Source organism: Yoonia sp. (assembly GCF_042093035.1).
In the GTDB taxonomy this organism is placed as follows: Bacteria; Pseudomonadota; Alphaproteobacteria; order Rhodobacterales; family Rhodobacteraceae; genus Yoonia.
This window is the reverse complement of the sequence record NZ_JBELFI010000007.1, coordinates 1-56,492: the sequence shown is the minus strand read 5'-3', so window position 1 is coordinate 56,492 and position 56,492 is coordinate 1. Positions and strand designations below refer to the sequence as shown.

Here is a 56,492-nt window from a genome sequence, read left to right as displayed (position 1 = left end):
AAGGCCGTTTTTGGCGGTCTTGCGAAGTGGGTTGCGCAGGTGAATGATACCGACCGCCTGCCCGAATACATCGGTCGCGCTTTTCGTGTCGCAATGTCGGGCAGGCCCGGTCCCGTGGTTCTCGCGCTGCCTGAAAACATGTTGAGTGCAACAGCAGATGTCCCTGATCTGCGCATTCCTGATCTCCCTGCTCCAGTGTTGAGCCGTAAGACTGTCCAATCCGCCATGCGCGCCTTGGGCCAAGCCGAAAAACCGCTTGTTGTGGTCGGTGGGCCGCATTGGAGCGCAGAGGCGCAAGCCGATCTACAGGCCTTTGCCGAAATCCAGAATGTGCCGGTGGCCACGGGGTTTCGCAGGCAGGATTACATCGAAAACCACCATGCCTGCTATGCCGGCGATCTGAATGTCGGTGTCAATCCAAAGCTCGCAGCGCGCCTGCGCGAGGCTGATTTCTTACTGCTGATTGGCACGCGTTTCGGCGATATCGAAACGCAGGGATATAGTTTGGTTGATCCCGCCAATCCGCAGAAGACGATCATTCATATACACGCAGATGCAGATGAAATCGGACGGGTCTACAGCCCCGATATCGGGATTGTATCAACGGCGCCTGGCGCCCTTCGCCAGCTTGCCAATGCACCATCGGGTGGGGATTGGTCGACGTGGACGGCGGCTGCGCGCGCGGATTATGAGGCTTGGCTGACACCACAGGAAAGCCCTGGTACGCTCAAGCAGGAAGATGTCATCAAGCACTTGTCTGATACTTTGCCAAATGATGCGATTGTGACCAATGGCGCAGGCAATTATGCAGCATGGTTGCACCGTTATTTTGTTTATAAGCAATATGGCACCTTGCTCGCACCGACATCAGGCTCGATGGGGTACGGGTTTCCAGCGGCGATATCTGCTTCACTGATGCATCCCGATCGTACGGTGGTATGCCTTGCTGGTGACGGGTGTTTCCAGATGACTTGCAATGAGCTGTCAACAGCGACCCAACACGGTGCCACCCCCATTGTGATTGTGATGAATAACGGCCGCTATGGGACGATTCGGATGCATCAGGAAAAGACCTATCCGGGGCGTGTGTCAGGAACTGAACTTGTGAACCCGGACTTCGCGATGCTGGCCCGCGCCTATGGCGGGCATGGGGAGGTCGTGACCTCATCAGCAGACTTCCCGGACGCGTTTGCCCGCGCGCAAGCCGCCGGGACATTGGCCGTGATCGAATGCCAAGTGGACGATGAAGCGCTGACAACCGGCGCGCGCCTTTCTGATGTGCGCGCGGCTGCGATGAAGGGCTAGGCCTTCTTCCAGACGGTTTGGGTGTTTTCCTGCCAATCATTGCGGTGTAAAAGCGGGGTATCGTCCGCGCGCGCGGCTTTTCCGATGCAAAGGTACCCGGTCAGATGCCAGTCTATCGGGGCATCGAGTGTCTTGGCAATTGCGTCAGGATCAAGGATTGAGACCCACCCCAGCCCAAGGTTTTCTGCCCGCGCCGCCAGCCAAAGCGTGTGGATCGCGGCAACCGTGGAATAGGAGAGCATTTCAGGCATCGTTTGTCGCCCGAGCCCATGCCCTTCGGCTGGTTCGGCTTGCGTAAAGACGGCCAGATGAACTGGCGCGACCTTTAATCCGGCCAGCTTCAATTTGTTGTAGCGCGTTTTCTTGGCGTCATCGTAAATCTTGGCGGCTTCGGCATTTGCGGCTTCAAAATTGGCAATGACGGCATCACGAAGGGACGGGGTTGTCACCTGCAACACTCGCCATGGTCGCGCATTTCCAACCGAAGGCGCCATATCCATCGCGGCACGCAGCCGGTCTAGAACCTCAAGATCAACAGGATCAGGCAAGAAATGGCGCACATCGCGCCGCCATTTCAAAATATCGCTCAATGCGTCGCGATGGGCCTGCGTCAGTTCCATTTAGGTTTGGGTCCATTTCCCGACTTGCGAAGGCAGAAAAGCTTCAACAGAGGCTGTAGCCACAACCGCCGTGTCGCCGGTCTCTGGGTTTGGAATGTTCAGCCCGCCCGCGACGACACTGATCTCTGCGCGGCCCCTCGGCAGACCTGACCTCAACGCCTCTGTATCGATTTTGTCGGGCTCCTGGACAGCCACCGTCACCTGTACCCGCATTTGCGTATGGTCAAGGTCGATGCTTTGGAAGATCGGCAACGTGGAATGCCGGACGGCGTCTTCGATCGCCCGGCGCGCGGCCTTTTGATAATCCATCCCATGCAGGTCATTGCCCATACCCATTTCAATGATAATCCGCTGCTCCATTAGGTGCGTTCCATCTCGAATGACACGTTGATGGCGACATTTGCGATCACAGTCGGTTTGCCATCAGGACGCGGCACATCAAGACCGCCATGGTGAACGGTGACAGTTGGCTGGCCATAGGGGAAGATGTCCAACAAGCTGGCTGTGTCCACCTGATCGGGCTGTTGAACACCGACTTGCACGTCGATCAGCATCGCTTCTTTGGGAAACCCGAAAAGCTCTGCCATGTTTATGGAGTTATGCCAGAGCGCATCTTGCAGTCCTCGGCGTGCAGCTTGGGTATAGTCTTGGCGGCGCAGGCTGGTGCCCATGCCGAATTCGGTGAGGACGCGATGTTTGGCCATTAGTATTCCACCCCGATCTGCGCCTTGATGCCTGATCGGAACGGGTGCTTGACCAGTTCCATTTCGGTAACCAGATCTGCCAGCTCGATGAGGTCTTCATGCGCATTGCGTCCGGTCAAAACCACATGGGTCATTTCCGGTTTGTGATCGCGCAAGAAGGCAACAACTTCTGCCGCGCTGACGTAATCGTAACGGATTGCGATATTGATCTCGTCCAACAAGACCATGTGGTTGGTTTCATCAAGGATCAGCTCTTTGGCTTTGCCCCATGCAGCCTGAGCCATTTCGATGTCGCGGGACTTGTCTTGGGTTTCCCAAGTGAAGCCTTCGCCCATCGTGTGAAATGCGCAGGTATCGGTAAACTTGGAAAGGATCAGGTCACGTTCGCCAGTGGACATGCCGCCCTTGATGAACTGCACGACCGCACATTTCATGTCATGGGCGATACAGCGGAAGATCATCCCGAAGGCGGCAGAGGATTTGCCCTTCCCTTTGCCAGTATGGACAATGACCAAGCCTTTTTTGTCGGTCTTGGTGGCCATGATCTTGTCGCGCGCGGCCTTCTTTTTGGCCATCTTCATAGCGTGGCGATCTGTCTCTTCTGTCATGGCGTCCTCCTCCAAAGCGTAAAGGTTTCGTTAACCAGTCTGCGGCACGATCGGCGCAAATGAAACGGGTGATCGGATGCGCAATCAATTGGCTGGGTGTATACTTGTGGCAGCGTCACTTGGCGCATGCAATAGCCCTTCGGTCGGGTTTATGCGCGTGGAGAAACAGACTGTCACGGTTGACGGCAGCACCTTTGATGTGCGCCGCAAGGACGACAGGGTCGAGGTCATCCGCACGAATATGGAGGCTGTATTCTCGTTGCGCGCGATTTTGCCGCGGGCATCGGACGCGGTCCGGAAAGCCACTGGATGCATGCCGAAAGATGGCACATGGCAGGGGGATCAGGCGGTCATGCAGGTCAGGGTCGATTGCCCCTAATCCAGCAAGCCCGCAATCCGCGCCCGCGCTGAGTTTGACTTGGGTTGCCAGATGTCGCGGTCGATTGCCTCCTGCAGGCGTTCGGCAATTTCTTTGAGCGCAGGTGCGTTTGCCTCAGCAATGAAGTCGCGGGTTTCGTCGTCTTTGATAAACGCCTCTTCGACCAGATCAAAGTGGTGGTTGCGCACGGCACCTGTCGTGGCGGCAAAGGCAAAGAGGTAATCCACCGTCGCCGCGATCTCAAACGCCCCTTTGTAGCCGTGACGCTTGACCCCATCGATCCATTTCGGGTTCACGACGCGCGACCGGACGACGCGTCCAATTTCATCTTCGAGCGTTCGGATCACTGGCCGTTCGGGGCGGGAATGGTCGTTGTGATAGATGGGCCGGTCCTGACCTTGCAACGTGCTGATTGCAGCCGCGGCACCGCCTTCGAATTGGTAGTAGTCGTCGCTGTCCAGAACATCGTGTTCGCGATTGTCCTGGTTCTGCACGATGGCTTCGGTCTGGCTCAGACGGGTCTCGAAGGCATCACGCGCTTTGCGGCCTTCCGCGCCCTGCCCATAGGCGTAGCTGCCCCATTCCAGATACGCCTCGGCGAAGTCGGATTTATCTGCCCAGATACGCTCGTCGATGAGTGCCTGCAGACCCGCCCCGTAAGCGCCCGGTTTTGAGCCAAAAACGCGTGCTTGGTCCTCTCCTGCTTGCGCGCGCCCAGCGGCGGGGTTGAGATCGGCTGGTTCGTCAAGGCCTTGTACGGCGCGGGCGGCGCTATCGACGAGGGCGATGAGCTGCGGGAATGCGTCCCGGAAAAAGCCTGAGATGCGTAAAGTGACATCGACGCGTGGGCGACCGAGAACGGATTGGGGCATGATCTCAAAACCGGTAACACGTCGGTTTGCGCTGTCCCACTTCGGTTTCACACCCATCAGCGCCAAAGCTTGCGCTATGTCGTCGCCGCCGGTCCGCATATTCGCTGTGCCCCAAGCGGTGACCAACATCGTTCGAGGCCAGTCACCCTGGTCTTGAAGATGCTTTTCGATCAGCAGATTTGCTGATTTCCACCCCAGCGCCCAAGCCGTCGGTGTTGGCACCGCGCGGCTGTCGACCGAGAAGAAGTTGCGACCCGTTGGAAGGACATCCAGCCGCCCGCGGGTCGGCGCCCCGGACGGGCCGGGCGCGACGAATTTTCCTGCCAGACCGGTGAGAAGGGCTTTTCCTTCCGCAAGTCCGCAAGACTGGATCGTGGGCATGATGTGATCTGCAATTTCGGCGGCGACCGCGGCACTTTGCGGGCCGGGTGCCGCGATGTGGCCGCTGACCATGGCCTGGCTGAACGCTTCGAGGCGTTCCACGGTGTCGCCGTTGCTGCGCCATGTGGAGTCGTCTCGCAATGCCTGAGGTTTTGCTTCAGCAACTGCTGCTAAATCACAATCGAGCGGGTCAATGCCGACACCCAGATCGCCAGCGAGTGCGCGCAGCAAAGAAGCGTTACTTCCTTTGCCGTTTGCGCGCGGGACGCGTGCCAAAGCAATGGCCAGGTCGCGTTCCTGATCCCCGGTCGGTGATTGTCCGAAGATGTGCAGGCCGTCACGAATCTGCGCTTCTTTAAGTTCGCAAAGATAGGCGTCCAGCTTTCCCAGATCGCCGTCTTCGTCGCCTGTGAAGCCTGCGTCTTTCGCCAATCCTGTCACATCCGACAGGGACAGGATTTCACGGCGCAGGTGCGCGATGCGGCGCGGATCGACGCCGGCCGCCTCATAGTATTCATCCACCAGCGCTTCGAGATCACGTAGCGGCCCATAGCTTTCCGCGCGCGTCAGTGGTGGTGTCAGGTGGTCGATAATCACGGCGGAGGACCGCCGTTTCGCTTGGGTACCTTCGCCGGGGTCGTTGACGATAAATGGGTAGATATGTGGGGTGGGGCCAAAGACGGCCTCCGGCCAGCAGGTTTCTGACAGGGCCACGGCTTTGCCGGGTAGCCATTCCAGATTGCCATGCTTGCCCATATGCACGATCGCATCCGCCCCCCAATGGTGGCGCAGCCAGAAATAGAACGCCAGATAGTTGTGCGGCGGGACCAGATCGGGGGAATGGTAGGTGTCTGTGGGGTCGATGTTGTAGCCGCGCGCGGGCTGCAATCCGACGACGGCGTTCCCGAAACGGTGAATGCTGAGCGCGAACCCTGTTTGTAAGGTATCTGTCGGAGCCTCCGGCGGGAGTTTTTGGGCCAAGATGAAGGGGTCTTGGTCCGGGCTGCCCCAGCGGGTCGTGATTTGTTCTTTGATGTCCCATGGCAGGGCGTCGAAGTAGGTGTTGTAGACGGAAAGAGGCAGGAATTCTCCGCCTTCTTTGTCCGCGCGGTCCGTGAGCCAATTTGTCGGGCCTGCCATGATTTGCGACATCAGAGCCGCGCTGTCTGCCGGAGGAGCGACGTCGTGGCCGTTTGACTTGAGCAGATTAAGCACGCCAACTGTCGCCGCAGGCGTATCGAGCCCCACTCCGTTGGCCAAGCGTCCGTCCTTGTTGGGGTAGTTGGCGAGGATGAGGGCCGTTTTCTTTTGGCTGTCAGCGGTCCGCCGCAGGTTTGCCCAGCGTTTGGTCAATTGCGTGACGAAATCAATCCGGTCGCCGCGGGCTTGATAGGTGGCAATCGGACATTCGGTGGCGTCGTCAAAGAAAGCTTCGCCTTTGAAGCTGACTGCGCGGGACAGGATGCGTCCGTCGACCTCTGGCAGTGCTACGTTCATAGCGATGTCGCGGGCGGTGAGACCATGGAGACCTTCGGCCCATGTGTCCTCCGCTGCGCCGGATAGGATCACTTGGAAGATGGGCGCATCATTGCTCAGAAGCGGGTTTTCTGGACTGTCATCGCCGTCATGCGGACTGCCCACGGCAAAGGCCGTGCAGTTGAGGATAACCTCAGGTGGTGCCTGCGCAAAGATCCGGGACAGTGTGGCGGTGCTGACCGGGTCTTTGAGGCTGGCGACGAATATCGGCAATGGATTGAGCCCCGCGCGCGACAGGCTGCGCACTATACGGTTGATCGGGTTCAATCCGCCGCCCTGCACCAATGCCCGATAGAAGATGATCGGCACAATCGGAGCGCCCTCTGACCATCCCATCTTGGCGGCGTCGAGATCGGCAATGCCCGCACCCGGCCAATAAACGCCAGCGCGCAGAAGTGGGCTTGGGGCGGCCGGTTTATCGCCATCCTCCAGCATTGCCTTGGCATAGGCGATCATATTCGTGCTGTTCTCCGGCCCACCTTCGACCAGATAGGACCAGAGCGTGTCATAATCCTCCGCACTGACGGTCGAGAGTTCGCGCAGTTCGTGATCGGGTTTGTCGTCGCCGGGGAGCGCCACGAAAGGGATGCTGGCGTCATGCAGGCGCGCTGCATATTGGGCTAGCCCGTATTTCCAATAGCCCGCGCCGCCCAGAATACGGGCGATGACCATGCGCGATTTCGTGGCGCAAACATCCAGATGCAAATCGACCGACATCGGGTGCATCAGGTGCATCATATTTGCCAGACGCAGCGTCGGCGGATCGGTCATTTCCGCCTGCGCTTCTGACAAAGCCGCAAGCTCGGTGTCTGCGGCAGAAATGATGACAATATCAGCCGGCGTCTGGCCCAGATCAACCGGTTCTGACCCGTCTGTAATTGCCCCCGGAGTCGCTGCAAGCAGATGCATCAGACTTGTTCCTGTGCATCAAGGCGCTTTTGCATGTAAATGGAACTGTTGCCTGATCCATAATCCCCAAACACATCACATGCGGTATAGCCATGACGGAGGTAGAGCTTATGCGCCGCATGCAGTAATGTGCCGGTTTCCAGTTTCAGAACGGTCAGGTTTTCATCCCGCGCGGTGTCTTCGATCTGGCGCAGAATGGCATCGGCGACACCCGTGCCGCGCGCGGTTTCGGCCACGAACATCGATTTGATTTCGCCGTATCCATCCTTGATTGCCAGTGCCCCGGTCCCGCAGATATCCGCGCCGATCCGTGCGGTGAAGAAATGAATGCCCGGGGCGGCCAGGTCGCTGACTTCGAGATAGAAGTTATCCTCTGGCGGGAACAGGCTTTGCATCAGCGCGTGGCTTTGCTGTAAAAGCGCAGTTGCCTGCGGATGATGCGGGTCGGATTTTTCGACGATTATCATGCCTGCAAGGCCGCTGTGATCTTGGCGTGGTCCAATCCGGCTTCACCGATTACCACAAGTCGCGTTTCACGCATGGCGCTGCCAAAGGGTTGGTCAAAATGGGTATCCACACGGGGTCCCACGGCTTGGAGGGTCAGACGCATCGGTTTGTTCGCCACGGCGACAAAGCCCTTCAGCCGCAGGATATTGTTGGCGCGGATCACATCTGCGACCAGTTCGGCAAAGGCGTTTGCGTCATCTATTTCGTCACGTGTGACGATGAAGCTTTCAAATTCATCATGGCCGTGTTCATGGGCGTGGTCGTGGTGATGATCCCCCGCCTCATCATCGTGATGATGGTGATGAACCTCATGACGGCTTTCCAGATCACTTTCCGCACCGATGCCCTGGCCCAGCAACACATCAACAGGCAACGCGCCCATCGCGGCTTTGACGACCTGTACACCGCCGCGCGCTTCAGATTTCAAACGTGATGTCAGCGTCTCTGCCTCGCTGGCGGCCAGCAGGTCGATCTTATTCACGACAATCATGTCAGCACAGGCAATCTGGTCTTCGAAAAGCTCAGACAGCGGGGTTTCATGGTCGAGGTTCTCGTCTTGCGCGCGCTGGGCGTCGACCGCAGCGACGTTGTGGGCGAATTGACCATCATGGACCGCGCGCCCATCGACGACTGTTACAACCCCGTCAACTGTGACTTTGGTTGAGATACCCGGCCAGTTGAACGCGCGTACCAAAGGTTGCGGCAGTGCAAGGCCGGAAGTTTCGATTACGATATGATCCGGCTTGTCTGGACGGGCCAGCAGCGCCTCCATTGTCGGAATGAAGTCATCGGCCACGGTGCAGCAAATACAACCGTTGGACAGCTCCACGATGTCATCTTCTGTGCAGACGTCGTCCCCGCACCCTTTCAGAATGTCCCCATCGACCCCGAGATCACCAAATTCGTTGATGATGAGCGCGATTTTCTTGCCTTGGGCGTTTTGTAGCATATGCCGAATCAGCGTTGTTTTTCCGGCACCGAGAAAGCCGGTAACAACAGTTGCGGGGATTTTTGCGGCCATAGGGTGGTTCCAGTTCAAATTCGACAGAATCGCGGGATAGGATCGGTCAGCCAAAGACCTATTCAATCGCGCGCAGGGCATCAATAACCCCTGATGCCGCAGTTGCTGTGGACCGCTGCGGCAGTTCCCTGCCTAAAACCGCCATAAACCGCAATATCTTGTGGATAACTTGCGCAATTGCGCCATATACGTGGGTCTCCCGTTGACAGTTGTGCTGTGCGGGGGCGATGATTTTGCACCTTTAGGAATCATCCAGGGAAAGTTTCGTGCGCTTTAGCAAACTGCGATTGAACGGCTTCAAGAGCTTCGTGGACCCCACCGATCTGGTCATCGCCGATGGTCTGACCGGTGTCGTCGGGCCGAACGGATGCGGCAAATCCAATTTGCTTGAAGCGTTACGCTGGGTGATGGGTGAAAACCGTCCCAAAGCGATGCGTGGCGGCGGGATGGAGGATGTCATCTTTGCAGGTGCGGCCACGCGGCCTGCGCGCAACTTTGCCGAAGTCTCGCTGGTCATTGATAACGGCGAACGGCTGGCGCCTGCGGCTTTCAACGACAATGACAACCTGGAGATTGTCCGGCGCATCACCCGTGATGCGGGCTCCGCCTATAAAGTCGGCACCAAGGACGTGCGTGCGCGCGATGTGCAGATGCTTTTTGCAGATGCATCGACGGGCGCGCATTCCCCCGCACTCGTGCGGCAGGGCCAGATTTCTGAATTGATTAACGCCAAACCCAAGGCGCGTCGGCGGATTCTGGAAGAGGCAGCGGGGATATCCGGGCTCTATCAGCGGCGTCATGAAGCGGAGCTGAAGCTCAGAGGTGCCGAAACCAACCTGACGCGTGTTGACGATGTGATCGAACAATTGGCCGCGCAATTGGGGCAATTGGCGCGGCAGGCCAAGCAGGCTGCACGCTACCGCGAGATTGGCGACAAGCTGCGCCGCGCGGAAGGCATATTGTTGTTCCGGCGTTGGAAAGAAGCGGATGAGGCGTTGCTGGCCGCAGCCGAGCAATTGCGCGATCGGACCACGGCCGCCGCGCAAGCGGAAAAAGCCGCGCGAGAGGCGGCAAAGGCGCGGGCTCAAGCGGAGACGGCATTACCACCTTTGCGTGAAGAAGAAGCTATCGCTGCAGCGGTATTGCAGCGTTTGCAAGTGCAGCGGGATGCGCTGAACGATCAAGAGGCGCGCGCACGCGACATGATCGCAACCCTGCGTGCGCGGATCGACCAGTTGACCCGCGACATGGAGCGCGAAAGCGGGCTGAACAAGGACGCTGGCGAAACGATTGAGCGGCTCGAATGGGAAGCGCGCGAGATTGTCAAAGCAAGTGAGGGGCACGACGGGCGCCTCGATGACGCGCAGGTCGGCGCCCGTGAAGCCGCAGGCGTATTGCAGCAGCGTGAAGCGGATTTGACGCAATTGACGGAGGACGTCGCGCGGCTCGCGGCGCGGCACCAATCCGCGCAGCGCCTGTTGGATGACAATCGCACAACGCTGTCCAAAAGCGAAGCTGAGGCGGCGCGCGCCAAGACTGCAATGGCAGAGGCGGAGAATGCGCTGGCCACGGCGGAAGCGGATTTTGCAACGGCGCGTAAGGCCGAAAAGGCCGCAGTTGCCGCCGCAGAGGCGGCAGAGGCGGCGCTGAACGCGGCCGAGGCCGCCCGCGCCGACACGCAATCGCGCGAAAGCGATGCCCGTGCCAAACGCTCTGAGGCGGAAGGCGAAGCGAATGCGCTGCGGGCCGAAGTTTCCGCGCTTGCGAAATTGGTTGAACGTGACACGACTGAAGGCGGGCAGGTGCTCGACCAGCTGCGTGTTCAGGGTGGTTACGAAAAAGCGCTGGGTGCAGCTCTGTCCGATGATCTGCGTGCGCCTGCCGTGGGTGCCGATGCAAAGTCAGGTTGGGCCTTGCTGCCGGGCTATGCTGCGGCACAAACGCTTCCAGATGGTGTGAAGGCACTGACGAATTACGTGACGGTGCCAGAAGTTCTTGGTCGCCGTATGGGTCAGGTTGGATTGGTCGATGCCGCCGATGGGCCGCGTTTGCAAGCTGCGCTGCAACCGGGTCAGAGGCTTGTGTCGGTTGCAGGCGATTTGTGGCGTTGGGATGGGTTCCGGGCGGGTGCGGAGGACGCACCATCAACCGCCGCCTTGCGCTTGCAACAGTTGAACCGCCTGACCGAGTTGAAGCGCGATCTCGAAGAGGCATCCGCTACGGCACAGGGTGCGGCGCAGGCGCACGAGACATTGACTGCAATGCTCAAGCAGCAGACTGAGGCCGATCACGTGGCAAGGCAAGCGCGGCGCGATGCGGACCGCGCCGTTGCCGACGCGAACCGAGCGGCGAGCCGCGCAGAAGCCGATCGAAATTTGTCGCAAGGCAAGCTGGAAAGCTTTGGTCTGGCGCTCAAGCGGCATGAGGAAGACGCGATCACGGCCCGCCAGTCTTTGGTCAATGCTGAAAAGGCGGCAGGCGATCTTGGTGATCTTGATACCGCGCGGGCATCGGTTGAGGACGTCAAATTGACGGTCGAAGCTGCGCGGATCACGATGATGTCGCGCCGGTCGGCCCATGATGAAGTCCGCCGTGAGGGCGAAGCCCGTCTGAGACGCTCTCAGGAAATCACCAAGGAGATCAGCGGTTGGAAACACCGCCTGGAAACTGCCAATAAGCGGACGGCTGAACTGGCAGAGCGCAAGGAGGCATCGGAAATCGAATTGGTGGCTGCGACCGCTGCGCCAGAGGAGATTGCAGCCAAGCGGTCTGAACTCGCTGATGCAATCGACGACGCCGAAGTGCGGCGCAAAGGGTCGGCGGACAAGCTTGCTGAGGCCGACACCGCATTGCGTGATGCGGGCCATGCCGAGCGCGATGCAGAGCGACTGGCCTCAGAGGCCCGTGAAGCGCGGGCCCGTTCCGAAGCCCGTGCCGATGCCGCGCGTGAAACCGTGACCTACGCTGAAGAGCGGATCATGGAAGCGCAAGATGTCACGCCGGCCAAGTTGCTGGAGACGCTTGAAACAGACGTTGAAAATATGCCCGCCGCTGAGATTGTCGAGGGGCAGGTCAATGCGCTCAAGCGTCAGCGCGACAGCCTGGGTGCGGTCAACCTGCGTGCCGAGGAAGATGCAAAGGATGTGCAGGTCGAACATGATGGGCTGGTCTCCGAGAAGACTGATTTGGAGAGCGCGATTGCCGCCCTCCGGTCCGGCATTGCAAGTCTGAACAAAGAAGGCCGAGAACGATTGTTGACCGCATTTGAACAGGTGAACGACAACTTTGGCCTGTTGTTCAAACATCTCTTTGGTGGTGGTGAAGCGAAGCTCGTTCTTGTTGAAAGCGATGACCCGCTTGAGGCGGGACTTGAGATCATGTGCCAGCCACCGGGCAAGAAGCTAAGCACAATGTCGTTGTTGTCGGGCGGGGAGCAGACGTTGACGGCTCTCGCGCTCATCTTTGCGGTTTTCCTTGCGAATCCCGCACCCATTTGTGTGCTTGATGAGGTCGATGCGCCTTTGGACGATGCCAATGTCGCGCGTTTCTGCGACCTGCTTGATGAGATGACGCGCCGCACGCAGACCCGTTTTTTGATTATCACGCACCACGCGGTGACGATGAGTCGGATGGATCGGCTCTTTGGTGTGACGATGGGCGAACAGGGTGTGTCGCAGTTGGTGTCGGTTGATCTAAAACGCGCAGCGGCGATGGTTGCCTAGGGTCGGTGCCTCCGGCGGGAGTTTTTGGGCCAAGATGAAGTGCGAGGCGTGTCAAAGAGCGTCCAGCAACGCGCGTGTTGGCCAGGCGTCGGCAGGCAGGCCCAATCTGATTTGTTCCGCCTGCACAGCCGCGCGCGTCATGGCCCCCAATATCCCGTCGATCCCGCCGACATCATGGCCTCGCGCCGTGAGTTTGGTTTGTAACCGCTTCATTTCATCGCCGCTGAGCGCTGGCGAAGGGCTGCCTGCGTCATAGATCGGTGCGCCGCCAAGCCGTGTCGCAAAATAAGCCGCTGTCGTGACATAGACGAAGCTTTTGTTCCAGTCGAAGTAGACCTCAATATTCGGGTACGCGATGAATGCGGGGCCGTTGCGCCCCATTGGCAGCAGGATGGAAGCTTGTAGATTTGACGGCCCCAGCGACCCGTTGCGTGCCACAACGCCCTGTCTGGCCCAGTCGCGCACGGTTGTTTTATAGTTCAGGCCGGTTTGCGACCAATCAAGATTGGTGGGCAGTTTCACTTCCTGAAGCCACGGTTCATTGGCCCGCCATCCCAGCGACGACAGCACATTTGCCCCCGTCATCAGCGCATCGGGGGCCGAATTCTTGAGGTCTACGATCCCGTCGCCATCGCCATCCATGCCTTGCCGGACAATCTCACGCGGGAGCTTTTGCAATTGCCCGATTTCACCGGCCCAAGCGCCTGTGGTGCGCGCCGGGTCCATGCCGCCACGCCGGAACAGCTCAATCGCGGCAATCAGTTGCGGGCGGAAGAGTTCGGGCCTGCGGCAGTCATGGGCGAGCGTCAGCAGGGCATTGCGCGTGTTGAAGCTGCCTTGGACCTGACCGTAATCGGTTTCGAACGCCCAGAACGCCAGAAGCACACCGCGCGGGATGCCAAAGCGCGCTTCAATGGTGTCGAATGTTGCGTCAAATCGCTGCCCGAAGATTGCGCCATTGTCGATCCGGTTTTGGCTTATCAAAGCCCGCGAGAAACTGATGAAATCACGCTGGAAAACACCCTGCGCACGGTCTGCGTCAATCACGGATTGTTCGATCTGTGCACCCTGGAAGAAGGCCTCGATTGTCGCCGGTGGGATGCCTTGGGCCCGCGCGTCGGCTTTGACCCCGTCGATGAAGCTGGTCACCGCTCCGCCGCATGGCTGCGCGGAAGCTGTTGTGGCCGAAAGGACCAAGGCGAGTGCTGTGGTGCGCATGGCGTACTCCGTTTGGTTATTCCCAGACAAGCGTAGCAGTGCAGCCTGTCTGCGCAAGTCTGTATCGGTGGAGATTGGGGGGAAACCGCTGACGCTTAAACGACGGCACTTATCGCCGCATATATCAGCGCAATGCCCCATGTCTTCCAAAGCACGTCGACTGCTGCATCAATATTATCCGGTCCCAGATCATGCGCGCCTTCGCCATTCACAAAGGGATAGTCTTTGATGCCCCCGCCATAGCTGCGCGGACCGCTCAGGGCGATGTCCAGACCATGCGCCATGGCCGCCTCCGGCCAACCCGCGTTTGGGGACCGGTGCATTGGCGCTTCTTTCATAATCAGCTTTAAATTTGGCCGTTTTGTCGTGGCCCAAATAAGTATCGCAGTCAGCCGCGCCGGGATAAGGTTCAGCAGATCATCCCATTTTGCGGCGGCCCAGCCGAATTCCGCATGTTTTGCTGTTTTATAGCCGATCATGCTGTCTGCCGTATTGGTGATCTTGTAAATGAGCAGGCCCGGCAGCCCGCCGACTGCGAACCAAAAGACTGGCGCGATCACACCGTCGGACAGGTTTTCTGCGGCACTTTCAATCGCAGATCGCGCAACGGAGGCTTCATCCATGTCCCGCGTGTCGCGCCCCACAATCATTGCGACACTTCTGCGGCCATCGCCCAGTGATAGGCGCAAAGCATCTGCGACTGCCCGTACGTGCTGGACCAGTGATTTTTGCGCGAGCAAGATCGCGAGGATCAAAATATCCAGAACCGAAGTCGGCAGGGTTTCAATCGCCCAACCCAACAAAGCCGCACCAATACAAAGCCCCAGCATGGTGAGCACGCCCATCGCCCGCTTTTGGTCGCCGGCGTTGAAAGTCGCATCACACCATCCGATCAGCCGTCCCATAAGGACCGCAGGATGCGGAAACCGCGACCATAGCCAGCGTGGTTCGCCAAAGGCGGCATCCAGAAGCATGGCGACGAGCAAGGTCACAGTGCGCTCTGGAGTTGGTTCCAACGTTCTGGTGCTGGCAGACCCAAGCGCAGCCATTGCGGGGCGTATGGGAAGCAGCGGGACCAGATGTGCCGATTTGCCAGATGAGACTGAAGCGCCCGTGCATCGCCGACGTCATAGAGCCGGAACAGGCTTGTGCCCCCGGCCAGAGTGGCGCCTTTGTTGGTCATCAATTTGTCCATCTGCGCCGCGTCGGACGTCAGCCTTGAACGGCTCTCATCCGCCCATTGCGGATCAGAAAGCGCCTCTGCCCCGATTGCCAGTGCTGGGCCGGAAACCTGCCATGGACCAAGCAGATCCGTGAGCTTGCCGATGATCTTTGGATCGCCGATTGCAAAGCCGAGCCGGAGCCCTGCCATCCCCCAAAATTTTCCAAAGCTCTTGAGCACGACGGTGCCGGGCCGCTCAGCGAGATGGATCAGGGAGGCGTCCGGCGTCACGTCGCAAAAGCTCTCGTCGATTATGAGATAGGGTGATGTCAGCGCCAGCGATTGCCACATATGCCCGTCGGGATTGTTGGGGTGAACGGCCACGGTTACGTGGCTTGGGTCCTGGACAAGAGCCCAGCCGGCCGCCGCGAATGCGGCGCCATGTTCGTTGTAGGTCGGGCCGGGAATACGGACCTCGCCTTTGGGCAACACGCGGGGCATTGCCGCAATGATCGCTGAGGCACCCGTGGCGCCAATGATGGCCGCACCCTCTGGCACATTCCAGAAACGGCGGGCCAGATCGTAGAGCCTGTCAAAGGCGTCTTTGTCGGGCAAGGCTGTCCAGGCGTCAGGGGGCAGATTGGGCATCGGATAGGGAACCGGGTTGATCCCGGTTGACAGGTCCAGCCAACCCGCGCGAGCGCCGCCGAATTGCGCAATCGCGGCGTCAATGCCACCACCGTGATCGCGAACATTGGTCATTCGTCGGTTGGCAAAGGCGGAAGCCGCGTTACAAAATGGCCTTTGATCGCTGGCGGCCATTCACGGAAGGGAACGCGCCCAGTTTCCGATTCTGCGTGCGCTTGTGCATAGGCGACAATGCCTGCTGCGGCCTCTGCGTCTGGTTCAAATGCGCCGAGCGTGTAATTCAACTTGCCGGCACCTTGAACCGCCACGTTGCACGCGCCCTTGCAGCCCATCAGACAGGAAACACGGCGTGTTTTTACGTCCGGTGCGTCAGCCGCCGCTGCTTCAATGAGCGCGGCAAAGACCTCTCCGTCTGTTTGCTCCATCGCGCCTGCTTCCCAGCCTTCGCGTTTGCAGGTGTCGCAGGTGGTGATCCAAGTTGTCATTGCTGTCCGCCCGATAAGTGTTGTTGTTCTTCAAGCGGATTCTTGCGCTGGGTTCAAGCGTGCGTGAGGACATCGCTTGATCCAAATAGCTTGCCGAGCTGCTTTGCCCAGTCCGCAGGCGCTAAGCCCCCCGCCCATGTGGTGCATTCAGCGTAAACTCCGGGTTAATCGGGATGATGCGGTGCGGGTTAATACTTTCGTGGCTGTAGTGATAATGACGCACGATATGCTCCATGTTCACGGTCTCGGCCACACCGGGCACTTGGTAAAGCTCGCGCATGAAGCCTGTGATGTTTGGATAGTCGGCAATCCGCTTGCGATTACATTTGAAATGTAGATGGTAAACGTGGTCGAAGCGCACCAGCGTCGTCCACAAACGCCAGTCTGCCTCTGTCAGGCGTTCGCCCATCAAGTAGCGATTTTCAGACAGGCGGTCTTCCAACCACTCCAAAGTGTCGAACAATGGGTGGACCGCTTTGTCATAGGCCTGTTGTGTGGTGGCAAAGCCTGATTTGTACACACCGTTGTTCAGCGTATCGTAGATCCTGTCATTCACAGGGGCGATGGCATCGCGCAGCTCTACGGGCCAGTAATCGTCGGTATTGCCGGTCAGATCGTTGAAGGCGCTGTTGAACATGCGAATGATCTCAGAGGATTCGTTCGACACGATGGTATCGGTTTGCTTGTCCCAAAGGATCGGCACGGTCACCCGCCCGCTGACGTTTGGATCAGACTTGATATAGATGTCACGTGCAAACTTGAACCCGAACAGGGTGTCACCCGTTGCGCCATGCGCGTCCGTCTCAAAGGTCCACCCTTCCGCCAACATGTCAGGATGCACGACCGAAACGCCGATATGGTCCGCAAGATCCTTGAGCTGGCGAAAAACCAGCGTCCGGTGGGCCCATGGGCACGCGTAGGAGACATAAAGATGATAGCGTCCCGATTCGGCTTTGTAGCCACCGACGCCTGACGGCCCTGACGATCCATCGGCTGTCACCCAATTGCGAAAACCGGCATCTTTGCGCACGAATGCACCGCCAGTTGATTTTGTGTCATACCAAACATCGCGCCAAACGCCGTCTACCAGTCGTCCCATGTGTTCTTTGTCCTTTGCTGTTGCGTTACGACATAGTGCTTTTGCACGTATCAACAAAGGGCGGGCAGTGCGCAGCATTCGTGCGCTCTTGCACAGGGGTCCATGCCGTCGTGTCGTCGCGAATTGTCGTTTATGCGTTTGCCCTGCCTTGTCGCGATCACTATACAAAACACCAGACGAAGCCCGCACAGGGCCAGAACGGTTGGCGGCATGAAGGTTGACCCAGTCAGGGAACCAAGATGCCACGTCGTCGCAACCCGGCAAACGGGTCTCTGGTCATGTCGTGAAACGGAGGGTCCCATGCGCGGATTTTTAACATTCTTACTGATTTTCGCAGGCACATCTGCGGTGGCAGATCCCGGTCATTTGGCGGATGTCGCCGGGCATGAACATTGGGTTGCAGGTGCCGCCATCGGTCTGGCTGGTCTGGCGGCAATCTGGGGGGCTCTCAAGGGCAAGAAGGCTCAGCAGGAAGAGGCAGAGGTCGAAGACGACGGAATGCTGGAAGAAGAACCTGCATGAAAACCGGTGTGATGATTTGCGGCCATGGGTCGCGTAGCCAGTCTGCGGTCGATGAATTCGCGACGCTGGCAGACAAGCTGCCTGCCTATTTGCCTGCTGACTGGATGACCGACTACGGCTATCTGGAATTTGCCAATCCGGTAATCCGCGACGGCCTGGATAAGCTGCGCGAGGCAGGGTGCGAACGCATCCTCGCGGTGCCGGGGATGCTTTTTGCGGCGATGCACGCCAAGAACGATATTCCGACGGTCCTGAACACCTATGCTGCCAAACACGGGATGCAGGTGTCCTACGGGCGTGAACTTGGTGTGGACCCCAAGATGATTGCGGCTGCCGCAGGGCGCATTCAGGACGCGGTTGATGCAGCCAATGCCAAACACGGAGAGATGGCGCTGACAGACACCTGTCTGGTTGTGATTGGGCGCGGCGCTTCTGATCCTGATGCGAACGGCAATGTGGCCAAGATCGCACGTATGCTGCTGGAAGGTATGGGATTTGGCTGGGTCGAGGTGGGCTATTCAGGTGTGACATTTCCGCTCGTGGAACCCTGCCTGCAACATGTGGCGCGGCTTGCCTATAAGCGGATCATCGTATTCCCGTATTTCCTGTTCTCGGGCATCCTGATTGACCGTATCTATGGCTTCACCGATCAGGTGGCAGCCGAATATCCGGGCCTGCAATTCGTGAAGGCGGGCTATCTGGGCGATCACCCCAAAGTGCTTGAGACTTTCGCTGAACGGATCTTGGAACAGGACAGCGATACGCCGCCGCCCAACTGCGGGATCTGTGGTTATCGCAGTCAGGTTCTGGCCTTGGAAGACGGCAAAAGCCACGAAATCAGCGCAGATGACCGCAGCCATCCTGCATTCGGTGCCGTCCCGCCCCCAACATGTGTCTTGTGCAAGTACCGGACACAGGTACTTGGGTTTGAAGGCGAGGTCGGCGCGATCCAGGAAAGTCACCATCACCATGTTGAAGGGCAAGGCGCGAATGCGCCCGGTTCAAACGTGGCAGATTGCAAGCTATGCGACACATTCTGCACCGGCATGTGTCGGCTTGAAGCACAAGATCATCACCGCCATCATCACCATGGGCATGACCACGATCACCACCACCATGACCACGATCATCATCATGCGCCATACCCGCACGCCAAGCACCCGCACGGGCCGGAAAGCGCACGCAAAACCAAAGCCTGATTATCATCTTGCCCAGAAAACTCCCGCCGGAGGCTCCGGCGATTGACACATCAACCAAAGGCCAGCCATTGCGCCCCTACGAAAAAGACCCAAAGGTGATCTACGCCCAAAGCTTCGCCACTGTGCGCGATGAAGGGCGTTTGGCGCGCTTTGCGCCAGCGATGCAGCCCGTCATCACACGATTGATCCATGCATGTGGCATGGTTGAAGTTGCGGATCGTCTCACTTTTTCGGCACAGGCAGCAGAGGTCGGACATCGCGCGCTTGCAAACGGTGCGCCAGTGCTTTGTGATTGTGAAATGGTAGGGGCCGGGATTATCCGCCGCTATTTGCCTGCGCAAAATGATGTGATCGTGACGTTGAATGACGCTTCGGTGCCAGCACACGCAACGCGGATCGGCAATACCCGGTCTGCTGCGGCAGTCGAGTTGTGGGAGAAGCGTATCGATGGGGCTGTCGTTGCAATCGGGAATGCGCCGACGGCGCTCTTTCATTTGCTGGAACTTCTGGATGCAGGGTGGCCAAAACCCGCTGTGATCTTGGGTTTTCCCGTTGGTTTCATCGGCGCCGCGGAAAGCAAAGCAGAGCTTGCAACAGACCCGCGCGATTGTGAATATATTGCGTTGCGCGGAAGACGTGGTGGGTCAGCAATGGCGTCCGCGGCAGTGAACGCCTTGGCCGCGGGCTTGCCGGAAGATGTCTGATCCCTGGCTTCATATTGTCGGGATCGGCGAAGACGGCATGGAGGGGCTCGTCCCCGCCACCCGCGCTGTTGTCGAAGCGGCAGAAATTATCATCGGTGGCGAGCGGCATCATCGGTTGACCGAAAATCTGGACGCGCAGCGCATGGCCTGGCCGCAGCCGTTCGATGCGCTGATTTCAACCATTGAAGAGCTGCGCGGCAGGCGCGTTGTGATCCTTGCGACGGGTGACCCGCTCTGGTTTTCCATTGGTGCGCGGATCGGGCGCGAGATTGATCCCGCAGAAATTGTCTATCACCCGCAGCTTTCGGCCTTTCAGCTTGCAGCCGCGCGGATGGGCTGGTCCTTGCCGGACGTCGAAACGCTGACCGTGCATGGGCGGCCAGTCGAGCAGATGATCGCGTTCATTCAGCCTGACGCGAGATTGCTGGTCTTGACCACAGGAGCCGAAACACCCGCACAGATCGCCACGTTCCTGACCGACCGGGGCTTTGGGGGCTCGAAAATAACCGTTCTTGCCGCGATGGGCGGCAAGGACGAAGCGCGCTTTGATGGGATTGCGGCAGATTGGGGCCATGAAGTGCCTGCCTTCAATACGCTTGCGGTGGAATGTATTGCCGCACCGGATGCTGCCTTGCTGCCGCGGGTGCCGGGATTGGCGGATGATCTGTTCCAGTCCGACGGAACCATGACCAAGCAGGAGGTGCGCGCTGCGACTGTTGCCAAGCTAATGCCGATGCGTGGGGCCTTGTTGTGGGACATTGGGACAGGCTGCGGCTCGGTGGCGATCGAATGGATGCGCGCGGCGCGCTATGCCCGCGCCATTGGCATTGAGCCACGTGCCGACCGTCGCGCCATGGCTGCTGCGAATGCTCTGGCGTTGGGCGTGCCGAAACTGGCTCTGATTGACGGCACAGTGCCAGAGGCCCTTCACGGGCTGGATGCGCCTGATGCGATCTTTATCGGCGGTGGGTTAAGCCGCGACACATTCGCGGCCGCTTGGGCGGCGCTGCGCCCCTTGGGTCGATTGGTTGCCAACGCCGTCACACTTGAAAGTGAAGCGGAATTGATCGCCTTGCATAAATCCTATGGCGGGGATCTGGTGAAACTCGCGGTGCATCGTGCTGAACCCGTTGGTCGGCTTACCGGGTGGCGACCGTTGATGCCTGTCACCCAATGGAGCCTTGTGAAGCGATGACAGGAAGCCTCCGGCGGGAGTTTTCAGGGCAAGATGATAAAGGTACGTTGTTTGGCGTGGGCCTTGGCCCGGGCGCGCCTGATTTGATGACGCTGCGCGCAGCGCGGCTGATCGAGAGCGCCGCTGTTGTCGCATATCCGACACTGGCCGGTGCAAATAGCTTTGCCCGTGCGATTGCGGCTGATCTGATCGCCGCCGATGCGCATGAGATCGTCATGGATGTTCCGATGTCGATCGAGCGCGCGTCGGCGCAGGCGGCATACGACAAGGGTGCAGCAGAGATTGCGGCCGCCTTGGACGCAGGACGGGATGTCGTTTGTTTATGCGAGGGCGATCCTTTCTTTTACGGCTCTTTCATGTATCTTTTCGCCCGTTTATCGGACCGCTACCGCGTTGATGTTGTCCCCGGCGTCACGTCAATCACGGCCTGTGCCGCCCGCGCCGGACTGCCGCTTGCGGCTCGCAATGAACGGTTGACCGTTCTGCCCGGTCCTTTGCCCGAAGATGAGCTTCGCAGCCGCATTGACGGGGCCGAAAGCGTTGTCATCATGAAAGTCGGGCGCCATTTGGCCAAGATCAGGGCAATTATTGATGATCTCGGACTGACAGGTTCCGCCGTTTATGTTGAACGTGCGACCTTGCCACAAGAAGTCGTGCTCCCGCTCTCCCAAGCACCTGAAAAGGCGCCATATTTTTCAATGATACTACTTACGAAAGGGGCCGATCCTTGGCTTTGAAACCCGTTGTCCTGGCACTTTCGCGGTCTGGTGAAGCCACAGCACACCGTGTTGCGGCCATCCTTGGTGCCCAAGTGCATGGTCGCGCGTCGCGCGTCGACCGTGCGGATGCATTTTTTGACAATGCGCTCAGCCATGCGCGCGATTTATTTGCCGCAGGCATTCCTGTCGTCGGGGTCTGCGCGTCGGGTATTCTTATTCGCGTGGTCGCACCATTGCTCGCTGACAAGCGCAAAGAGCCGCCTGTGATTTCGGTCTCTGATGATGGGGTTGTGGTTGTTCCGCTTCTGGGCGGGCATCGCGGGGCCAACAGGCTTGCATCGCAAATTTCAGCGTCACTTGGCGCGGTTTGCGCTGTTACGACGGCAGGTGATGTGGCCGTGGGGGTTGCGCTTGATGCGCCGCCAGCCGGTTGGCGTTTGGTCAATCGCGATGACGCAAAAGAGGCGATGGCCACTTTGCTTTCAGGGCAAGGTGCGCAGGTTGATGGCGATGCTTCATGGCTTTCGGAACTGCCGCGTGGCGATGGCGTGAAGCTCTCTGCGACGATGCGCCGACAAAGCGATTTGGGTGGCATGCATCTGCAGTTTGCCCCGCAGCGTCTGACGCTTGGTGTTGGTTGCGCGCGTGACTGTGAGCCTGCCGAATTGGCTGGCTTGGTAGAAGAGGTTCTTGCTGAGGCTGATGTCGCACCTGAGGCCATTCATTCGGTCAACACGATCACGCTGAAGGCGGACGAACCTGCGATCATTCAATTGGCATCGCAATTGGATGTGCCACTTTGCCTGTTCGAAGCCGATGTGCTTGATGCTGAAACGCCCCGATTGGCTAATCCTTCCGACGTGGTCTTTGCAGAGGTTGGCACCCACGGCGTATCCGAAGCAGCAGCACTCGCGCAGGCTGGACCTGACGGGGAATTCATGGTTGCCAAGCGCAAGACCGCAAACGCCACTTGCGCCGTGGTCATCGCCCCCGCGCCGATTGCGACATTGAAAGGCCGTGCGCGTGGTCGTTTGAGCGTTGTCGGCATCGGCCCCGGTCAGGCCGCTTGGCGCACGCCAGAGGTGTCTCGCTTGGTTGCTGCGGCAGAAGAGTTGGTGGGTTATGGCCTCTATATCGATTTGCTGGGGCCATTGGCGATCGGCAAGGCGCGTTCGGACTTTCCGCTTGGTGGAGAAGAGGATCGTTGCCGCTATGCCCTGGAGCAGGCCGGAAAAGGGAAAAATGTTGCTCTGGTGTGTTCGGGTGACGCGGGCATTTATGCGATGGCCGCGCTCGTGTTTGAACTGCTGGATCGCGGACCGGAGCAGATGGGGGTCACAGATGCGGCGCGCCGTGTCGAGGTGGTTTGTTCGCCCGGCGTCAGCGCGTTGCAAGGTGCAGCAGCTCGTGCCGGCGCGCCATTGGGACATGATTTTTGCGCGATTTCACTGTCTGATTTGCTAACGCCACGCGAAGATATCGTGAAGCGTCTGAAGGCAGCGGCAGAGGGTGACTTCGTGATTGCGTTCTACAATCCCGTCTCGATGCGCCGCCGGACATTGCTGGCTGAGGCGCGGGATATCCTTCTGCAACACCGCCCACCTGAAACACCCGTGATGCTAGCCTCCTCGTTGGGGCGTCCGGAGGAGCATGTACGCTATCGCCGTTTGGACGCGCTGGATGTGGATGAGGTCGATATGTTGACCGTCGTTTTGGTCGGTTCCTCGCACTCCAAGCTGGCGCATTTGGGTGAGGGGCCGCGGATGTATACCCCGCGTGGCTATGCCCGAAAGATTGATGGGGATTTGGCGCAGTGACGCTGCTACATGACCGCGACATAGGTTGCAAACCGCAAGCTTGGAGCCTCCGGCGGAAGTTTGTTGGGATTAAGAAGCAAGGGTTTTTGCGATGACAGTTTTCTTTATCGGGGCCGGACCGGGCGACCCTGAATTGCTGACGATCAAGGCGGCAAGGATCATTGGGGAATGCCCTGTCTGTCTTTATGCAGGCTCTTTGGTGCCGGCTGAGGTGGTTGCCTGCGCGCCGGATGGTGCTTTGGTCGCGGATACCGCATCAATGACGCTGGATGAGACCCATGGCGCCATTCTTGATGCCAATGCCAAGGGCCAGAACGTCGCCCGCGTGCATTCGGGGGATCCGTCGCTTTATGGCGCGATTGCCGAGCAGATCAGGCGGCTTAAGGCAGATGGAATTGATTACGAAATCGTGCCCGGGGTACCCGCATATGCCGCAGCCGCCGCAGCTCTCGGAACAGAACTGACCGTGCCAGAGGTTGCACAATCTATCATTTTGACCCGCATGTCGATGAAGTCGACCGGGATGCCTGCGGGCGAAACGCTTGAGAATTTTGCCCGCACGGGTGCGACACTTGCGATCCATCTCGGTATCCGCGCCCTGCGGGAGATTGAACGCCAATTGGCACCCCATTATGGCGCGGATTGCCCGGTCGCCGTGATCTACCGGGTTGGCTGGCCCGATCAGCTGATCCTTCGCGGGACGTTGATGGATGTCCGCGAAAAGGTGCGTGCGGCGAAGATTACACGGACCGCGTTGATCCTTGTCGGGCCTGCATTGGCCGATTCGCACGGGTTCCCCGATTCCGCGCTCTATGATGCGGCCAAGCCGCATGTTCTGCGACCGCGTGCAAAGGCATGAAAATAAGGCATTGCCGCACTGCGGCGTATTTTTTCATTTAAGATTTACCTTTTCCACCGCATGTTTGGCCGATGTGAGGGACTGAGTATGATTACGGTTTTACCAGACGCTGTGCGTCAAGGATTGGAAGAAGCGCGCAAGGCAGCGCTCAAGCGCAAGGATCGCCTGTCGGTCCATGATGGCGATGCGACTTACCGTCTGCGCAGGCTTTGGGACGGGGGCTTTGCCCTTGATCTTGACGGGTCAGAGCGGTTGCGCGGCCATGTCGACATCTTTGACGGACCCAAGCACCTATACCAGTGTTTGGTGATTTCCTCGGTCGCCGAAGACAACGAACGTATTTTCGAGTTCAAGTGGCTTACGCCCGTCGCATCTGGACCAGCCGCAGATTTTGTACGTCCTGATTTCGTGCCTGCGGGATTGATTGGCCAATAGTCCGGACTACTGCAAATCAGCGAATGCGGCTTGCATCCGCCGGACGGCGTCTTCGACGACTTGTGTCTGGGTTGCCAGATTGAATCGCATGAAGCTCTCTCCGCCTGCGCCGAAGCTTGGTCCGTCTGAAGCGGCGATTTTGGCGGTGTTTCGAATCCTTGCCGCAACTTCATCGTGCGTCATGCCAGTGTCTGCAAAGTCGACCCAAGCCAGGTAGGTCGATTGCAGCGGCATTGATTTCACACCAGGGATCGCATTGATCCCTGCATCAAAGATTTCGCGGTTGGTTTGCAGATGCATGATTTGCGCATCGGCCCATGCCGCGCCCTCCTCAGAGTAAGCTGCCGTAATCATTTTCACGCCAAGCAAGGAGGGACCATAGTCCAACATCCGCAGTCGTTTGCGCATTGCATTGCGCAGCTTTGGGTCCGCGATGATGATGTTGCCGGTGCGCTGCCCGGCAATGTTGAAGGTCTTGGAGGCCGCTGACAAATAGACGGTGTTGTCTGCGTCCCCGGGCGCGGCGACCCCCGCCGGCACGAAGGAATGCCCCGGATAGACGAGGTCTTGGTGGATCTCGTCGCTGACCAGGATCATGCCGTTCTTGCGTGCAAAAGCAGAGATCGCGCGGAGTTCGTAGGCGGTCCAAACGCGCCCTGAGGGATTTTGTGGCGAGCACCAGATTAGGAGCCTTTCCTTACCCGTCAAACGGGCCTGTGCGTCGTCCAGGTCGAGCATATAAGTGTCGCCCTCACGCACCAGCGGGCATTCGGTCACTTGCCGTCCGGCCTTGTTAATTTTCAACCCAAATTCATGGTAAACAGGCGTGAAGATTGCGGCGGCATCGCCCGGCTCGGACCACACGTCGAGACACATCGCGATCGCGTTGCCCAGACCTTGTGTTGTCAGTATCCAGTCTGGCTGAATTTCCCAGCCATGGCGCGTTTTCATCCACCAGCAGATTGCGTTCAGGTAAGCTTCGTCTTCAACCCCGTAGCCAAAAACACCATGTTCTGCCGCCTTTAGAAGCGCTTCAATTACGCAAGGTGCGGTCGCATAATCGCTATCGGCTGTCCACATCGCCAAGCCGTCTTCCGCAGAGACACCATAGAGTTTTTCCATCCGGTCCCATTTGGTGCTGTTGGTCCCGCGTCGGTCGATTGGGGTGTTGAATGACATCTGATGTCTCCTGCTGTCTTGCGGCCAAATTGGTCGGATGCGCGACCGGGTGCAAGCCGTTAATGCGCGCTGTCTTGCGATGTGCGGCATGACGGATTAGATCAGCGGCATGACTGTCAAAAACATCCTTCTTCACCCTGATCCGCGCCTCAAGAAGGTTGCGACGCCCGTGGCGTCTGTCTCGGACGAATTGCGACGTTTGGCCGATGATATGCTTGAGACGATGTATCAGGCGCCCGGTATCGGGTTGGCCGCGCCACAGGTTGCGGTGATGGAGCGTTTGATTGTGATGGATTGCGCCAAGGACGACGATGCAACGCCGGAGCCAATGGTCCTGATAAACCCTGAAGTGGTTTGGACCTCTGAAGAACGATCCGTCTATGATGAAGGCTGTTTGTCGATCCCTGAGCATTACGCCGAAGTGGAGCGCCCCGCAGAGGTGGAGGTATCTTGGCTTGGTTTGGACGGGCAGGTCAAGCGCGAGCGTTTTGATGGCCTCTGGGCGACCTGCGTTCAGCATGAGATCGATCATCTGGATGGTACGCTTTTTATCGACTACCTCAAGCCGTTGAAACGTCAGATGATTACCCGCAAAATGCAGAAGCTGAAACGCGAAATGGCGCGGGGTTGATGCGTCTTATGCCCCGATTGACAATCCCCAAGGCAATGCGCCGATGACGCCGCGCCCTTTTGTGATCTGGCCTGATCGTGCTTTGCGGACCCCCGCGACGCCTGTGATGGACATCACCGACGACGTGCGCGCGATATGGGATGAGATGATTGTCGCCATGGACACCATGCCCGGCGTAGGCCTGGCTGCACCGCAACTGGGGTTGGATATGGCACTGGCTGTTGTGGATGCCTCAAATGAGCGTGGCCAAGCCGTGCGCCTGGCAAACCCGGAGATTTTGCATAGCAGTGTGGAGCCACGCGTACATGAGGAGGGATCCCCAAATTTGCCGGGTGTCTGGGCGAAAGTGACGCGCCCAAGGGCTGTGACGGTGCGATTTCGCAACGAGCATGGTCAGTGGGACAGGCGTGATTTTGTCGGGCTTTGGGCCACGTCCGTACAGCACCAGATTGACCATTTGCACGGGCGGATGTTCTTTGACCGTCTCACGCGGGTGAAGCGGGATATGGTATTGAAAAAAGCAAGGAAGCTTCAGCGCGGATAGGGCGGGATGCCTCCGGCGGAAGTTTATTGGGGAATAAGAAGGGTGATCTGATGCGCGTTGTCTTTATGGGAACCCCCGATTTTTCGGTGCCGGTCTTGCAGGCTTTGGTCGACGCTAACCATGAGATTGTCGCCGTATACTGCCAGCCGCCGCGCCCTGCCGGACGCGGCAAAAAAGACCGCCCGTCGCCTGTGCAGTTGTGCGCAGAGGCGTTGGGCTTGGCGGTGCGCCATCCTGTGTCACTCAAGACGGCGGACGCGCAGGCTGCATTTGCGGAACTTCAGGCCGATGTTGCTGTTGTTGTGGCTTACGGTTTGATTTTACCGCAAGCCGTGCTGGATGCCCCAAAACTGGGGTGTTTGAATATTCATGCGTCATTGTTGCCACGTTGGCGCGGTGCGGCCCCGATCCATCGCGCGATCATCGCCGGAGATGCGCGAACCGGTGTCTGTATCATGCAGATGGAGGCGGGTTTGGATACCGGCCCCGTTCTCATGCGGAAGGCAACGCCGATCGGCGCCCATGAAACGACCGGCACGCTTCATGACCGGTTGTCGGATATGGGGGCGGCGATGATCGTGACCGCCTTGCCGCGTCTGCCGGAATTGACGCCGGAGATCCAACCTAGCGAAGGCGTGACATATGCTGCCAAGATCGACAAGGCCGAGGCCCGTGTTGACTGGTCGCGCCCTGCACAGGACGTTGACCGCTTGATCCGCGGGCTTTCGCCATTTCCCGGTGCTTGGTGTGATGTCTCTGGTGAGCGGGTGAAGTTATTGGGGTCTGAGGTTGTTTCGGGCGATGGCCCGCCCGGTGACGTTTTGGGTGGATTTGATATTGCCTGTGGAACGGGTGCAGTCCGTGTGACCCGAGCGCAGCGTTCGGGTAAGAAGGCGATGGCAGCGGATCAAATACTCAAGGGATTGGCGTTGGGTGACAGGCTTGATTAGTACATATTTAGATTGAAGGTTTGGGCATGGCGTCGATACTATCCAGCGGCTTGATCCTTCCGGCCTTGATCTTGGCAATTGCAGGCTTCGCGGTGCCGCGCGTATTGGCCTGGATTTTGCCGGAGGGTGTTACGCCTTTGATGATGAATGCCTTTGCATCGACGCTGATCCTTGTCGTGGGTGCCTCCGCCTTTTTCTTTTGTCTCTATCTTTGGCAAGGATTGGAGGTGGAGACGCTCACAGCAGAGGGCTTGCCTGCCAACATCTGGTTATTTGGTCGTTTGGGCGTGACCTCAGCGTTGATATGGGCGCCGATTATGGTGCTTTCGCTGGCAGGATTGCCCCGCAAATGGGTGACCCAGACGTGGTAGGGTATGGGTGACGCTGAGGCGCAGACAACCTGCTATTCTGGCCCGAACTGACAAAAGACAGTGCAATCTTGTTGCATTTCTGGCTGAAGCCTACCAAATCGAAGGGGAGGGACGCATGTTGCGCCACAAAGGAGAGCTTGATGGGGTTTATCAAACTTGTGATCTTCGGCTTCATCGGCCTGAGTGTGATCTACCTGTCAATTTCGCTGTACTCAAAGTCGGTGCGCAAAGAGCGGCTTGAGAATGAATTTGACGCAGCAAACCCCGATGGCGGCGAAGCGGGCGCAAGAGATGCCTATATTGCCGAAGGGATGCAGGCCTATCATAGCTCGATCAGACCCAAGTTGATCGGGCTGGTTTATGTTGTGCCGACCGTCGTCATTGGCGCGATCATCTATACGATCAACGCCAATTGAGGATATTGATATGCGACGATTGAAATTGATTTTCCGGATGACGGTCCTAGTGATTGCAGGGCTGTTCTTGCACTACGTTCTGCCGCAGCATGACATTGTCAAAGTGACCTCGACCGAGATCATCCGGACTGATTTCAGTGGTTTGAACCGTATGTTCTATGCGCAACCTGATTCCGGCTCCTCTGCGCAACCGACGCGCGATTTGCGATTAATAAACACCCAAAAGCAGGACACCTGGCTGCTTGGGATTATGCCGCGCGACAGCTCCAGCGTGATGGTTTACCGCAATGAGGACACAGGTTGGATTTGGCCGCCATACTTCAAATTTGATAGCGCCGATCTGCAGGCGGAAGCGGCCAATCTTGCACGCGGTGATGAATGGGCCGTCGTGACGCACTACGGCTGGCGCGTGCGCTGGGCGAGCATCTATCCAAATGCCGTTGGTGTGCGCACGGTCTCCGGGCCGGATGTCACCATTGTGCCATGGTTCAACATTTTCTTCTTCATCTTTCTGATGGTGGCGATCGTCTTTGTCAAGGCCGCTTGGCGCCAGTTCCGGGAACGGTCGGTTGATCCGCTTCTGGATGCGGCAGGCGAACAATATGATGAGGTTCAAGCCAGTGTTGCCGAGCGCAAGGGCCGATTGTCACGTTGGCTGGACAGTTGGCGCAGCAAGTAGGGGGCTTTGCCCCCGGCGCTGCGCACCTCCCCCAGGATATTTGCGCTCGGAAGAAGATTATTCGCCGTAGGGGATCCAGATGTTTTTCACTTCGGTGGCAGCGATGAGGTAGTCGTGTGTTCCGGGTGATAGGGCTTGGCCGTTGTTCACCCATGTGCGTTTGAGATTGCCTGCGCTGGCCTTTTCGATTGTGGCCGACAATTCGCTGCTTGAGAATGACCAGACCGCATCAATATCAAGGTGCTTTGCCAATGTTGGTGCCAGCTCTGCATGGCTGCCAGTGACAATGTTCACGACGCCTGCGGGCACATCGGATGTTTCCAGAACCTGATAGAAGTCGGTTGCGGCCAGTGGGAACGGCTCACTTGCGGCAAGGATCACGCGGTTGCCCATTGCAATGACTGGTGCCATCGCATCGATCAGTCCCCCAAGCGGTGCGGCGTCGTCACAAAGCACGCCGATATTGCCAACCGGTTCCTTCATCGCCAATGCGACCCCGCGAATAGGGACACCATGCGCCTGGCCGTCGTATTTGTCGGCCCATGCCGCGTAGGTGAAGAGCGTGCGGATTGCATTTTCGACTTCATCGCTACCGGAGCGCTTGCCCGTAAGATTGTTGATCCGCGTTGCGAATTCATCGGCGCGGGCTGAGAGGTTTTCCGCGATATAATAGAGGATTTGTGCGCGTAAATGGCCGGTGGTTTTTGACCAGCCCTTGGCTGCATTGCAGGCCTCAACTGCATTGCGAATGTCTTTGCGGTTGGCAAGCGATGCATGGCCCAAAAGCTTTCCGCGCGGGCTAAAGACTGGTTGCGAATAGCCACCATCTGGGCGTGCTTGCTTGCCGCCGATGTAAAGCTTCGCGGTCCGGTCAAGCGGATCGGCCGGCGTGCCATCTTGCGTGGTGAATGCGGCGATTTTTTCGAGCGGTTTGGCGCTGGCTTTGGGTTTGGTGTAGCCTGCCAGCCCTTCCCAGCCGCCTTCGCGCCCAAAGCCGCTTTCGCGAACGCCGCCAAATCCTGCGGCTGCGTCCATCATGTTTGTGCCGTTCACCCAAACAATACCAGCCGCCAGTTTCGGGGCGATGTCCAATGCCAGATTGATATTCTCCGACCAAACGGACGCTGCCAGGCCGTAGCGCGTGTTATTGGCGATCTCGACAGCCTCGGATGGCGTGCGGAAAGTTGTCGCGGCAAGGACAGGCCCAAAAATTTCTTCCTGCATGAGCGTCGATGCTGGAGACAGGCCTGTGATGAGGGTCGGCGGATAGAAGCACCCCTCCGGAGCGCTGGTTTGGTAAGTTTCGCCTTCGCTGTTGTCGGAAACCATCTGCGAGATTTGTGCCAGTTGCACCGGGTCCACAATCGCGCCGACATCAATGCATTTATCAAGCGGGTCACCGATGCGCAGCCCGTCCATGCGCGTTTTCAGCTTGGTATAGAAGCGGTCGGCAATGCCTTCCTGCACCAAGAGCCGCGAGCCAGCGCAGCAGACTTGCCCCTGGTTGAACCAGATCGCATCGACCAGTCCTTCGACGGCTGAATCCATATCTGCATCATCGAAAACGATGTAAGGCGACTTGCCACCAAGCTCCAGCGAGAGCGCTTTGCCGCTGCCTGCCGTCGCCTCCCGGATTTTGCGGCCGACTTCGGTCGAGCCGGTAAAAGCGACCTTGTCCACCTCTGCCTGAACCAGTGCGGCGCCTGTTTCGCCGTCTCCCGTGACGATATTGACCACGCCCGGCGGAACGCCAGCCTGTGCACAGATTTCGGCAAAGACCATCGCCGTGAGCGATGTATATTCGGCGGGTTTCAAAACCACTGTGTTGCCCATCGCCAGTGCCGGCGCGATTTTCCATGCCAGCATCAAAAGCGGGAAGTTCCACGGGATCACTTGCCCGCAGACGCCCAAGGCCTCGCGGTCAGGCAGTTCGGATTTCATCAACTGCGCAAAGCCTGCGTGGTGATAGAAGTGCCGGATTGCCAAGGGCACGTCGATGTCGCGGCTTTCGCGGATGGGTTTGCCATTGTCCATCGTTTCCATGACGGCCAACAGGCGGCTGTGCTTCTGCATCAGGCGGGCAATCGCATAGAGCACACGCGCGCGCTTGTGTCCTGACTTCGCCCACACAGGTTGCGCCTTGCGCGCCGCGGCGACAGCTATCGCCACTTCATCTGCCGTACCCTTGGTTACTCCGGCCAGCCTTTCGCCAGTGGCCGGGTTGTTGCTGGCAAAATCATCGCGCAACGGGCCAAACTTGCCGTTGATGTAGTGTCCGGCAATGCCGCCACGGTCCGCGATCCAGGCCAATGCTTCTGTGTTGCTTTCAGGGGCCGGGCCGTAATCCATGGTGTCGAAAATCTCTTTGATGGTCATGGTTTATCCAATCGCGTGCCGCCACTGGGCTGAATAGGCCCCGGTGACGTGATGTTCGAGTTGCCGTTCAATGTCCCCCAGCAGGCTGGAGGCACCAAAGCGGAAGAGATCGGGTTGCAGCCAGCGGTCGCCAAGCTCGTCCTTTATCATCGCCAGATAGACCAGCGCGTCTTTTGCCTTGCTGATCCCGCCTGCGGGTTTGTAGCCGACTTTGATGCCGGTCTGGTCCTGATAGTCGCGAATGGCGCGGATCATGGTGAGCGTCACTGGAAGCGTAGCATTCACCGGCTCTTTTCCGGTTGATGTCTTGATGAAATCAGCACCCGCCATCATGCAGACAAGGCTCGCGCGGGCGACGTTGCGCAGCGTGCCGAGCTCTCCTGTAGCGAGGATCGCTTTGATATGCGCTTCGCCACAGGCCGCACGCATTTCCATCATTTCGTCGTAGAGCGCTTGCCAATTTCCGGTCAGCACATGGCGGCGGCTGATGACGATATCAATCTCCTGCGCGCCAGCAGCGACGCTTTCGCCGATCTCAGCGATGCGCAGGTGAAATGGCGACAGACCAGCCGGAAAGCCGGTGGAGACGGCGGCCACAGGGATATTTGCGCCTCTTAACGCATCGACAGCAGTTGGCACCATGTCATGATAGACGCAGACCGCACCAGTGGTCAGACCATCCATTCCCAAGGCATCCAAAATTGGCTGCGCCACAGGTTGGCGCGCTTTCGCACAAAGCCTGCGGACGCGGCCTTCGCTGTCATCACCTGACAATGTCGTCAGATCCATCAGGCTGATGGCTTTGCAGAGCCAAGCGGCTTGATAGTCTTTCTTGACGCTTCGCCGACCGGGGAGCGTTTTTGCGCGTCTTTCGATTGCGGACGTGTTTGCCTGCACAGCCATGACCCAATCAAGGTCGAGTGGCATTCCATCATTGCGTGGCTCCTGCACTTGCGGCAGCTGCGATGTGGTCAAAGTGGGGGATTGCGTCGTTTGCAAAGGGGCCTCCTGCGGTACCTTGAAAGGGTCGCACTTTGCATAGGTCTTGGCAAGTTTTGCGCACAGGCTCAAGTGCTCGGGGCGTCGCGACCTCGCGTCAGGCCGGTTGCACGATATCGCGTTGGAATTTCTGACGATACTGCAACGGGGTTACGCCGTGGGTTGCACGGAAAAGCTTGTGAAAATGCGACATGTTCGGGATCCCGCAATCGGCGGCGATCTCGCTCACCGGTTCACTATCGGTTGTCAGAGCGCGCGCGGCATGCTCCATCCGAATGGCATTGATGTAATCCGAAGGCGTTTGCCCCAAATATTTCCGCATCATCCGGCTGACATGTGGATGAGCCTTGCCAGCGTGGGCGACCAAGCCTGCGGATCCGTTGCGGAAAATCTCTGGGTCGCGTGCGGCAAGACAGGCCTGCGACAGCCAGTTTGGAAGGTTCGCGGGGAAAGTTTCCGCGATAAGGTCGGCACAAAGCGGCAGCAAAAATGCCTCAGCAGCGAGCGTGTCATTCAAGCTGCGCTCAAGCGCGACGGCGGCGTGGTTGAGTGCGGCAAGCTGGCGTATATCGCGGTGTTTTTGGACAGGACCAGTTTCGGACCAGAACAAATGGCCTTTGACGTTTGGATGGCGCTTGGCCAAGGCTTTGATCGTCTGAGGATGGAAACAGATTGACACCACAAGCGCGTGTTCGCCCCGCCCCTGCAAGCCGTGCTTGTCCTTGGGGCGCATGAAAACAGTGTCACCTTCATGCAGCGTCGTCACACCATTGGGTAGATGATGCCGGACCTGACCGTTTTGCACCCAAAGCAATTCAAAAAAGTCATGGTCGTGCAAGGAACGAGGCCGTGAAGTGCTCAACGTTGCGCGGGTCAAATGAACCTGCGTGCCGGGCTGAAGAATGTCTTGGTGGCGCAAAGCATGTGTCATACAGCGACTCATAGCACAGCGATTGCTGCATTGCAGCATCAAAACCCCACATGCATATCAGCCTTGCATTCGTGTGAACGCGGGCGATTCTGAGGTCATATGGCGTGACAATTGGCCCGTCGCGCGGTATCGCGGGGCTAAATCCAACCCGCTTGAGGTCTGCTATGACATTTGATCGCTCCATCAAGATCGCTCCATCGATTCTTTCCGCTGATTTCGCCAATTTTGGCGCCGAATGCGTGGCGATTGAAGCGCAGGGGGCCGATTGGGTGCATGTGGATGTAATGGATGGGCATTTTGTGCCGAATATCACATTTGGGCCAGCCACCTGCGCTGCGATACGCCCACACATCAAGGGTGTCATGGATGTGCATTTGATGATCTCGCCCGTTGATCCCTACATCGAGGGATTTGCCAAGGCCGGGGCCGACATCATCACCGCCCATGTGGAAGCGGGCCCGCATATCCACCGTACGCTGCAGGCCATCCGAGCGGCCGGTGCAAAGGCGGGCGTTGCGTTGAACCCCGGCACGCATGCAAGTGCTGTGGAGCCACTTCTAGATATGATTGATCTGGTCTGCGTGATGACCGTGAACCCCGGCTTTGGCGGCCAGAAATTCATTCACAGTCAGGTGGATAAGGTCCGCAATCTACGCACCATGATCGGCGATCGCCCTATTCACATCGAAATTGACGGAGGAGTCGATCCGGCGACGGCGCCGCTGGTGGCGGCTGCAGGCGCGGATGTTCTGGTCGCAGGCTCTGCCGTTTTCCGTGGGGGATCTGTCAGCAATCCGGCACCTTACGGCGACAACATTCGTGCAATCCGGAGCGCGGCAACACATTAGTCTTTCGTCAAAGGTGACGTGTTGAGACATGAAATACCGGACCCGGACGCTTTATACGGACAAACAGAAGTCAGAGATGTGGGATCGGTGGCAGCGCGGTTCGCCATATTTGGCTTCCCAAGCTTTTATTGTGCTGCAACCGCACCCGGTTCTGACACGTTTACGGGGTATGAATTTCGTGCGTTTCAGTTTCTTGCGGCCAACCTGGCGACAGACAGCAACTGTGCAAATATCTTGCAACGTGTGTCATAAAGGCCTCTGACGATGCCGGCCTGAGGTCTATATCGAGATGCAAAAACGACATCTGTTCCATTGCATCATGAACGTCGTTTTGAAGCCCCGCCACTGATTACAATCCGTTCGATTGATGCGCTCGGCCTGCTCCAGTGCGCGGTGGTTCGTCCAGACCATGATGTTTCGTTCTGGGTGGCTTGGATCACTGACGGATGTAACAACCGCTGACCAAATGCCATCACTCGACTGCTCGACGATCGTTCCGCCCTTGCGATAAATCGCTATCGGACACTTGTCGGTACCAACCATGCGGCCATTCGATGTGAAAACACCCGCGCGGGCGCTGCCAGTTCCGACATCGATGCCTAGCAAGTGGCGGCTTTCTGGATCGGGTTTGAGCACAACAGCTTCCCTAAAGGTCGACGCTGTTTGGCAAGATCTCTATATAGCGGATCACCACACCCCGCGGACGCGTCAACATGAACAGAACAGCCTCGGCGACGTCGCGTGGTTGTATCAACGATCCGTTTGCCAGTGCCTCATCCATCTTCTGTTTGGGCCAATCGTCCAGCAAGGCTGTGACGACGGGCCCAGGGAGTACGGCACCCATCCGAATGCCGTATTCTGAATCTTGACGGCGGGTCGCGTGAAGAAATGCCTGCACCGCGAACTTTGACGCAGTGTAGATCGGCTCCCAAACAACCGGCACGACGCCCGCGACCGAACTTGTAAAGATGATGCCGCCCGTCTTGCGTTCGATCATCCGTGGCAAAACCGCCTGAACGCTCTGAAAGGCCGCATTGACATTGATGTTCAGCATCCTGCCCCATTCGTCAGGATTTCCCTCTGCGGACGCTCCGCCAACGTAGGCACCAGCATTGGCAGTGAAAATGTCCAGCGGACCGACGAGAGCCTCAATCTTTGGCAACATGGCAGTGACCTTTGACCCTTCGAGAAGATCAATCACCAATGGTTTTGCATTGCTGCCAAGGTCTTCGCATAGCGCGTTCAGCCTATTTCTTGCACGGTCGATCAGCACGACCTGCGCCCCTTCTTCGATCAAGATCCGCGCGCATTCCAGCCCGATCCCCGATGCCGCGCCCGTTCTAAGGCCTTTCTGACAGGGCACAAACGAGGACCTGCAATCAAGCCTTTGCGTGAATGACCATTTCGGAAGTTTGGATCCAAGAAAACCGCCTGGGGTACCAGCAAATCTTTATGGGGCAGGAAAGCTAACGCCAATCGTCCGGGGCTAAGCCAAGCGTCTTTATTCGAGAGTAAAGCGTTGTCGGCTTTACACCCAATAATGCCGCTGCCCCATTTGGTCCGGACACACGGCCTTTGGCTTCTTGCAGGCACGCAATTGTATTGGCGACGCGGATTTTTTCGATGTCGGCTTCGCTGAGCAGCGTCGTGATCTTGCGTGTCACTGGGGCAGAGGCTGGATGGATATCGACCATTAATTTGTCCGCACGCGACACGATTGCGCCTCGCTCGATCACGTTTGCAAGTTCGCGCACGTTTCCTGGCCAATCGTACCGCTGCAACGTTCGGATTGTGCCGGCCGTGATAATGGGCGGTGAGCGGCCAAGTCGCTTGCAGGCAAGGTCCAAGAAATGGGCTGCAAGCAGAGGTATGTCGTCGGGGCGATCACGCAATGGCGTGCAGTGAATTGGAAAGACATTGAGGAAGAACACCAGTTCTGGCCGGATCCGGCCAGCCTGCACTTCGCGGTCAAGATCGCGGCTTGTAGAGGCCACGACACGCAACTCGAGGCTTTTTGCCCGATCATCGCCCAGACGGGTGACTTGGCGGTTTTGCAAGGCATCAAGCAACTGCCCCTGAAGGTCCCACGGAATATCCGCGATCTCGTCGATATAAAGCGTGCCGCCGTGCGCCAGTTCCAGCTTGCCAGGTTTATCGCGCAGCGCGCCAGTGAACGCGCCCCGGACTTGACCAAACAGTTCGCGCTTAAACATGTCTGGCGTGACGGAGCTGCATTTGAAATGGATCAATGGACGCCTGCGTCGATCACTGTCATTGTGGATCGCAGACGCTACCATTGCCTTGCCTGTTCCGCTTTCCCCTGTAATCAATACGTTAGCAGGCGTGCGAGACACCATTTCGACCCGTTGAAGGATCTGTTGGATCGCGGGGGACTGGCCTACCACGTCGTGATGCGCGCGCTCGATGCTGATCGCTTCTTGCAGATAGGCATTTTCCTGTTCCAACCGGTCACGCAAGGCGGCCACTTGGTTCATGGCGTCGCGCAGCTTGCGTTCATTTTCCCAGCGCTCAGTGATGTCGCGAAAGATCACCACCGCACCAGCGAGGACTTGTCCTTCGTAGATAGGAGTAGAGACATATTCAACGCGGATTGGCTTGCCGTCCTTGCGCCAGAACACCTCATCCTCGATGCGGTTGACCTGTTCATATCTGAAAGACTGGTAAATCGGACATTCATGCGAAGGATATTTTTCGCCATCCAGATGATGATGATGAATTTTGGTATGGATGTCTTCGCCCAGCAAATCCTCATTGGTCCAACCCAGCATTTCTTGGGCGGCACGGTTCACAAAGGTTGTTTTGCCGTCTGCATTGACCCCATAGATGCCTTCACCCGCTGCATTCAGGATCAACTGGTTTTGTTGTTCAAGTTCGGAAAAGAATGCCTGAGCGCGCTGCCATTCCAGTATGCCACCGCTGTAGATTGTCGCGGTCCGAAACGCCTCGGCGCGGCGTTCAAGCGCGTCAAGATCGGTGATTTGCAAGATGAGCGTGTCCGCATTGATCCGGCCGTTGATTTCGCAGTCTATCGGCGCCCCTGCTTGGGTCTGCAAAGTAATCCGGCGTGTCCATGCCGTTCCACGATACATAACTTCATCCACGAAAAGGATCATGTGCGGGATGTCGTCCAATACGAGTTCGGAAAAGCGAGAGCCGATGAGCGCATCATCCTTGAACAGGGCAATCGCCTCAGGTGCCGCCGCCAAAATGCGGTCGGTTTCGAGGTCCAGAACCAAGGTAGCGCCAAATGCGCCGCTCAGTCGGGAATCAATGTTTGGCACTGTTGTTGGCATTCATAAGTAGAGGACCGACCTGCGACTATTTTCAATACGAAACCTCGTAAATTACGAAAAAATGTAATTATATTCATAACGCATACTGCGTTAATGCCTTGTAATTCATCGCTAAACCTAATTTTTGGGATCGCTCTAAAGACTATTTTGTTCAAGTGGGCTGCAAGCCAACATGGATTCAAAGTTTGACAGGAGCGATCAAAATGACAGTAAAAAGCCTCGGAAATCCATTCTCATCTGAAACTGACCTGCGTCATGGCGCGGAATGCGGCTGCGCTGGATGCGTCACATCAGCGGTAGAGCAACAAGGTGGCCCGGATCTGACGACCAGCGAAGCCATGATGGAGCGCGCAGTCGAAAGTGCGATTGTCCGGTCCGTGTTTGGCCAAAGCGATATTGGTCGCCGCTCATTCATGGGTATGATGGGTGGCTCAACGATGGCTGCTGCACTGGCCTCGGTCTTTCCGATGAACGAAGCAAAGGCCGCCATTCTCGACAACCTTGGCCCGCTGGAGAAAACAGACCTGAACATCGGTTTTGTTCCGATTACCTGTGCGACACCCATTATCATGGCGCAGCCGATGGGTTTTTATGAACGCTATGGACTGAATGTGGATGTCATCAAAACTGCCGGCTGGGCCGTGGCACGCGATAAGTCGCTGTCGGGGGAATATGATGCCAGCCACATGTTGACGCCGATGCCGCTGGCCATGACCCTTGGTGCAGGGTCGATCGCGGAGCCATACATCATGCCGGCTGTCGAAAACATCAATGGACAGGCGATTGTGCTGGCAAACGAACATCTCGACAAGCGCGATCCAAAGCAGTGGAAGGGCTTTACCTTCGGCGTTCCTTTCGAATATTCGATGCATAACTTCCTGCTGCGCTATTATGTGGCTGAGTTTGGGCTGGACCCCGACGTCGATATCCAGATCCGCGTCGTTCCCCCACCGGAAATGGTGGCGAACTTGCGCGCCGGAAACCTTGATGGATACCTGTCGCCAGACCCGTTCAATCAACGCGCCGTCTATGAAGGGATCGGCTTCCTTCATGTGCTGACCAAGGATCTTTGGGAAGGGCACCCTTGCTGCGCTTTCGCGGCACCGCTGTCTTTCGCCACCGAAATGCCGAACACTTATGGTGCGTTGCTCAAATCGATCATCGATGCAACGCAATATGCGTCGGCAGCTGAAAATCGTAAGGAGATCTCCACGGCAATCGCGCCAGCCAATTATCTCAACCAACCGGTGACAGTGATCGAGCAGGTCCTTACCGGCGTATATGCGGATGGTCTCGGCGAGGTGCAGAACGTGCCGGATCGGATCGATTTTGACCCGTTCCCTTGGCATTCGATGGGGGTTTGGATCCTGACCCAGATGAAGCGTTGGGGCTACATTGAGGGCGATGTCGACTACAAAGCCGTGGCCGAGCAGGTCTATCTGGCCGCTGACTGCAAGAAGGTGATGGAAAACCTCGGATATGAAGCGCCAGACGTGAGCTACAAGTCGCATACGATCATGGGCAAAGCGTTCGATTACAACGAACCCGAAGCCTATGTCGACAGCTTCGCGATCAAGAAAGGCTAAGGCAAATGCCAACGCTTCCGCTGAATTTTCGTGCAGCTATTCTGTCCGTCTCGCTCCTGCTGGTCGGCCTCCTGATCTGGGAGGCCGCGATACCGGCCCCGAAGCCTGTGGGCGAGCTGACAGAATATGAAATCCTGACAGGTGCAGGTCAGCCCAAAGCGGGGGTGCCGCCACCAAGCCAGGTTATGGTCAAGGCATGGGAGCAACTGAGCGACCCATTCTATGATGCGGGCCCCAATGACAAAGGGATCGGTATTCAGATCGGGTATTCGATCTATCGCGTTCTCGTGGGCTATGCGCTTGCTGCAGCAATCGCAATTCCGCTTGGGTTTTTGATTGGAATGTCGCCGCTCGCCTACAAAGCACTCAATCCGTTCATTCAGGTCCTGCGCCCCATCTCGCCTCTGGCGTGGATGCCACTCGCGCTGTTCATAATCCAAGACAGTGAGGCCAGTGCGATTTTCGTCATCTTTATTTGTTCGATTTGGCCTATGCTAATCAACACCGCTTTTGGTGTCGCAGGCGTGCGCGAAGACTGGGTCAATGTCGCCCGCACACATGAGCTCAATCCGCTACAAACTGCCTTTACGGTGATTTTACCTGCTGCGGCGCCGACGATTCTGACAGGAATGCGGATTTCGATCGGTATCGCCTGGCTGGTGATTGTCGCGGCTGAGATGCTCGTGGGTGGTACTGGCATTGGCTACTACGTCTGGAACGAGTGGAACAATCTCGATCTCACGTCGGTTATTTTTTCCATTCTTATGATTGGCGTCGTGGGTATGGGGCTTGATGCAGCCCTGGGCTTTGTGCAGCGCGCCGTCTCTTACGTTGAATAGGATATAGACATGAAACCGTTTCTAAGTGTCGAAAACATGACCCAGCGATACCCTGATGGGCAGGGCGGTGAGTTGACAGTCTTTGAAAATGCGACCTTCGGGGTTGAAAAGGGCGAATTCGTTGTAATCCTTGGGCACTCCGGCTGTGGCAAGTCCACGATCATGAATATCCTTGCTGGTCTTTCTGATCCAACGGCTGGCGTGGTCGTGATGGATGGCTCTCAGGTGAAAGGGCCAAGTCTGGATCGCGGGGTCGTCTTCCAAAACTATTCCCTGTTGCCGTGGCTTTCCACTCTCAAGAACGTGACCTTCGGCGTTGCCGCAAGGCACCCTGAATGGACCAAGGCGCAAGTGATCGATCACTCGACCAATTATCTTGCGATGGTCGGACTGGAAGGTGACGTGATCCACCGCAAACCCAGCCAGTTGTCAGGGGGTATGCGCCAGCGTGTATCCATTGCGCGGGCATTTGCGAACCATCCCAAATTGCTCTTGCTGGACGAACCCTTTGGCGCGCTTGATGCCCTGACCCGAGGGACGATCCAGGATGAGTTGCTGAAAATCTGGAGCGGAACCGAACAGACCGTCTTTATGATTACCCATGATATTGATGAGGCAATCCTTTTGGCCGACCGTATTCTGCTGATGACTAACGGTCCCTTTGCGCGTGTCGCGGAAAGCGTCGAAATCACAATCCCGCGTCCACGCAGCCGGACCGAGATTATCGAGCATCCCAACTATTACGCCATCCGCAATCACCTCGTGCAATTCCTCGGCAAGCGCTCAAAGGAAAGGGCCGGAAACGGAGTGTCTGATGGCACCAACTCCCCGACACCTGTCCGGATTGACAAGACCGAACCAGCCGACGCCCCCGAAACTGCGCCACCCGCGCTGCGGGCCGTCAACGAATAACCATTGGAGGAGAAAGAATGAAAGACCTCACCATGACCCGGATGATGACCAAAGAAGACGTAACCGCGATGATCCTGTCTGCCAAGAAAACGGCTGGACTGACATGGGAAGAGATCGCCGACAAGATTGGCATGTCGCCTGTCTGGACCCATTCCGCGGCGATGGGCATGAATGCCTTTCCAGCCGACAAGGCCAAGTTGATGGTCACGGCAATGGGTTTGCCGCAAGAGGCCGAGAGTGTCCTGTCCGAGAGTCCTACGAAAATCTGGGAACAAGCGGTTCCAACCGATCCTTGCATTTATCGCTTCTATGAGATCGTCGGCGTTTATGGCCCGACGCTGAAAGCGCTGATCCAGGAGAAGTTTGGTGACGGCATCATGTCAGCTATCGACTTTGAAATGTCTGTGACCCGCGTCGAAAACCCAAAAGGGGACCGGGTCAAAGTTGAGATGACAGGCAAATACCTCGGGTATAACAGCTGGTAATCCCTTGCCGCCGCGCAAGCGCGACATCAGGGCGATGACAGATCTGGACTTGAAACAGATCTGCGATCGTCTCAATAACACGCCTCAAAGGCCGGGGATGGCACAGTCTGCATCTGCAACTGGCAATCAATCGACAGCAACGGGGTCCCGGATGTTGGCGCAGCTCGCGTGTCTGGGAAGATTGGGACGGCGGTAGAGCAGTCACGCGGACACATCGCGGCGAAGGTCTCAAAAGAGCCCATCTTACGAATTTCTGCGTGTCGCCAATGGCCGCTTCGTCCCAGAAATAAAATGGCCACGGATCAAAGGCGGTTCCGTTTACGCATCGATAAGTGCGTCGATAACCGCGCATTCCGGGGCGGCATCGCCTGTGCATCGCGCGACCGTCTCTGACAGGACGCGCTCTATCCGCGTAAGATCGGCCATTTTTACCTGCACATCTGCCAGATGCGCTTCAGCTACGGCCTGGACTTCGGCGCAGGTCTGGGTCCGATCATCCACCAAGCCGAGCAGCCCGCGAATTTCTTCCAGCGAGAAACCGAGATCGCGGGACCGCATGACGAAATTCAAACGTCTCACGTGGGTGTCATCGTAGAGACGATACCCTTTGGAGCTGCGCGGCGGGTCAGGCATAATCCCGACCCTCTCATAGTAGCGGATTGTTTCAAGATTGCAGCCAGTGGCACGCGCCAGATCGACCCGTCGGAATATTTTCACGCTTTTGTTATCCATTTCTCCGAAGAAACCTCTTGAGCCTGTATCAGCTACAGACTCTAGAACGGTGGACATATCCGATCAAGGGCAATTTCATGGAACAGAGCTTTTCGGCACAGACCCCCGGTCAAACACATCAGGTCCGCGATGACACTGTGAAAGGATGGAGCGCGACCGGTTTTGGCGTTCTCGGTGCGCTGGCGATGACTTCGTGCTGCATTCTGCCGCTGGTCCTTGTGAGCTTTGGCGTGACAGGCGTTTTCATCGCGCAGCTTGGGGCGCTCTATGCCTACAAGTGGTACACTTTCGCGCTGAGCGCCGCATTCATCGGATACGGGTTTTACAAGGCCTACAAACCTGTGGACACGGAGGCTTGTGCCAACGGCACTTGTGCGCGTCCGATTGATCGTCGTGTGATGCGTGCGACGCTCTGGGTCGCCACCCTGACAGTCGCGGTCGCGATGATCTTTCCTTACATCACCCCATACATCCTGAAATTCTGAGCAAGGATCAAACCTATGAAGCACCTACTGTTGTCATCGGCACTCACCGTTGCCGCGCTATCGTCTGCGACCTGGGCTGAAGAGCGCAGCATCGAGATCACCGTCGGCGAATTGACCTGTCCCTCTTGTTCTTTCATCGTCGCAAGCGCGCTCCGGAGCGTTCCATCAGTGGAGATCAATGGTTTCGAAGATGGACCCGCGGACGGTCAGGGTATCTACACCGTGAGTTTTGAAGATACCGAAACAACCGTCGAGAGCATCGTCGGGGCGGTGACTGCCAACGGCTATCCGGTGTCTGTCCTGCCCGAAGTCGACTGGTGAAGCGCCAAACCCCGGTCAATCCTCAACGTAGTTTAATGAAAGCCAGCCCCTTGACGGACACACCTGAAAACCCCGACCGACTGTTGAAACGAGGGCTCGGCGGTGCGCTCTTCATGGCTGTTTGCTGCTTCACACCGCTGCTGGTCATTGTCGTCGCTGGCGTGGGGTTGTCGGCGCTTACGGGCTGGCTCGATTATGTCCTGTTCCCGCTGTTGTTCTTGTGCCTTGCGGTCGTGGTGCAGGCGCTCTGGCTGCGCGCAGGCAAGCTAGGCCCGGCTCCGAAAATCTGGGCGACCGCGATTGCCGCCGCGCTATCCGTGCTTTTCATCTGGATCGAGTTCCGTTTCGCGCTGCCGATCACAGTGGGCGTTTTTGTTGCTGTCGGGCTCTACGCTTTTTTCCTTAATCGCATGACATCGAACGGAGCAACGCAATGAAGATGGAATCCCGCAAAAGGGGCCGACATCCTTGTCGGCGCGCCGATCCATCTGATTGTCGCCACGCGGCTGAATTCACACCTGCAAGAGGCACCTTGAAATGAAAGACACTGACAAGAATGACGCCGCCAAAGACAGGTATGACTTGATTGTCCTCGGGGCAGGATCGGCCGGGTTTTCCGCCGCGATCACTGCGGCTGATGCTGGTAAGCGTGTCGCCCTCGTGGGATATGGCACCATCGGCGGAACATGCGTCAACGTGGGATGCGTGCCCTCCAAGGCGATGATCCGCGCGGCGGAGGCCGTGCACGGTGCGCGGGCTGCCAAGCGGTTCCCCGGTCTATCAGGCCACGCGCAAGTCGATGATTGGCAGACGCTAGTTCAGTCCAAGGACGATCTGGTCGCGACCCTGCGCCGACAGAAATACGCCGACCTTCTGCCGGAATATGAGGGTGTCGATTACATCGATGCCGGTCCCGCGCGGCTGATCGAAGGTGGCGTGACAGTCGGTGAGCGAACCCTGAAAGCGCCGAAGACCATCATCGCCACGGGCGGGCGTCCGGTCCTGCCGTCGATTGAGGGCATCGAAGAAATCGGGGCGCTCGACAGCACCAGCCTTCTGGAACTCCAAGTGCTGCCAAAAAGCCTTATCTTCGTCGGCGCGGGCTACATCGGCGCGGAACTGGCCCAGATGATGAGCCGGATGGGCGTGAAGGTGACGCTTGTTGCGCGGTCGCATTTGCTGCCCGGCGCGGAACCGGAAGTCTCGGCGGCGCTGACGGAGGTGTTCGAGGCCGAGGGCATCACCCTTCTGACCGGATTGAGCTACGACCATGTGCGACGCGACAGTGCGGACGTGACGCTGCGCGTGATCCAAGACGGAAACCCCATCGATGTGACGGCGGATCATCTCGTTTCGACCGCTGGCAGGCGCGCCAATACCGAAGATATGGGTCTCGAAGAGATCGGCGTTGAAACCAACGCGCGCGGGTCCATCGTCGTCGGCGATGACATGCAGACATCCGTGCCCGGCATTTACGCGGCGGGTGATGTGACCGACCGCGACCAGTTCGTTTATATGGCGGCCTATGGTGCAAAGCTGGCCGCTAAAAACGCGGCTCTTGGCGGGGATCATCGCTACGACAACGCCGCGATGCCGTGGGTCGTGTTTTCCGACCCGCAGGTCGCGGGCGTCGGTCTCAGTGAAGCCCAGGCGCGGGACGCGGGCCTCGAGGTTAAGACTTCCATCGTGCCGCTCGGTCAAGTGCCGCGCGCGCTGGCCGCACGCGACACGCGCGGATTGATCAAGCTGGTAGCGGACAGAAAGACCGACCGGCTGCTTGGCGGCCAGATCATTGCGCCCGAGGGGTCCGATACGATCCAGACTCTCGTGATGGCGCTGAAGTTCGGCATGACCACCAAGGCACTCGGTGAGACGATCTTCCCCTATCTGACAACTGTCGAAGGGCTGAAACTGGCGGCACAAACCTTCGATATGGACGTGGCGAAGCTGAGCTGCTGCGCTGGATGAAGGCCACGAAAAAGGACCAGAAAATGAGCGAGGACTACGACCTGATCGTCGTCGGGGCAGGTATGGCCGGGGTTGCGGCGGCCAACAAATGCGGTACTGCGGGCTGGCGTGTGGCTATCGTCGATGCGCTGCCCTACGGCGGCACCTGCGCATTGCGCGGCTGTGATCCGAAGAAGATCCTGCGGCGTGGTGCGGAAATTATCGACGCGGCACGGCTCATGCAAGGCAAGGGGATCGACCCCGGCGATCTGTCGATCAACTGGGCCGATCTGATGGCGCACAAGCGCGGCTTTACAGATCTGGTGCCGGACAAGATGGAGAAGGGCCTGACGGGTAATGGCGTCGAAACTCTGCATGGAACCGTGTGCTTTGTTGGGGCGAACACGCTGGCGGTCGATGGGGAGGCATATCGATCGAAACGGTTTCTCGTCGCCGCCGGTGCCATGCCCAGGCCGCTCGGTTTCACCGGCGCGGGTCTCGTGATCGACAGCACGGATTTCCTCAATCTTGAGGCCCTTCCCGAACGCATCCTTTTTATCGGCGGTGGCTTTGTGTCATTCGAGTTTGCGCATATCGCTGCGCGGGCCGGAGCCATACCGATCATCGTAGATCGCGGCGCACGCCCATTGCGCGGCTTCGACCCCGATCTTGTCGAAATGCTGATTAAACGCAGCGCCGATATCGGCGTGGACCTGATGCGCGAGACCGAAATCATCTCGGTAGCGAAAGCCAATGGAGCATTGGCGGTCGAAGTGAAGTCAGGCGATCACACCCAGACAATCGAAACCGATCTGGTCGTGCATGGTGCAGGCCGTGTTGCAGCCCTGGGTGACCTGAATCTGGAGGCCGCAGGCGTTAACTACAGCGATAAGGGCATCGTCGTAGCCCCGCATCTGCAAAGCGCAACGAACAGCGCGGTCTATGCCGCCGGAGATTCCGCCGACACCGATGGTCTGCCGTTGACGCCGGTCGCTGTGATCGAAGGCAAGGTCGCGGCGTCCAACATGCTCAAAAACGCGCAGATCGTGCCGGATTATGCAGGCATTCCGACAGCGGTCTTCACTGTCCCGGAAGTGGCACGTGTCGGCATGTTGGAAAATGAGGCGAGAGACGCCGGGCATGATATCGACGTCCGGTTCACCAATACGGGCGGTTGGTATTCAAACTACCGGATCGGCGAAACATCCGCCGCCGCGAAGATCCTTGTGGACAAGTCGGACGGGAAAATCCTTGGCGCACATCTGTTTGGCCCGGAATACGGCGAGCAGGTCAACTTCTTCGGGTTGGCAATCAAGCTGGGCCTGACCGCGAAGCAGCTTCAGTCAATGACGGCGGCCTATCCAAGTGTCGGATCGGACCTGGGGTCGCTACTCTGAACCTAACAAGACAATCTCTGTTCATCGGATCATTTTTTTTTGCGAAATCGGCCAAAACGCAACCGTTTCTGGCGGCGACTGGCTGTTATGCCTCGCGGTAATTGTCACACGCCGCAACACCCTCTGCCACCAGATCGAGAAGGGCGTCCACATCATTTAAAAGATCTGTAATGCGCGCGCTGGTAATACGGTAGCGGATAAAGCGTCCATCGCGGTCGCTGGCGACAAGCCCGCAATCCAGAAGGCACCGGAGATGGTTGGAAACGTTGGGTTGCGATAGTTCGGTGCGGGTCACAATCTCATGGACGGCCAAAGGCGCTTCGCACAAAGCGTCCAAAATCGCCAGGCGGCTTGGGTCCGCAAAGCCGCGAAACAGCTTCGCTCTTCGCTCGATGGCGGTGGCCCCGGTGTTGCGGTCGGCGACAATCTGGTCCATATCATCCCTCACTGATATGTTGTTTCTTGATTCATTCTAGCAGGAGTATTGCACCCATGGCCAACGCCAATAGCACCGGCTCTACGACAGAAATTTCATCCTTCCGTTACCGCGTCTCCGGCATGGATTGCGCCAAGGACGCCGCGCAGATTGAACGGGCGGTGCAGTCTGCCGGGGTCGCGCCAGACGCAGTGAAAGTGTCGGCGGCGACCCATATCATGACCTTGAAGGTACCTGAACCGCGCTTGCCGGAGATCGAAAAAGCCGTTGAGACAACGGGGTACGGGTTTGATCGCATCGAGAGCGGCGAGGACATCCAGCAAAGTGCGGCCCATCAGGATCCGGCGTACAGACGCGCGCTCTGGATCGTCGTGATCCTGAACGTTGGCTATGGTGTCATCGAGATGATCGGCGGGTTCATTGCCGGATCGCAGGCCGTGAAGGCCGACGCGCTCGATTTCATCGGCGATGGCGCAATAACCTTCCTCGGCCTTCTGGCAATCGGCTGGAGTCTTCTCTGGCGGGCGAGATCGGCCCTGATTCAGGGTATCTTCCTTGGCCTCCTCGGACTTGGGGTGTTCGGGACAACACTCGTCCGGGTCTTCGAGCCGACGACCCCGGATGCGGGCCTAATGGGTCTGCTCGGCATAGTCGCTCTCGTCATAAATATCATTTCCGTACTGCCGCTGCTGCGGTTCCGCAAGGGCGATGCCAATATGCGCGCTGTCTGGCTGTTTTCGCGCAACGACGCCATCGGCAATGCGGCCGTCGTCATCGCCGCCGGTCTGGTGGCATGGTTGGGCAGTGCCTGGCCTGACCTCATTGTCGCCTTCGGAATCGCTGGACTGTTCCTGCACTCATCCTGGGCGATCATCCGCGATGCGCGTTCCGATCTGAAGCTGAGGTCATGAACAGCCGCGTTCTGGGTGGGCTTCGCGCGATCGTAGCATTCGGTCTCGATCAGGGCACAAAAACGCTTGCCCTGTACACTGGTCCTGACCCCAAGAAGGATCGAGACCCACATACCCCAATTCGCGACCTAGAAATCGACGATCGTCGCGACGCCCTTCTCAACGGCGAGATCAACAACGCTTGCAGCAACCGCGAGGTCTTGCAGGCCAACGCCTGTGCCATCAAACATCGTGATTTCACCAGCGCTTGTGCGCCCGGGATGCGTGCCATTGATAACAGCGCCCAATTCGTTCACGTCTGTTTCCATTATCAGACCACTGCCGATAGCGTGTTGCGCCTCGCCGATGCTGATGGATTGCGCCACTTCATCGGTAAACACCGTTGATTTGGCAAGCAGGGCGGCCTCGACCTCTTGCTTGCCTTTGGTGTCTGTGCCCATGCAGGCGATATGCGTTCCAGCGCCGATGTGGTGCGCCATAATCGTCGGCGCAAAAGTGGAGGTGATCGAGATCACGACATCCGCCTCGACCATGCCCTCAAGCGGCACGGCTTCAAAAGGCAAACCCGCTTCGTTCGCGATCTTCTCGATATTGGGCAGCATTTCCGGGTGGTAATTCCAGCCAATGACCTTCTCGAATGCGCGCTGTTCCAGAGCGGCACGTAGTTGAAATGTAGCCTGATGGCCCGCGCCGACCATCCCCATGACGCGTGCGTCCTTGCGGGCCAGATGCTTGATCGAAACCGATGACGCGGCGGCGGTGCGCAGGGCAGTCAAAAGATTGCCGCCCACCATGGCTTTGACTTTGCCGGTGTCGGGATCAAACAGGAAAACCGTAGACTGGTGATTGATCTCACCATGTTTTTCAAGGTTATTGGGCCAATAGCCACCGGCCTTAAGACCAAGCGACATGCCCGATTTATCGAACCCGCCCTTGAAACCGTAAAGCGCATTTTCGTGGCCAATCGCCTCACGAATGACCGGGAAATTATACGCACTGCCCTTGGACATAGAGGCAAAGATCTGCTCCACAGCGGTGAAGGCATCTGCACGGGTCATCAAAGCTGCGATTTCTTTTTCGGGGACGATAATCATCTTGGTATTCCTTGCAAAACGGGCCGGTCGCAATGACCGACCCTGATCTTCTCATTCCTGATAAACTTCCCCCGGAGGGGCCTCAGGTCAATATGCCTTCCCGCGTGCAGAGACGGGCCACAGCGTTTCCACCTTGCCGTTGCGGACGCCAACATACCAGTCGTGCACGTTGCAAGTCGGGTCACAGTGACCAGGCACCAGCTTTAGCTTGTCATTGACCTTCAGCACACCGTCAGGGTCAGCAACAACGCCGTGCTCATCCGAACACTTGACGTATTCAACATCAGTGCGGCCGTAGATGGTGGGCAGGCCACTATCGACAGACTGCGCTTTCAGGCCCGCGTCGACGATGGCTTTGTCCGCCTTGGCGTGGCTCATAACGGATGTCAGCAGGAACAGCGCATTTTCCCATTCGCCTTGGTCGATCCGCTTGCCGTCCTTATCAAGGATACGGCCATAATCTGCGTCCATGAAGGCGTAAGATCCGCATTGCAATTCGTTAAACACGCCAGAGGCGCTTTCGAAGTAGTAGGACCCTGTGCCGCCGCCGCCAACGATATCGCTCTCAATGCCTTCTGCTTTCAAAAGTTCCAGCGTTTCGGCAACCTGACCGATTGCGATCTCGGTTTTTTCTTGACGGTCGGCATAGGAATCCATGTGCTGCATCGCGCCCTGATAGGCTTGAATGCCTGCGTATTTCAGGCCATCTGCGGCATCGATTGCTTTGGCAAGATCAACAACCGGTTGGCCATATTGCACACCACAACGGCCTGCACCTACGTCGATCTCAACAAGGCATTCGATTTGTGTGCCCTGCCTCATCGCAGCCTCGGAAAGGTCCGCCACGTTGTCGATATCGTCCACGCAACAGATCGCGCGTGCGCCCAGCTTTGGCAGACGGGCCAAACGGTCGATCTTTTCCGGCTGACGGACCTGATTGGACACCAGCACGTCCTTGATCCCGCCGCGGGCGAACACTTCCGCTTCTGACACCTTCTGGCAGCAAACACCGACTGACCCGCCAAGCTTTTCTTGCAGTAATGCCACGTCAACGGATTTGTGCATCTTGCCATGTACGCGGTGACGCATGCCATGGGACTTTGCGAAATCGCCCATTTTCTTGATGTTACGCTCCAGCGCGTCGAGGTCCAGCACGAGGCATGGCGTCTGAATGTCCGCTTCATCCATGCCGGGCAGGGCAGGGACGTCATAGCCCACTTCGAGATCCTTGAGGTTGCTCATATCGTTCATGGTTCTTCTCCCTTTAGAGAGTTTGGATTTCATTTTGTTTGGGTCGTCGCCAATCGCGTTGGCGTGACGCGAGAGGCAGCGCATGGTGGCTCAATGCAAGCCAAACGCTCAGCCTTGCATCCAAGGTAATTTGTCGAGGTCAACATTACCGCCGGTGATGATAACGCCTACGCGTTTACCTGCGAATTTATCTTTGTTTTTCAATATAGTGGCTAAAGGCACGGCACAGCTTGCCTCCATCACGATACGCAGGTGCTTCCAGGTGATTTTCATCGCGTCGATGATCTCTTGCTCGGAGGCGGTATAGATGTCGGTCACGTAGTTTGACACAAAATGCCATGTGCGCTCCTTGAGGGGCACAAGCAGCCCGTCGGCGATGGTCTTTGGCGCATCGTCGGCGATGATGTGACCTGCCTTGAAACTGCGGTAGGCATCGTCAGCCTGCTCTGGCTCGGATGCGATGATTTGCACTTCCGGGGCCAGCGTGGACAGGGTCAGACAGGTGCCGGAGATCATACCGCCACCACCGATTGGTGCTACCATCATTTCCAGTCCGTCCACCTGCTCCATGAATTCCTTCGAGCATGTACCCTGACCGGCAATAACGCGCGGATCATTGTAGGGGTGAACGAAATCGCCGCCAGTTTCCGCCTGAACGCGCGCGAATGTTTCTTCGCGCGACGTGGTGGATGGTTCGCACTCAGTAATCACGCCCCCGTAGCGACGCACCGTGTCTTTCTTGGCCTGTGGCGCAGTGCGTGGCATGACCACGTTGCAGGGGATACCCCGGCGCATCGCAGCATAGCTCAGGCAGGAGGCATGGTTGCCTGACGAATGTGTCGCGACACCGTTTCTGGCTTGCTCGTCAGTGAGCCCAAACACCGCGTTGGATGCGCCACGTACCTTGAACGCGCCCGGCTCCTGAAAGTTCTCACACTTGAAAAACAGTTGCGCGCCGGTCAGCTCATTGAGGTAATCGGACGTGCGGATGGGCGTCCGGTTAATGTGCGGCTTGATACGCTCATGCGCATCAAGCATGTCTTGGTAGGTTGGGATGTACATCTCGTCGTCCAACATTATGCAGCGTCCTTCAAAGGTACCGATTTCGATCCGGTGCGGTAGAATTCCTGCGCGGCGGCAACACCGGAACCCTGCTTGATGTCCAGACCCAGATCAACCATGCACATCTCAGCCGTCGCTATGCCCGAGAGTGCCATGACATCTGTCATGCTTCCCAAGTGGCCGATGCGGAAGACTTTGCCCGCAACTTCACCAAGCCCTGTCCCAAAAGCAACGCCGTATTTATCAGCGGCATGACTGACAATATCAGTAGCGTTAAAGCCCTCTGGCGTCAAAATCGCGGAGACCGTGTCGGAATAAACATCAGGCGAGACGGCGCAAAGCTCCAGGCCCCACGCATCAACCGCCGCACGCACGCCGGAGGCGATGCGCGTATGGCGGGCAAAGACGTTCTCAATCCCTTCTTTCAGCAAGGTTTCGCAAGCAAGCAGCAGGCCGTTCATCAGACCGACAGCCGGGGTGTAAGGGTATGCACTTGCATCATACCCTTTCGTCATGTCGTTGATGTCAAAGAAAGTGCGGTGCAGTTTGGCTGTCTTCGTGGATTGCACCGCGCGTTTGCTGAAGCCAATAATCGCGAGGCCCGCAGGCAACATGAAGCCTTTTTGCGATCCGGTCACAGCGACATCAACGCCCCATGCGTCAAAACGGAAGTCCATCGACGCGATTGAGCTGACGCCATCAACAAAGAGCATCGCAGGGTGGCCTGCGTCATCCAATGCTTTGCGGACGGCGGCGATGTCTGATTTCACGCCAGTCGCAGTTTCATTATGTGTCGCAAGAACGGCCTTGATCTTGTGGCCCTTGTCAGCGGCCAATATCTCTGCGTAGCGGTCAGCAGGCAAACCATGGCCCCAAGGCGTGTCCACGATCTCGACGTTCAGGCCGTGACGTTGGCACATGTCGATCCATCTATGGCTGAACATCCCGTTGCGCGCTGCCAGAACCGTATCACCGGGCGACAGGGTATTCGTCAAAGCTGTTTCCCAGCCGCCGGTTCCGGTGGCGGGGAAGATAAAGACTTCGGCGCTATCCGACTTCAAGATCTGCTGCACATTGGCACGGGCTGGATGCAATATCTGACCAAACAAGGGTGAGCGATGGTCGATCGTCGGCATGTCACAAGCTTTGCGAATGGCTTCAGGTATATTGGTCGGGCCGGGAATAAATACTGGGTTTTGAAAGCTCATTGCTATTCCTCCATTGGATTGAGTGTGTTTTGGCAGAGGCCATGCCGTCTCTCAATTTTTTTGAAATTAGTTTTCAGAATTGAATCGCGGGAATAAACTGTTTGTTGTCAGTTGGTTGTTTTTTTCATAAAGTGAAATGAGTTTTCAAAAGTGGAAAAAAGTTATGGAAGAAGAGGCTAAACGTGGCCGAGGACGCCCAAAGTCATGGGATGACAAAGGGCAACAAAACACCATAAAGTCGCTCGACCGCGCGCTTGAGGTGCTCGTCGCGCTAGGCGAGATGCAAAGTGCTACACTCTCGCAGATCGCCGGAGAGTTAGGCCAATCCCCGGCTACGATCTATCGCGTCTTGAGCACCTTTCAGGGACGCGGTTTTGTTGATTTTGACGAACATGCGCAGGAATGGTGCATCGGACCTGCGGCCTTTCTGACCGGATCACATTTCTTGCGCCGCACCTCCTTGGTTGAACGCGCGCGCCCGATCATGCGTGAATTGATGCAAAACACTGGCGAGACCGCGAACCTTGGGATTGAGCGCGACGGCATGGTCTTGTTCTTGGGGCAGGTGGAAACCCACGCGACGATCCGCGCGTTCTTTCCGCCCGGCACCGCTTCTGCCATGCATGCGTCCGGCATCGGCAAGGCGCTCTTGTGTCGGATGGATGACAAGCGGCAGCGGCAGGTTCTCGCGGCCGGTCAGTTGGAAGCCTTTACACCGCATACATTGACCGACCCGGAGGCAATGATTGCTGATTTGCGCGCGGCCAAGGCGCGCGGCTATGCCTTTGACGGTGAAGAACGTAATATCGGGATGCGCTGCATTGCGGCGCCGGTCTTCAATGTGTTTGGCGAAGTTGTCGCAGGGATTTCGGTTTCCGGTCCCACCGCCCGGATCACTGATGACCGTATCGACACGCTTGCGGCCGATGTCATGGTCGCTGCCGCGCGACTGACCCGCGCAATCGGCGGCAACAGCCGTCCGCCGGGCTAACGCTTCGCAGAGCGTATCGCGCTGTTCTTGTAATTGGGATCGTCCTCTATGGGCCGGTCAACGCGTGGATCGTGAACATCGCTGAAACGCGTCGGCACAGCGGTCAGCCGCGCCCAAAGCTTGCGTGCTGCGAATTGCGCAATTACGACCAGCACAATGAACCCGCCAAAGGCCGTAAGGATCGACCAGATATCGATGCGAATGCAGGCATCGCCCGCGCCCATAGTCACAGCATAGAGAATGCTGACCGTTTCAGCGCACTCAGGGTTCATCGCGTTTCCTCGTCCGTTTATGCGAAGCCTAGCAGCGCCGATGTGCTCGTGCAAAGTGTGGGTCGCGAAAACAACCGCACACTTCGCAATTTTGCATGACTTTCAAGCCATCCGTTCCTAGGGTTTTCCGAAGCCTGACCTAGACGGAGCGCGCCATGCAATTTGGATTGACCGATGAGCAGCAGATGATCGTGGATACTGTCCGCTCATTTGTCGAGCATGAGATCTACCCCCACGAAGATGGCGTAGAGCGCAGCGGTGAAGTGCCGCATGAAATCGCGGAAGACATTAAGCGCAAGACGATTGAACTTGGTTTCTACGCCTGCAACTTCCCTCAAGAGGTCGGCGGTGCAGGCCTGTCGCATGTCGATTTCGCCTTAGTTGAGCGTGAACTGGGGCGCGGATCAATGGCGCTCAATCACTTCTTCGGGCGTCCACAGAATATTTTGATGGCCTGCGAGGGCGAACAGCGTGACCGCTACTTGCTGCCTGCCGTGCGCGGGGAGCGGATGGATGCGCTTGCCATGACGGAGCCTGATGCCGGATCGGATGTGCGCGGTATGAAGTGCTCCGCCGTGCGCGACGGCGGGGATTGGGTGCTCAATGGCTCGAAGCATTTTATTTCGGGCGCCGACCACGCGGACTTCTTCATTGTCTTCGTTGCGACAGGCGTCGATGAAACACCGCGCGGCCCCAAGAAGCGTATCACAACATTCCTTGTGGATCGCGGCACACCGGGGTTTGAGGTGCGGGATGGCTATGCCTCTGTCAGCCATCGCGGCTATAAGAACTGCATCCTTGATTTCGACAATTGCCGCTTGCCGGATACGCAGGTCTTGGGCGCGGTCGATGGCGGTTTTGCGGTGATGAACGAATGGCTCTACGCGACCCGGATCACGGTTGCCACGATGTCGGTCGGGCGCGCACGCCGTTGCTTTGACTACGCGCTCAGCTATGCGGCAGAGCGCAAGCAATTCGGCCAGCCGATCGGCAGGTTTCAGGGCGTCAGCTTCCAGATAGCAGACATGATAACCGAGATTGACGCGGCGGACATGCTGACGCTTGGTGCCGCTTGGCGCTTGGACGAGGGGCTGCCTGCAAACCGTGAAATAGCCTCAGCGAAGGTTTACGCAACTGAAATGCTGGCACGCGTGACAGATGCGACCTTGCAGATCTATGGCGGCATGGGCCTCATGAATGACTTCCCGATTGAGCGTTTCTGGCGCGATGCACGGGTCGAACGCATCTGGGACGGCACCTCGGAAATCCAGCGGCACATTATCAGCCGCGAGCTTTTGCGGCCATTGGGTGCCTGATGCAGCGCCTACAACGGCTTTTTAACCCACGTTCGATCGCCGTTATCGGCGGTGGCGCTTGGGGTGCAGAGGTGATCCGGCAATGCCAGAAGATCGGCTTTTCCGGCGATCTCTGGTCTGTGCACCCCACAAAGAAAGACGTGGCCGGGCTGGTGCCCTTTGCTTCGGCGCAGGATTTGCCCGCGCCCCCCGATGCCGTTTTTATCGGCGTGAACCGCTATACCACAATTGAAGTCACGCGTGCGCTGTCCCAGATGGGGGCTGGTGGTGCGGTTTGCTTTGCCTCCGGTTTTCAGGAGGCCGCCGCAGAGGTGGGTGATGGGGCCGATTTGCAATCGGCCTTGCTTGAGGCGGCAGGCGAGATGCCGATTATTGGTCCCAACTGCTACGGCTTTCTGAACTATCTCGACGGCGTAGCGATGTGGCCCGACCAGCATGGCGCGTTGCGGGTGGAAAAAGGCGTCGCACTCGTCACCCAATCGTCCAATGTTGCCATTAACCTGACGATGCAGACGCGAGGCTTGCCGCTAGCCTATGTGGTGACGGTTGGAAATCAAGCGCAGACAGGGCTGTCCGAAGTCGGACAGGCGCTGTTGGAAAACCCGAAAGTCACGACGCTGGGGCTGCATATCGAGGGTTTGAATGATCTGGCGGCATTTCACGCGTTGGCGGCAACCGCACGGCGTTTGGGCAAACCGATTGTTGCGCTGAAAACCGGCCAATCCGAACAGGCGCAAACAGCGGCAATATCCCATACGGCGTCAATAGCAGGCAGTGATGCGGGTGCTGACGCGCTTTTGGCGCGGCTCGGCATCGGGCGGGTTGGGTCGCTTTCGGCGTTTCTGGAAACGCTCAAGCTCCTGCATGTGACTGGTCCGCTGTCATCCGCAAACATCGCGTCCATGTCATGTTCGGGTGGCGAGGCGAGCCTGATGGCTGATGCCGCACATGGCACGACTGTGCGTTTTCCTGCCTTGACAGACAGGCAAGCCGCACAATTGCGCAAGACGCTCGGCCCGCTGGTCGCGTTGGCCAACCCGCTTGACTACCACACTTTCATTTGGGGAAATGAGGACGCGATGACTGCGACCTTCACCGCGATGATGTCGGATGCGGTGAGCCTTGGCATTGTTGTTCTGGATTTCCCACGTCCGGATCGGTGTAGCTCTCCCGATTGGGACGTTGTACTGAATGCAGTGACGCGTGCGCAGGCACAAGCAGGGCGGCCAATCGCCATTCTGGGCTCTTTGTCGGAAAACATTCCCGAAGCGGTGGCGCAAAGGCTCGTTGCGCAGGGCGTCATGCCGTTTTGCGGATTGTCCGAAGCGATGGAAGCGATCGAAACAGCCGCTTTCATTGGCCAGTGCCATGTGACTGATATGC

At 57.8% G+C, this 56,492-nt stretch carries 57 protein-coding genes; 31 read left to right on the top strand and 26 right to left on the bottom strand.

The annotated features are described in order from the left end of the window. Positions 1-1,305 (top strand): thiamine pyrophosphate-dependent enzyme (locus tag ACFDSS_RS02400; protein WP_375254157.1); only part of this gene is annotated, 1,305 nt, incomplete at its 5' end. Here the strand turns inward: ACFDSS_RS02400 and bluB are convergent. From bluB to cobO, 4 genes are read right to left on the bottom strand one after another with little or no spacing between them, the layout of a single operon-like run. Next, positions 1,302-1,925 (bottom strand): 5,6-dimethylbenzimidazole synthase, encoded by a 624-nt coding sequence (bluB, locus tag ACFDSS_RS02395; protein ID WP_375254156.1) that lies wholly within the window; start codon positions 1,923-1,925, stop codon positions 1,302-1,304. The two genes, ACFDSS_RS02400 and bluB, sit on opposite strands and share 4 nt — an antisense overlap. Then, complete coding sequence (locus tag ACFDSS_RS02390; RefSeq protein ID WP_375254155.1) at positions 1,926-2,285, bottom strand: Lin0512 family protein; 360 nt, start codon at positions 2,283-2,285, stop codon at positions 1,926-1,928. Further along, the gene (locus ACFDSS_RS02385) at positions 2,285-2,629 is read right to left on the bottom strand and encodes a Lin0512 family protein (protein WP_375254154.1); all 345 of its coding nucleotides are present in this window, start codon (positions 2,627-2,629) and stop codon (positions 2,285-2,287) included. Before ACFDSS_RS02385 ends, ACFDSS_RS02390 begins: the two co-directional genes overlap by 1 nt. Further along, positions 2,629-3,237: a cob(I)yrinic acid a,c-diamide adenosyltransferase gene (cobO, locus tag ACFDSS_RS02380; RefSeq protein ID WP_375254153.1), complete on the bottom strand. Its 609-nt coding sequence runs from the start codon at positions 3,235-3,237 to the stop codon at positions 2,629-2,631. The genes ACFDSS_RS02385 and cobO overlap by 1 nt, the downstream gene beginning before the upstream one ends. A gap of 151 nt (positions 3,238-3,388) precedes the next feature. Here cobO and ACFDSS_RS02375 point away from each other — a divergent pair, with 151 nt between their 5' ends. Continuing rightward, complete coding sequence (locus ACFDSS_RS02375) at positions 3,389-3,616, top strand: hypothetical protein (protein ID WP_375254152.1); 228 nt, start codon at positions 3,389-3,391, stop codon at positions 3,614-3,616. Here ACFDSS_RS02375 and cobN read toward each other — a convergent pair. Genes cobN through cobW form a run of 3 tightly spaced genes read right to left on the bottom strand, consistent with a single transcriptional unit; the run spans position 3,613 to position 8,842 of the window. Next, entirely contained in the window at positions 3,613-7,314 is a 3,702-nt protein-coding gene (cobN, locus tag ACFDSS_RS02370) for a cobaltochelatase subunit CobN (RefSeq protein WP_375254151.1), read from the bottom strand. The two genes, ACFDSS_RS02375 and cobN, sit on opposite strands and share 4 nt — an antisense overlap. Continuing rightward, positions 7,314-7,781, bottom strand: a complete 468-nt coding sequence (locus ACFDSS_RS02365; protein ID WP_375254150.1) for a GNAT family N-acetyltransferase — start codon at positions 7,779-7,781, stop codon at positions 7,314-7,316. The genes cobN and ACFDSS_RS02365 overlap by 1 nt, the downstream gene beginning before the upstream one ends. Beyond that, positions 7,778-8,842, bottom strand: coding sequence for a cobalamin biosynthesis protein CobW (gene cobW, locus ACFDSS_RS02360; protein ID WP_375254161.1), 1,065 nt, complete (start codon positions 8,840-8,842; stop codon positions 7,778-7,780). The genes ACFDSS_RS02365 and cobW overlap by 4 nt, the downstream gene beginning before the upstream one ends. A gap of 266 nt (positions 8,843-9,108) precedes the next feature. Between cobW and smc the strand changes: the two genes are divergently transcribed. After that, positions 9,109-12,564: a chromosome segregation protein SMC gene (gene smc / locus ACFDSS_RS02355; RefSeq protein ID WP_375254149.1), complete on the top strand. Its 3,456-nt coding sequence runs from the start codon at positions 9,109-9,111 to the stop codon at positions 12,562-12,564. A gap of 51 nt (positions 12,565-12,615) precedes the next feature. On the opposite strand, the gene ACFDSS_RS02350 is transcribed toward smc, so the two are convergent. From ACFDSS_RS02350 to ACFDSS_RS02330, 5 genes are all read right to left on the bottom strand, one after another. Then, positions 12,616-13,782 carry a lytic murein transglycosylase gene (locus ACFDSS_RS02350; RefSeq protein WP_375254148.1) on the bottom strand — a complete coding sequence of 389 codons (1,167 nt, stop codon included), beginning with the start codon at positions 13,780-13,782 and terminating at the stop codon, positions 12,616-12,618. Positions 13,783-13,877: 95 nt separating this feature from the next. Then, on the bottom strand, positions 13,878-14,756 hold the full coding sequence (gene cbiB, locus ACFDSS_RS02345) for an adenosylcobinamide-phosphate synthase CbiB (protein WP_375254160.1): 879 nt from the start codon (positions 14,754-14,756) through the stop codon (positions 13,878-13,880). A gap of 14 nt (positions 14,757-14,770) precedes the next feature. Beyond that, the gene (locus ACFDSS_RS02340) at positions 14,771-15,706 is read right to left on the bottom strand and encodes a threonine-phosphate decarboxylase (RefSeq protein ID WP_375254147.1); all 936 of its coding nucleotides are present in this window, start codon (positions 15,704-15,706) and stop codon (positions 14,771-14,773) included. Next, the gene (locus tag ACFDSS_RS02335) at positions 15,703-16,077 is read right to left on the bottom strand and encodes a DUF1636 family protein (protein ID WP_375254146.1); all 375 of its coding nucleotides are present in this window, start codon (positions 16,075-16,077) and stop codon (positions 15,703-15,705) included. Before ACFDSS_RS02335 ends, ACFDSS_RS02340 begins: the two co-directional genes overlap by 4 nt. A 121-nt stretch (positions 16,078-16,198) precedes the next feature. After that, a complete protein-coding gene (locus ACFDSS_RS02330; RefSeq protein ID WP_375254145.1) occupies positions 16,199-17,176 on the bottom strand; it encodes a glutathione S-transferase family protein in 978 nt (325 codons plus the stop codon). Positions 17,177-17,476: 300 nt separating this feature from the next. Here ACFDSS_RS02330 and ACFDSS_RS02325 point away from each other — a divergent pair, with 300 nt between their 5' ends. From ACFDSS_RS02325 to ACFDSS_RS02290, 8 genes are all read left to right on the top strand, one after another. Continuing rightward, positions 17,477-17,698 (top strand): DUF6732 family protein, encoded by a 222-nt coding sequence (locus ACFDSS_RS02325; protein WP_375254144.1) that lies wholly within the window; start codon positions 17,477-17,479, stop codon positions 17,696-17,698. Further along, a complete protein-coding gene (locus ACFDSS_RS02320; RefSeq protein WP_375254143.1) occupies positions 17,695-18,897 on the top strand; it encodes a sirohydrochlorin chelatase in 1,203 nt (400 codons plus the stop codon). Before ACFDSS_RS02325 ends, ACFDSS_RS02320 begins: the two co-directional genes overlap by 4 nt. 68 nt (positions 18,898-18,965) lie before the next feature. Further along, entirely contained in the window at positions 18,966-19,601 is a 636-nt protein-coding gene (locus tag ACFDSS_RS02315; RefSeq protein ID WP_375254159.1) for a precorrin-8X methylmutase, read from the top strand. Next, on the top strand, positions 19,594-20,796 hold the full coding sequence (gene cbiE, locus ACFDSS_RS02310) for a precorrin-6y C5,15-methyltransferase (decarboxylating) subunit CbiE (protein ID WP_375254142.1): 1,203 nt from the start codon (positions 19,594-19,596) through the stop codon (positions 20,794-20,796). Before ACFDSS_RS02315 ends, cbiE begins: the two co-directional genes overlap by 8 nt. Continuing rightward, a complete protein-coding gene (gene cobI, locus ACFDSS_RS02305; protein ID WP_375254141.1) occupies positions 20,793-21,533 on the top strand; it encodes a precorrin-2 C(20)-methyltransferase in 741 nt (246 codons plus the stop codon). The genes cbiE and cobI overlap by 4 nt, the downstream gene beginning before the upstream one ends. Continuing rightward, positions 21,524-23,332 carry a precorrin-3B C(17)-methyltransferase gene (gene cobJ, locus ACFDSS_RS02300; RefSeq protein WP_375254140.1) on the top strand — a complete coding sequence of 603 codons (1,809 nt, stop codon included), beginning with the start codon at positions 21,524-21,526 and terminating at the stop codon, positions 23,330-23,332. The genes cobI and cobJ overlap by 10 nt, the downstream gene beginning before the upstream one ends. Before the next feature lie 91 nt (positions 23,333-23,423). Continuing rightward, entirely contained in the window at positions 23,424-24,191 is a 768-nt protein-coding gene (gene cobM, locus ACFDSS_RS02295) for a precorrin-4 C(11)-methyltransferase (RefSeq protein WP_375254139.1), read from the top strand. Between the two features lie 87 nt (positions 24,192-24,278). Beyond that, positions 24,279-24,626 carry a hypothetical protein gene (locus ACFDSS_RS02290; RefSeq protein WP_375254138.1) on the top strand — a complete coding sequence of 116 codons (348 nt, stop codon included), beginning with the start codon at positions 24,279-24,281 and terminating at the stop codon, positions 24,624-24,626. A 6-nt stretch (positions 24,627-24,632) separates the two neighbouring features. On the opposite strand, the gene ACFDSS_RS02285 is transcribed toward ACFDSS_RS02290, so the two are convergent. Further along, a complete protein-coding gene (locus ACFDSS_RS02285; protein WP_375254137.1) occupies positions 24,633-25,805 on the bottom strand; it encodes a MalY/PatB family protein in 1,173 nt (390 codons plus the stop codon). A gap of 109 nt (positions 25,806-25,914) precedes the next feature. Between ACFDSS_RS02285 and def (ACFDSS_RS02280) the strand changes: the two genes are divergently transcribed. The 6 genes from def (ACFDSS_RS02280) to ACFDSS_RS02255 all read left to right on the top strand — a co-directional run bounded on the left by def (ACFDSS_RS02280) (position 25,915) and on the right by ACFDSS_RS02255 (position 29,396). Next, positions 25,915-26,436 (top strand): peptide deformylase, encoded by a 522-nt coding sequence (gene def / locus ACFDSS_RS02280; protein ID WP_375254136.1) that lies wholly within the window; start codon positions 25,915-25,917, stop codon positions 26,434-26,436. A gap of 43 nt (positions 26,437-26,479) precedes the next feature. Next, positions 26,480-26,980 (top strand): peptide deformylase, encoded by a 501-nt coding sequence (def, locus tag ACFDSS_RS02275; RefSeq protein ID WP_375254135.1) that lies wholly within the window; start codon positions 26,480-26,482, stop codon positions 26,978-26,980. 50 nt (positions 26,981-27,030) lie between these two features. Beyond that, positions 27,031-27,930, top strand: coding sequence for a methionyl-tRNA formyltransferase (gene fmt / locus ACFDSS_RS02270; RefSeq protein ID WP_375254134.1), 900 nt, complete (start codon positions 27,031-27,033; stop codon positions 27,928-27,930). A gap of 26 nt (positions 27,931-27,956) precedes the next feature. Further along, positions 27,957-28,301, top strand: a complete 345-nt coding sequence (locus ACFDSS_RS02265) for a hypothetical protein (RefSeq protein ID WP_375254133.1) — start codon at positions 27,957-27,959, stop codon at positions 28,299-28,301. Between the two features lie 140 nt (positions 28,302-28,441). Next, positions 28,442-28,717: a hypothetical protein gene (locus ACFDSS_RS02260; protein ID WP_375254132.1), complete on the top strand. Its 276-nt coding sequence runs from the start codon at positions 28,442-28,444 to the stop codon at positions 28,715-28,717. A 10-nt stretch (positions 28,718-28,727) separates the two neighbouring features. Then, positions 28,728-29,396, top strand: coding sequence for a DUF1523 family protein (locus ACFDSS_RS02255; RefSeq protein WP_375254131.1), 669 nt, complete (start codon positions 28,728-28,730; stop codon positions 29,394-29,396). A gap of 57 nt (positions 29,397-29,453) precedes the next feature. Here ACFDSS_RS02255 and ACFDSS_RS02250 read toward each other — a convergent pair whose 3' ends face one another. From ACFDSS_RS02250 to ACFDSS_RS02240, 3 genes are all read right to left on the bottom strand, one after another. Then, positions 29,454-31,772, bottom strand: a complete 2,319-nt coding sequence (locus ACFDSS_RS02250) for an aldehyde dehydrogenase family protein (protein ID WP_375254130.1) — start codon at positions 31,770-31,772, stop codon at positions 29,454-29,456. Between the two features lie 3 nt (positions 31,773-31,775). Beyond that, entirely contained in the window at positions 31,776-32,699 is a 924-nt protein-coding gene (gene deoC / locus ACFDSS_RS02245) for a deoxyribose-phosphate aldolase (protein WP_375254158.1), read from the bottom strand. Between the two features lie 169 nt (positions 32,700-32,868). After that, positions 32,869-33,609, bottom strand: a complete 741-nt coding sequence (locus tag ACFDSS_RS02240) for a helix-turn-helix domain-containing protein (RefSeq protein WP_375254129.1) — start codon at positions 33,607-33,609, stop codon at positions 32,869-32,871. A 257-nt stretch (positions 33,610-33,866) separates the two neighbouring features. On the opposite strand from ACFDSS_RS02240, the gene rpe reads away from it, so the two are divergent. Further along, the gene (gene rpe / locus ACFDSS_RS02235; protein WP_375254128.1) at positions 33,867-34,550 is read left to right on the top strand and encodes a ribulose-phosphate 3-epimerase; all 684 of its coding nucleotides are present in this window, start codon (positions 33,867-33,869) and stop codon (positions 34,548-34,550) included. Between the two features lie 279 nt (positions 34,551-34,829). Here the strand turns inward: rpe and ACFDSS_RS02230 are convergent, their stop codons facing one another. The 3 genes from ACFDSS_RS02230 to ACFDSS_RS02220 form a co-directional block, all read right to left on the bottom strand. Continuing rightward, on the bottom strand, positions 34,830-35,186 hold the full coding sequence (locus tag ACFDSS_RS02230) for a hypothetical protein (protein ID WP_375254127.1): 357 nt from the start codon (positions 35,184-35,186) through the stop codon (positions 34,830-34,832). 10 nt (positions 35,187-35,196) lie between these two features. After that, on the bottom strand, positions 35,197-35,913 hold the full coding sequence (locus ACFDSS_RS02225; RefSeq protein WP_375254126.1) for an SDR family oxidoreductase: 717 nt from the start codon (positions 35,911-35,913) through the stop codon (positions 35,197-35,199). Positions 35,914-36,016: 103 nt separating this feature from the next. Further along, positions 36,017-37,864: a sigma-54 interaction domain-containing protein gene (locus ACFDSS_RS02220; RefSeq protein ID WP_375254125.1), complete on the bottom strand. Its 1,848-nt coding sequence runs from the start codon at positions 37,862-37,864 to the stop codon at positions 36,017-36,019. Between the two features lie 203 nt (positions 37,865-38,067). On the opposite strand from ACFDSS_RS02220, the gene ACFDSS_RS02215 reads away from it, so the two are divergent. The 4 genes from ACFDSS_RS02215 to cynS are packed head-to-tail and all read left to right on the top strand — an operon-like array spanning position 38,068 to position 41,686. Next, complete coding sequence (locus ACFDSS_RS02215) at positions 38,068-39,450, top strand: CmpA/NrtA family ABC transporter substrate-binding protein (protein WP_375254124.1); 1,383 nt, start codon at positions 38,068-38,070, stop codon at positions 39,448-39,450. A gap of 5 nt (positions 39,451-39,455) precedes the next feature. Beyond that, entirely contained in the window at positions 39,456-40,289 is an 834-nt protein-coding gene (ntrB, locus tag ACFDSS_RS02210) for a nitrate ABC transporter permease (RefSeq protein WP_375254123.1), read from the top strand. A 9-nt stretch (positions 40,290-40,298) separates the two neighbouring features. Next, positions 40,299-41,201, top strand: a complete 903-nt coding sequence (locus ACFDSS_RS02205) for an ABC transporter ATP-binding protein (RefSeq protein WP_375254122.1) — start codon at positions 40,299-40,301, stop codon at positions 41,199-41,201. A gap of 17 nt (positions 41,202-41,218) precedes the next feature. Continuing rightward, positions 41,219-41,686 carry a cyanase gene (gene cynS, locus ACFDSS_RS02200; RefSeq protein ID WP_375254121.1) on the top strand — a complete coding sequence of 156 codons (468 nt, stop codon included), beginning with the start codon at positions 41,219-41,221 and terminating at the stop codon, positions 41,684-41,686. A 318-nt stretch (positions 41,687-42,004) separates the two neighbouring features. Here the strand turns inward: cynS and ACFDSS_RS02195 are convergent, their stop codons facing one another. Then, positions 42,005-42,418, bottom strand: a complete 414-nt coding sequence (locus ACFDSS_RS02195) for a helix-turn-helix domain-containing protein (protein ID WP_375254120.1) — start codon at positions 42,416-42,418, stop codon at positions 42,005-42,007. Positions 42,419-42,495: 77 nt separating this feature from the next. Here ACFDSS_RS02195 and ACFDSS_RS02190 point away from each other — a divergent pair, with 77 nt between their 5' ends. The 5 genes from ACFDSS_RS02190 to ACFDSS_RS02170 all read left to right on the top strand — a co-directional run bounded on the left by ACFDSS_RS02190 (position 42,496) and on the right by ACFDSS_RS02170 (position 46,568). After that, positions 42,496-42,903, top strand: coding sequence for a mercuric transporter MerT family protein (locus ACFDSS_RS02190; RefSeq protein WP_375254119.1), 408 nt, complete (start codon positions 42,496-42,498; stop codon positions 42,901-42,903). Between the two features lie 15 nt (positions 42,904-42,918). After that, positions 42,919-43,224: a heavy-metal-associated domain-containing protein gene (locus tag ACFDSS_RS02185; RefSeq protein WP_375254118.1), complete on the top strand. Its 306-nt coding sequence runs from the start codon at positions 42,919-42,921 to the stop codon at positions 43,222-43,224. Between the two features lie 35 nt (positions 43,225-43,259). Then, positions 43,260-43,661, top strand: coding sequence for a mercury resistance system transport protein MerF (merF, locus tag ACFDSS_RS02180; RefSeq protein WP_375254117.1), 402 nt, complete (start codon positions 43,260-43,262; stop codon positions 43,659-43,661). Positions 43,662-43,761: 100 nt separating this feature from the next. Next, a complete protein-coding gene (gene merA, locus ACFDSS_RS02175) occupies positions 43,762-45,192 on the top strand; it encodes a mercury(II) reductase (protein ID WP_375254116.1) in 1,431 nt (476 codons plus the stop codon). A gap of 23 nt (positions 45,193-45,215) precedes the next feature. Continuing rightward, positions 45,216-46,568 carry a dihydrolipoyl dehydrogenase family protein gene (locus tag ACFDSS_RS02170; protein WP_375254115.1) on the top strand — a complete coding sequence of 451 codons (1,353 nt, stop codon included), beginning with the start codon at positions 45,216-45,218 and terminating at the stop codon, positions 46,566-46,568. Between the two features lie 85 nt (positions 46,569-46,653). On the opposite strand, the gene ACFDSS_RS02165 is transcribed toward ACFDSS_RS02170, so the two are convergent. Continuing rightward, positions 46,654-47,004, bottom strand: coding sequence for an ArsR/SmtB family transcription factor (locus tag ACFDSS_RS02165; protein WP_375254114.1), 351 nt, complete (start codon positions 47,002-47,004; stop codon positions 46,654-46,656). Positions 47,005-47,060: 56 nt separating this feature from the next. Between ACFDSS_RS02165 and ACFDSS_RS02160 the strand changes: the two genes are divergently transcribed. Beyond that, on the top strand, positions 47,061-47,915 hold the full coding sequence (locus ACFDSS_RS02160; RefSeq protein ID WP_375254113.1) for a cation transporter: 855 nt from the start codon (positions 47,061-47,063) through the stop codon (positions 47,913-47,915). Positions 47,916-48,043: 128 nt separating this feature from the next. On the opposite strand, the gene bhcD is transcribed toward ACFDSS_RS02160, so the two are convergent. From bhcD to bhcA, 4 genes are all read right to left on the bottom strand, one after another. Beyond that, positions 48,044-49,009, bottom strand: a complete 966-nt coding sequence (gene bhcD / locus ACFDSS_RS02155) for an iminosuccinate reductase BhcD (RefSeq protein WP_375254112.1) — start codon at positions 49,007-49,009, stop codon at positions 48,044-48,046. A gap of 87 nt (positions 49,010-49,096) precedes the next feature. Next, the gene (gene bhcC, locus ACFDSS_RS02150) at positions 49,097-50,260 is read right to left on the bottom strand and encodes a 3-hydroxy-D-aspartate aldolase BhcC (RefSeq protein ID WP_375254111.1); all 1,164 of its coding nucleotides are present in this window, start codon (positions 50,258-50,260) and stop codon (positions 49,097-49,099) included. Positions 50,261-50,368: 108 nt separating this feature from the next. Continuing rightward, entirely contained in the window at positions 50,369-51,337 is a 969-nt protein-coding gene (bhcB, locus tag ACFDSS_RS02145) for a beta-hydroxyaspartate dehydratase BhcB (RefSeq protein WP_375254110.1), read from the bottom strand. Continuing rightward, the gene (bhcA, locus tag ACFDSS_RS02140; RefSeq protein WP_375254109.1) at positions 51,337-52,530 is read right to left on the bottom strand and encodes an L-aspartate--glyoxylate aminotransferase BhcA; all 1,194 of its coding nucleotides are present in this window, start codon (positions 52,528-52,530) and stop codon (positions 51,337-51,339) included. The genes bhcB and bhcA overlap by 1 nt, the downstream gene beginning before the upstream one ends. A gap of 136 nt (positions 52,531-52,666) precedes the next feature. Between bhcA and bhcR the strand changes: the two genes are divergently transcribed. After that, positions 52,667-53,521: an HTH-type transcriptional regulator BhcR gene (gene bhcR / locus ACFDSS_RS02135; protein ID WP_375254108.1), complete on the top strand. Its 855-nt coding sequence runs from the start codon at positions 52,667-52,669 to the stop codon at positions 53,519-53,521. On the opposite strand, the gene ACFDSS_RS02130 is transcribed toward bhcR, so the two are convergent. Further along, positions 53,518-53,793: a hypothetical protein gene (locus ACFDSS_RS02130; RefSeq protein ID WP_375254107.1), complete on the bottom strand. Its 276-nt coding sequence runs from the start codon at positions 53,791-53,793 to the stop codon at positions 53,518-53,520. The genes bhcR and ACFDSS_RS02130 overlap by 4 nt on opposite strands. A 155-nt stretch (positions 53,794-53,948) precedes the next feature. On the opposite strand from ACFDSS_RS02130, the gene ACFDSS_RS02125 reads away from it, so the two are divergent. Continuing rightward, a complete protein-coding gene (locus ACFDSS_RS02125; RefSeq protein ID WP_375254106.1) occupies positions 53,949-55,109 on the top strand; it encodes an acyl-CoA dehydrogenase family protein in 1,161 nt (386 codons plus the stop codon). Then, the coding region (locus ACFDSS_RS02120) for a CoA-binding protein (protein ID WP_375254105.1) at positions 55,109-56,492 on the top strand (1,384 nt) is incomplete at its 3' end. The genes ACFDSS_RS02125 and ACFDSS_RS02120, both read left to right, overlap by 1 nt.

Coding starts and splice junctions, on each gene's coding strand:
- cobO (WP_375254153.1), bottom strand. CDS start 3,237: ATGACAGAAGAGACAGATCGCCACGCTATGAAGATGGCCAAAAAGAAG.
- bhcD (WP_375254112.1), bottom strand. CDS start 49,009: ATGATTATCGTCCCCGAAAAAGAAATCGCAGCTTTGATGACCCGTGCA.
- ACFDSS_RS02350 (WP_375254148.1), bottom strand. CDS start 13,782: ATGCGCACCACAGCACTCGCCTTGGTCCTTTCGGCCACAACAGCTTCC.
- rpe (WP_375254128.1), top strand. CDS start 33,867: ATGACATTTGATCGCTCCATCAAGATCGCTCCATCGATTCTTTCCGCT.
- ACFDSS_RS02255 (WP_375254131.1), top strand. CDS start 28,728: ATGCGACGATTGAAATTGATTTTCCGGATGACGGTCCTAGTGATTGCA.
- ACFDSS_RS02130 (WP_375254107.1), bottom strand. CDS start 53,793: ATGAACCCTGAGTGCGCTGAAACGGTCAGCATTCTCTATGCTGTGACT.
- bhcB (WP_375254110.1), bottom strand. CDS start 51,337: ATGTTGGACGACGAGATGTACATCCCAACCTACCAAGACATGCTTGAT.
- bhcC (WP_375254111.1), bottom strand. CDS start 50,260: ATGAACGATATGAGCAACCTCAAGGATCTCGAAGTGGGCTATGACGTC.
- bhcR (WP_375254108.1), top strand. CDS start 52,667: ATGAGTTTTCAAAAGTGGAAAAAAGTTATGGAAGAAGAGGCTAAACGT.
- ACFDSS_RS02220 (WP_375254125.1), bottom strand. CDS start 37,864: ATGCCAACAACAGTGCCAAACATTGATTCCCGACTGAGCGGCGCATTT.
- ACFDSS_RS02385 (WP_375254154.1), bottom strand. CDS start 2,629: ATGGCCAAACATCGCGTCCTCACCGAATTCGGCATGGGCACCAGCCTG.
- ACFDSS_RS02375 (WP_375254152.1), top strand. CDS start 3,389: ATGCGCGTGGAGAAACAGACTGTCACGGTTGACGGCAGCACCTTTGAT.
- ACFDSS_RS02320 (WP_375254143.1), top strand. CDS start 17,695: ATGAAAACCGGTGTGATGATTTGCGGCCATGGGTCGCGTAGCCAGTCT.
- ACFDSS_RS02250 (WP_375254130.1), bottom strand. CDS start 31,772: ATGACCATCAAAGAGATTTTCGACACCATGGATTACGGCCCGGCCCCT.
- ACFDSS_RS02285 (WP_375254137.1), bottom strand. CDS start 25,805: ATGTCATTCAACACCCCAATCGACCGACGCGGGACCAACAGCACCAAA.
- ACFDSS_RS02335 (WP_375254146.1), bottom strand. CDS start 16,077: ATGACAACTTGGATCACCACCTGCGACACCTGCAAACGCGAAGGCTGG.
- ACFDSS_RS02160 (WP_375254113.1), top strand. CDS start 47,061: ATGGCCAACGCCAATAGCACCGGCTCTACGACAGAAATTTCATCCTTC.
- ACFDSS_RS02260 (WP_375254132.1), top strand. CDS start 28,442: ATGGGGTTTATCAAACTTGTGATCTTCGGCTTCATCGGCCTGAGTGTG.
- ntrB (WP_375254123.1), top strand. CDS start 39,456: ATGCCAACGCTTCCGCTGAATTTTCGTGCAGCTATTCTGTCCGTCTCG.
- ACFDSS_RS02340 (WP_375254147.1), bottom strand. CDS start 15,706: ATGACCAATGTTCGCGATCACGGTGGTGGCATTGACGCCGCGATTGCG.
- ACFDSS_RS02330 (WP_375254145.1), bottom strand. CDS start 17,176: ATGGGACGACTGGTAGACGGCGTTTGGCGCGATGTTTGGTATGACACA.
- cbiB (WP_375254160.1), bottom strand. CDS start 14,756: ATGCTTCTGGATGCCGCCTTTGGCGAACCACGCTGGCTATGGTCGCGG.
- ACFDSS_RS02205 (WP_375254122.1), top strand. CDS start 40,299: ATGAAACCGTTTCTAAGTGTCGAAAACATGACCCAGCGATACCCTGAT.
- merA (WP_375254116.1), top strand. CDS start 43,762: ATGAAAGACACTGACAAGAATGACGCCGCCAAAGACAGGTATGACTTG.
- bluB (WP_375254156.1), bottom strand. CDS start 1,925: ATGGAACTGACGCAGGCCCATCGCGACGCATTGAGCGATATTTTGAAA.
- ACFDSS_RS02170 (WP_375254115.1), top strand. CDS start 45,216: ATGAGCGAGGACTACGACCTGATCGTCGTCGGGGCAGGTATGGCCGGG.
- ACFDSS_RS02265 (WP_375254133.1), top strand. CDS start 27,957: ATGGCGTCGATACTATCCAGCGGCTTGATCCTTCCGGCCTTGATCTTG.
- cobW (WP_375254161.1), bottom strand. CDS start 8,842: ATGGCCGCAAAAATCCCCGCAACTGTTGTTACCGGCTTTCTCGGTGCC.
- cbiE (WP_375254142.1), top strand. CDS start 19,594: ATGTCTGATCCCTGGCTTCATATTGTCGGGATCGGCGAAGACGGCATG.
- cobI (WP_375254141.1), top strand. CDS start 20,793: ATGACAGGAAGCCTCCGGCGGGAGTTTTCAGGGCAAGATGATAAAGGT.
- ACFDSS_RS02185 (WP_375254118.1), top strand. CDS start 42,919: ATGAAGCACCTACTGTTGTCATCGGCACTCACCGTTGCCGCGCTATCG.
- bhcA (WP_375254109.1), bottom strand. CDS start 52,530: ATGAGCTTTCAAAACCCAGTATTTATTCCCGGCCCGACCAATATACCT.
- cynS (WP_375254121.1), top strand. CDS start 41,219: ATGAAAGACCTCACCATGACCCGGATGATGACCAAAGAAGACGTAACC.
- ACFDSS_RS02165 (WP_375254114.1), bottom strand. CDS start 47,004: ATGGACCAGATTGTCGCCGACCGCAACACCGGGGCCACCGCCATCGAG.
- deoC (WP_375254158.1), bottom strand. CDS start 32,699: ATGCCACTCGACCTTGATTGGGTCATGGCTGTGCAGGCAAACACGTCC.
- ACFDSS_RS02215 (WP_375254124.1), top strand. CDS start 38,068: ATGACAGTAAAAAGCCTCGGAAATCCATTCTCATCTGAAACTGACCTG.
- cobN (WP_375254151.1), bottom strand. CDS start 7,314: ATGCATCTGCTTGCAGCGACTCCGGGGGCAATTACAGACGGGTCAGAA.
- fmt (WP_375254134.1), top strand. CDS start 27,031: ATGCGCGTTGTCTTTATGGGAACCCCCGATTTTTCGGTGCCGGTCTTG.
- ACFDSS_RS02390 (WP_375254155.1), bottom strand. CDS start 2,285: ATGGAGCAGCGGATTATCATTGAAATGGGTATGGGCAATGACCTGCAT.
- merF (WP_375254117.1), top strand. CDS start 43,260: ATGAAAGCCAGCCCCTTGACGGACACACCTGAAAACCCCGACCGACTG.
- ACFDSS_RS02325 (WP_375254144.1), top strand. CDS start 17,477: ATGCGCGGATTTTTAACATTCTTACTGATTTTCGCAGGCACATCTGCG.
- ACFDSS_RS02190 (WP_375254119.1), top strand. CDS start 42,496: ATGGAACAGAGCTTTTCGGCACAGACCCCCGGTCAAACACATCAGGTC.
- ACFDSS_RS02290 (WP_375254138.1), top strand. CDS start 24,279: ATGATTACGGTTTTACCAGACGCTGTGCGTCAAGGATTGGAAGAAGCG.
- def (WP_375254135.1), top strand. CDS start 26,480: ATGACGCCGCGCCCTTTTGTGATCTGGCCTGATCGTGCTTTGCGGACC.
- ACFDSS_RS02365 (WP_375254150.1), bottom strand. CDS start 7,781: ATGATAATCGTCGAAAAATCCGACCCGCATCATCCGCAGGCAACTGCG.
- ACFDSS_RS02125 (WP_375254106.1), top strand. CDS start 53,949: ATGCAATTTGGATTGACCGATGAGCAGCAGATGATCGTGGATACTGTC.
- cobM (WP_375254139.1), top strand. CDS start 23,424: ATGACAGTTTTCTTTATCGGGGCCGGACCGGGCGACCCTGAATTGCTG.
- def (WP_375254136.1), top strand. CDS start 25,915: ATGACTGTCAAAAACATCCTTCTTCACCCTGATCCGCGCCTCAAGAAG.
- ACFDSS_RS02195 (WP_375254120.1), bottom strand. CDS start 42,418: ATGGATAACAAAAGCGTGAAAATATTCCGACGGGTCGATCTGGCGCGT.